This window comes from Pseudomonas sp. SO81, from assembly GCF_030374125.1.
Lineage (GTDB): Bacteria > Pseudomonadota > Gammaproteobacteria > Pseudomonadales > Pseudomonadaceae > Aquipseudomonas.
In genome coordinates this window covers 4485132-4540402 of record NZ_CP126126.1, presented here as the reverse complement: position 1 = coordinate 4540402, position 55271 = coordinate 4485132, and the positions used below count along the sequence as shown (strand labels likewise).

The following is a 55271-nucleotide window of genomic DNA, read 5'->3' as shown; positions in this document are numbered from 1 at the left end:
GACCTGCAACAGACCCGCATTCACACCCGCGAGCTGCCGGCGCTCAAGGAGGGCGAGGCCCTGCTGCGCATCAGCCGGCTGGCGCTGACCACCAACAACATCACCTACGCAGCCTTCGGCGAGACCCCGCACCTGCGCTACTGGGACTTCTACCCGACCGGCGACAGCGAATGGTTCCACATGCCGGCCTGGGGCTTTGCCGAGGTGGTCGAGTCCACCGCCGAGGGGCTGGCCAAAGGTGAGCGCTTCTATGGCTTCTGGCCGATCGCCAGCCATGTGGTCATGCAACCGGTGCGGGTCAGCGAGCGCGGTTTCTACGACGGCGCCGCCCACCGCCTGGAGCTGACCTCGGCGTACAACCAGTACCAGCGCACCAGCACCGACGCCGCCTACCGCGCCGCCGACGAGAACTACCAGATGCTGCTGCGTCCGCTGTTCATCACCTCGTTCATGCTGGCGGACTTCCTCGAGGACAACGACTTCTTCGGCGCGCGCCAGGTGGTGATCTCCAGCGCATCGAGCAAGACCGCCTACGGCACCGCCTTCTGCCTGCAGGACAACCCGCGCGTGGCGCTGGTCGGCCTGACCTCGGCGGGCAACACCGGGTTCGTCGAGCAGCTCGGCTGCTACCAGAGCGCGCTGGACTACGGCCAGCTGGAGAGCCTGGACCCGAGCCGGCCGACCCTGTACGTGGACTTCTCCGGCAACCGCGAGCTGCGTGCACGCATCCACCGGCATTTCGCCGGCACCCTGGTGCACGACTGCTATGCCGGCTCGGCGCAGAGCCACGAGCATATCGGCGGCGCCGACCTGCAGTTGCCCGGCCCGCAGCCGCAGCCCTACTTCGCGCCCTACCAGATCAAGAAACGCAACGCCGACTGGGGCGCGGCCGAGGTCACCCGCAAGTTCAACGAGGCGCAGCTCGCCTTTATCCGCCGTGTGGGCGACGCGCAGAAGCCATGGATGCGGGTGGACCAGCATGTCGGCCTGCAAGCCGCGCAGCGGCTGGCCGAGGCATTGATCGCCGGCGATATCGACCCGCTGGCAGGCAATGCGGTGGTGCTGGACTAAGCAGCACGCAGGGATGCGTCGAACAGCGGCTCGAAGGCGAGCGGAGCTCGAGCCCCACCCGCTCTTCCAGGGGGGAGGGGTTAAGAGACGAACGCGCTCCGCGCGCCACGTCTCACTGCTGTTGTTGCTGCGTCTGCATCAGCGCCGCCACATTCACCCGCGCATGCATCTGCTCGCCACCACCACCCCGGCGCATCCCCCGCACCGGACAGGCGTCCAGATAATCCAGCCCCACCGCCAGCTTCAGATGCCGCTCCGGCCGCGCCAGCTCGTTGGTCACATCGAAGCTGTACCAGGCATCGCCCAGCCAGGCCTCGGCCCAGGCATGGCTGGCCAGATGCCCGCTGTCCTCGGTGTACAGGTAGCCCGACACATAGCGCGACGGCACCCCCAGGCTGCGAGCACAGGCCAGGAAGGCATGGGTATGGTCCTGACAGACTCCGGCACGCCCAGCGAAGGCCTCGGCCGCCGTGCTGTCCACCTGGGTGGCGCCAGGTGTGTAGGGCATCTGCGCATGCAGGCCGTGCATCAGGTCGACCAGCCCGTCGCGGTCGTTGCGCCCGGCGCTGCTGGCCCGGGCGAACTCGCGCAGGGCGTCGTCGGCCTGGGTCAAGCGCGTGCTGCGCAGGTACGGCAGTGCCGAGCGGCTGTCGCGCTCGGACTCGCAGTGTTCGTCGATCTCCACCTGGCCACGGGCGCCGATCACCAGCGCCTCGTGCGGCTCGTCCAGGGTCAGCACATGCAGGATGTTGCCGTAGGGATCGCGCTGGGCGCGCACCGGGCGCGGCAGGTCGAGCTGCCAGCTGATCACCCGCTGGCGCGCGCTCTCCTGCGGGGTCAGGCGCAGGTACTGGATGCTCGCGCGCACCTGGTCGTCGTAGTTGTAGGTGGTGTCGTGGCGGATCGAGAGTCTCATACGACCTCCAGATAGGACGTGTGGATGGAGCTGCCCAACTGACGGACGAGCAGGATGAAATCGGTGAGCCAGGTGTGCAGGCCCTCGTCGAGGACCTCGTCGATGCTGGTGTAGCGCAGGCGCGCGTCCAGCTCGGCGGCCATGCGCTGGGCCGAGCGGCCGTTGTCGCCGGGCAGGCCGGCGAGCATCAGGTTGAGCTCCTCCATGCAGGCGCGCAGCGAACGCGGCACCTCGGGGCGCAACAGCAGCAGTTCGGCGATCTTGTGGGTGCGCGGCGAGCCGCGGTAAATCTCGGTGAAGGCCTCGAACGACGATAGCGCCCGGAGCAGCGCGCTCCATTCGTAGTAGCCACGGGCCGAGGTGTCGCTGACCTCGTCGGCGGCCTCGCCGAGCATCTCGTAGCGCGCATCGAGCAGGCGCAGGGTGTTGTCGGCGCGCTCGATGAAGGTGCCCAGGCGGATGAAGCGGTAGGCCTCGCCGCGCATGATGGTGCCGAAGGTGGCGCCACGGAACAGGTGCGAGCGCTCCTTGACCCACTCGCAGAAGCGGCTGATGCCGTAGCGCCCCAGGCCCTCGGCGGCGATGCCGCGTATCTCCAGCCAGGTGGCGTTGATGTTCTCCCACATGTCGGCGGTGATCCGCCCGCGCACGGCGTGGGCGTTGGCCCGAGCGCCCTGCAGGCAGCAGTAGATGCTCGCCGGGTTCTCCGCATCCAGGGCGAAGAAGTGCAGCATGCGCTCGGCGTGCATCTGCCCGTGGCGGCTCAGGTAGTCATCCAGGGTGCCGGTGATCAGCAGCGGCAGGGCCAGTTCGTCGAGGCCGTCGCCACGGCCGTCCTGCGGCATCAGCGACAGCGAATAGCTGACGTCGAGCATGCGCGCGAGGTTCTCGGCGCGCTCCAGGTAGCGCGACATCCAGTAGAGGTCGGAGGCAGTTCTACTCAGCATGCTCAGTCCTCCACCACCCAGGTGTCCTTGGTGCCGCCGCCCTGGGACGAGTTGACCACCAGCGAACCCTCGCGCAGCGCCACGCGGGTCAGGCCGCCTGGCACCAGGCGGGTCTCGCGGCCGGACAGCACGAACGGGCGCAGGTCGATATGGCGCGGGGCGATACCGCTCTCGACGAAGGTCGGGCAGGTCGACAGGCTCAGGGTGGGCTGGGCGATATAGGCCTCCGGCCGCGCTTTCAGGCGCTCGCGGAAGGCCTCGATCTCGGCCTTTGTCGCGGCCGGGCCGACCAGCATGCCGTAGCCGCCGGAGCCCTGGGTTTCCTTGACCACCAGCTCGGGCAGGTTGGCCAGCACGTGGGACAGTTCCTCGGGCTTGCGGCACTGCCAGGTGGGCACGTTCTTGAGGATCGGCTCCTCGTCCAGGTAGAAGCGGATCATCTCGCCGACATAGGGGTAGATCGACTTGTCGTCCGCCACCCCGGTGCCGACCGCGTTGGCCAGCACCAGGTTGCCGCTGCGGTAGGCGGCCAGCAGGCCGGGCACGCCGAGCATGGAGTCCGGGTTGAAGGCCAGCGGGTCGAGGAAGGCGTCGTCCAGGCGGCGGTAGATCACATCCACCGGCTGCGGGCCGGAGGTGGTGCGCATGAACACCCGGTCGTCACGCACGAACAGGTCGGCGCCTTCCACCAGCTCCACGCCCATCTCGCGGGCCAGGAAGGCGTGCTCGAAGTAGGCGCTGTTGAAGCGGCCCGGGGTGAGTACCACCACGCTGGGGCTGTCGATCGGGCTGGAGCTCTTCAGCGTATCCAGCAGCAGGCTCGGGTAGTGGTCGATGGGCGCCACGCGCTGCATGGAGAACAGCTCGGGGAACAGGCGCATCATCATCTTGCGGTCTTCGAGCATGTAGCTGACGCCGCTCGGCGTACGCAGGTTGTCTTCCAGCACGTAGTAGGTGCCGTCGCCGTCGCGCACCATGTCGACCCCGGCGATGTGGGCGTAGATGTCGCGGTGCAGGTCGAGGCCCTGCATCGCCAGCTGGTAGCCCTCGTTGGCCAGTACCTGCTCGGCCGGGATGATGCCGGTCTTGAGGATGCGCTGCTCGTGGTAGATATCGGCGAGGAACATGTTCAGCGCCTTGACCCGCTGGACGCAGCCGGACTCGACGATGCGCCACTCGCTGGCGGGGATGCTGCGGGGAACGGTGTCGAAGGGGATCAGGCGCTCGGTGCCCTGCTCGTCCCCGTAGAGGGTGAAGGTGATACCGGCGCGGTGGAACAGCAGGTCGGCCTCGCGGCGGCGCTGAGCCAGGAGCTCCTCGGGGGTATCCGCCAACCAGCGGGCAAACTCCCGATAGTGCGGGCGGACTGCGCCGCTCGCGTCGTACATCTCATCGTAGAAAGTGCGGGCCATGCCGTACTCCTTGTCACCCGGACAGGAGAGTCATCGCAAGGGCCGTGCCACAGAAATTTATCCAACGATTTCAATCAGTTGAATATTGAAGCGAAGCGCACCGCACCAGCATGGGGCGCTTTGTACGCTCCCTGGCGAGCCGCGCCCCACGGCATGGCAGCATTCTATGAGCGGTATAGGCAGACTCGATTTCCGTGGCCGCAGGCGCGCGGGCAGACTGCGCAGCGTCGGGCGCAAGCCCGGCTCGCTCGGCTCACGAGGCCAGGCGAGCTTGCCCATTGCTCTTCGGTCGGCCTCCCCTAGCCGACTGGCTCCCTGGCCGCCCACGAGGCGGCCTTTTTTATGCCGCCTCAGACCGCCTGGGCCACCGGCTCGCCGAAGGCCAGGCGCAGCCAGTGCTGATAGAAGCCCTCGGCCACCTTGTTCAGCGACGCGATGCGCGCCGGCAGGTCGGCGAGCATCTGCCGCTTGCCCTGCTGGCTGGCCTGGGTCTCGTCGAGCAGGTGCGCCCAGTCCTGCAGCCACCAGCGCACCAGGCCCTCGGTGACTTCCGGATGACCCTGCAGGGCCAGCACCTTGTCGCCCCAGGCGAAGGCCTGGTTCGGGCACCAGGGGCTGGACAGCAACCATTCGGCGCCGGACGGCAGTTCGAAGGTATCGCTGTGCCACTGATAGACGGGGAATTCCTTGGGCAGGTGCGCCAGCCAGGGGCTGCCGCTGTCGCGCCGCACCAGCGGCTGCCAGCCCACCTCGGTGTAGGGCATGCGGTGCACGGCAGCGCCCAGCGCCTTGGCGATCAGCTGGCCGCCCAGGCAGTGGCCGATGATGGGGATGTCGCGGCGAATGAAGTGCTGCAGCGCGGCGATCTCCGCCCCGATCCAGGGCAGGTCGTCGTTGACGCTCATCGGCCCGCCCATCACCGCCACCGCGCGGGGGCGATCCAGGTCATAGCCGTCGAGCTCGTCGAGGTCGGTGCGCAGCACCGTGAAGTCGAGGCCCTGCTCGTCCAGAACGGTGGCGAGGTGGCCCGGAGCACAATAATCGACGTGGGTCAGAATCAGGATGTCGGTCATGACTACTCTCCGTTGTCCGCTTGGCAAGGCAAGGCCCGTGCCGATATGCGGGACCATCCTTGTCTGGCGAACTTAATTGTTTGGAGCAGGCTAACCGAGGCGAAGAAGGCCGGCTAGTGCCGGCCCTCTCCACACCTCCGCGAAGAGGCTGGCGCCTCAGGGAATGCACACCCCCTGCTGGTCGCTCTGCGCCAGGTCCATCAGCTCGCGGCTGGCCACGGTGTACATGGCGTAGTCGGTGCCGGTGGCGGCGCGCAGCTCGGCGAGCATGGCCAGCCAGCGCTGGACCAGGGGCTTGTGCTGCTCCAGCCAGAAGCTCACCCGCTCCTCGATGTCCTTCGGACCGTCGGCCATCTGCAGCACGGCGATGGTGATCGCCCGCTGCTGCCAGTCCAGGTCGTCGCGGAACGCCTCGCGGGCCAGGGCCTGCCAGTTGTTCTCCACCGGCAGGTTGGTGATCTGCTGCAGGTACCAGGACAGTTCCAGCGCACCACCGGTGGCGAAGTAGGCGGTGGCCACGTCCGCCGCCGGCTGGCCGGTGACGTCGGCGGCCTCGATGATCGGCAGCAGGGTGTACAGGTGGCTGGTGCCGGCGACCACGCGGGCCAGCTCCTCCGGCGTGCCGGCCTCGACGAAGCTCTGGTAGCGCGCCAGCCACTGCTCGCGGGCCGGGCCTTCGAGCAGTTCGTCCAGGCGCCCGGCCAGCTCAGCCACGCGCGGGGCGAAGTGGCCGACGTCGCGGGCGGCGTCCAGGTCCTCGCGGCGGCTGCGCAGGAACCAGCGGGTGGCGCGACGACCCAGGCGCATCAGCTCGTCCATCAGCTGCAGCTGCAGCTCGGCCGGCACCTTGTAGTCCAGCGCCTCGATCTGCTTCCACCAGTGCGGCAGGCGGAACACGTCACGCACGATGACATAGGCGCCGGCGACGTTGGCCGCGCTCATGCCGGTGGACTCCTTCAGGCGCTGCACGAAGGTGATGCCCATGTGGTTGACCAGGTCGTTGGCGATCTGGGTGCTGACGATCTCGCGCTTCAGGCGATGGCGACGCATGGCTTCGCCGAACTTCTTGGTCAGCTGCGCCGGGAAGGCGGTTTCCATCTCGCGGGCCAGGTAGTCGTCGTCCGGCACCAGGGATTTGAGCAGCGCTTCCTTGAGGTCGATCTTGCTGTAGGAGATCAGCACCGACAGCTCCGGTCGGGTCAGGCCGCGGCCGTTGGCGGCACGCTCGTTGAGCTCGTCGTCGGTGGGCAGGAACTCCAGGGCGCGGTCCAGCTTGCCGGCGGCCTCCAGCGCGGCCATCAGGCGCTTGTACTCGGCCAGGCGCTCGCGGGCGCGGCGCTGGGCCAGAGACAGGGCCTGGGTCTGCTTGTAGTTGTTGCCCAGCACCAGGTTGCCGACCGCGTCGGTCATCTCGGCCAGCAGCTTGTTGCGCTGCTTGCCGGTCATGTCACCGGCGGCGACGATCTCGCCCAGGAGGATCTTGATGTTCACCTCGTGGTCGGAGCAGTCCACCCCGCCGGCGTTGTCGATGAAGTCGGTGTTGCTGGCGCCGCCGTTGAGGCCGTATTCGACGCGGCCGAGCTGGGTCATGCCGAGGTTGCCGCCCTCGCCCACCACCTTGGCACGCAGTTCATTGCCGTTGACCCGCAGGCCGTCGTTGGCCTTGTCGCCGACGTCGGCGTGGGTCTCGCGGCTGGACTTCACATAGGTGCCGATGCCGCCGTTCCACAGCAGGTCGACCGGCGCCTTGAGCAGTGCGTTGATCAGCTCGGTGGGCGCCAGCTTGTCGGCCTGGATGTCGAAGCGTTCCTTCATCTGCGGGGTGATGGCGATGCTCTTGGCGCTGCGCAGGAAGATGCCGCCACCCTCGGAGATCAGCTTGGTGTCGTAGTCGGCCCAGCTCGAGCGCGGCAGGGCGAACATGCGCTGGCGCTCGACGAAGCTCTTGGCCGCATCCGGGTTGGGGTCGATGAAGATGTGCTGGTGGTTGAACGCCGCCACCATCTGCAGCTGGTCCGACAGCAGCAGGCCGTTGCCGAACACGTCGCCGGCCATGTCGCCGATGCCGATCACCGTGATCGGGTCTTTCTGCACGTCGATGCCGCGCTCGCGGAAGTGGCGCTGTACCGAGACCCAGCCGCCCTTGGCGGTGATGCCCATGCCCTTGTGGTCGTAGCCGGCCGAGCCGCCGGAGGCGAAGGCGTCGCCGAGCCAGAAGCCGTAGTCCAGGGCGATGCCGTTGGCGATGTCGGAGAAGGTCGCGGTGCCCTTGTCCGCCGCCACCACCAGGTAGGGATCATCCGGGTCGTGGCGCACCACGTTCTCCGGCGGCACCACCTTGCCTTCCTTGAGGTTGTCGGTGATGTCGAGCAGGCCGCTGATGAAGATGCGGTAGCAGGCGATGCCCTCGGCCAGTACCTCGTCGCGGTTGCCGCCGACGGGGAGCTTTCTCGGGATAAAGCCGCCCTTGGCGCCCATCGGCACGATCACCGCGTTCTTCACCTGCTGCGCCTTGACCAGGCCCAGCACCTCGGTGCGGAAGTCTTCCTCGCGGTCGGACCAGCGCAGGCCGCCGCGGGCCACGTCGCCGAAGCGCAGGTGCACGCCCTCGACGCGCGGGCAGTAGACGAAGATCTCGAACTTGGGCACCGGCCGCGGGATCTCCGGAATCGCCCGCGGGTTGAGCTTGAAGCTGAAGTAGTGCTTGGGCTGGCCGTCGGCGCCGTTCTGGAAGAAGTTGGTGCGCAGGGTGGCCTTGATCAGGTCCAGGTAGCGCCGCAGGATGCGGTCCTCGTTGAGCACCGCGACGTTGTCGAGGGCGGCGAGGATGGCCTGCTCGAGCTTCTGCTGCTTGTCTTCCAGGTCCTCGGCGGACAGCTTGCGTGCCAGGTAGAAGCGGGTGCGGAACAGGCGCACCAGTTCCTTGGCGATATCGGCGTGGTTGACCAGGGTGCTGGCGATGTAGCCGAGGTCGAAGCCCAGGCGGATCTGCTTGAGGTAGCGGGCGTATGCGCGCAGCAGCGCCACGTCGCGCCAGGGCATGGCGGCGGTCAGCACCAGGCGGTTGAAACCGTCGTTCTCGGCGGCGCCACCGACTATCTGCACGAAGGCGTCCTGCAGGGTCTCGTTGAGCTGCTGGATGTCGACGCTCACCCCTTCGGCGGTGGTGAAGGCGAAGTCGTGAATCCAGTACTCGCGGCCATCGGCGCGGCGCAGCTTGTAGGGGAACTCGCCGAGCACGCGCAGGCCGAGGTTCTCCAGGATCGGCAGCACGTCGGACAGCGGCAGCGGCGTGTCGGCGTGGTACAGCTTGCAGTGCAGTTCCTGGTCGCCCTGGGCCAGCGGCTGGTAGAAGCTCATCACCAGCTGGCGCTCATCGGACAGGCTGAGTAGATGCTGCATGTCCACCACCGCCGAGTGCGGGGCGAAGCGCTCGGTGTAGCCGGCCGGGAAGCCTTTCGGGAAGTCGGCCAGCACCTGGGTGCCCTGGGCCTCGCCGGAGCTCTCGATGATCAGGCTGGCGTAGTCGTCCTTCCACGAACGGCAGGCCTGGATGACTTCCTTCTCGATGCGCGCCGGGTCGATCTGCACGCGGTTCTTCGGGTCGACCTTGAGGATGAACTGCACCCGCGCCAGCACGGATTCGGAGAAGTAGGTCCAGAACTCGCAGTCGCTGGCGCCCAGGCGCTCCATGAGGATCTGCTGGATCTTCAGGCGCGTCTCGGTGGAGTACACGTCGCGCGGCACGTAGGCCAGGCAGTAGGCGAAGCGGCCATAAGGATCGCGGCGGATGAACAGGCGCAGCTTGTTGCGCTCCTGGATCTGCACGATGGCGATGGCGGTGTTGAACAGCTCGTCCACCGGGGTCTGGAACAGGTCGTCGCGCGGCAGCACTTCGAGCACCTGCTCCAGCTCCTTGCCCAGGTGCGCCTTGGGGTCGAAGCCGGAGCGCTCGGAAATCTCCGCCACCTTGCGGCGGATATAGGGGATGCGGCTGACGCTCTCGGCGTACACGGACGAGGTGTACAGGCCCATGAAGCGGCACTCCTTGACCACCTTGCCCTTGGCGTCCAGCTCGCGGATGGAGACGAAGTCCGGGTAGGCCGGGCGGTGCACGCGGCTCGGCGTGGCGGCCTTGGCGAAGGACAGCAGCACCGGCTGGCGCAGGTAATCCAGGGCCTCCTTCTCGATATGCAGCTCGTCCTTCTTCAGCCCGCTGCGCAGGCGCTTGGACAGGCCCAGCAGCGAGGCCTCGTCGTACACCAGATGGCCGCCGTCCTTCTCGTCGACCACGGTGAATTCCTCGTATCCGAGGAAGGTGAAGTGGTTGTCCAGCAGCCAGCTGAGGAAGGTCTTCACTTCCGCCAGCTCGGCGCCGTCGACCTTGAGCTTGGCCTTGTCCAGCCAGGCCAGCAGCTGCTCGGCGCGGGCCTTCATCGGCTGGAAGTCGGCCACCGCCAGGCGTACCTCTTCCAGCACTTCCTGGATGCCCTTCTCCAGGGCACGCAGCTCGCCGACATTGGCGCAGCGGTCGATCTCCAGGTACATCAGCGCTTCGTGCTGCACGTCCTTGCCGGTGCTGCCCTTGCTCAGCAGCTCCTGCAGCTCGCCGCTCTTCTTGCGCTTCACACTGAACACGCTGTTCTGCAGGGTGTGGATGCTGTAGCCGCGGCGGTTCAGCTCCATGCGCACCGAGTCGACCAGGAACGGCAGATCGGCATGCAACACTTCCACCGCGGTGTGGGTGGACTGCCAGCCGTGCTTCTCGTAATCCGGGTTGTAGACGCGCACCACCGGCTTGGCGACGTCGAAGCGTTCGAGCAGGCGCCAGGAGGACAGCGTGCTGCCGGCCAGGTCGCCGAGGCGGCGCTGGGTCAGTTCGTCGAGGGAGACGATGCCGAAGAATTGCTCGGCGAACAGGGCCACTTGTGGCAGCGCCTTGTCGCTGACGTGCTGCGCCAGGGCCGCTTGCAGTTGGTGCTGGAAGTCGGCTTTGCTGGCCGCGGTGAAGAACGCCATGTTGATGCTCCACTGGACTTGTTATTCGAGTTGGGCGCGCGGCGCCTGGGTTTCCAAGCAGTCTAGGCGATAGGCTGGACTCGGCAGGCGCACGCCGACCATCAGGTCACGGCAAGCTTAGCGACAGCCCATGGCAGCTGGATTGCGGCGGCGCGACATATTCGTTCATCGCCTTGCAGCCGCACCGCTGCTAAGGTGCGACTCCACGTAGTCCGGCAGGGAAACCATGCAGTCCCCACTCCGTCGCCATCTGCTCCTCCATTTCGGCAACCTGCTGATCACCGCCGTCGGCCTGGCCCTGCTCGGCCTGGCGGCCTGGTTGCGGCCGAGCCTGATCCAGCCGCTGCTGTGGGCCGGGGTGCCGGTCTACCTCGGCGTGCTGCTGCCACGCTGGATCGGCCGCCGCGAACGCCTGCGCCGCGCCGCCCTGGCGCTGGCCGCGGCCGAGGAGAAGTGGGGTTTTGCCAGCCGCGACCACTGCGGGCCCTGGCTCAACTACATCGACCAGCCCTACCTGCGCCACTGCCCGGAGTTCGCCGGACGCTACTTCTATGGCGAGTGGCTGGTGATCCACGACGGTCTGCTGATCGTCAATCCGGGCCACTCGACCCTGGACGCCCAGCGCCAGGAAGTGCACTACGACTTCGCCCGGCCGAGCACCTACGCCTGGGACGGCTGCACGCCCAAGGTGCCGTTCTACTGGCTGGCGATCATCGGCGTGCCGGACTGGTGGGAGAAGCCGCACCGGGTGCTGCACCTGCATGGCGGCGAGCTCTGCGAAGCCGACGTGTTCTGGCCGCTGACCCATCCGGCGAGCCTGGTGCACGACGCGCTGTACCAGTACCTGAACGCCGCGCCGGTGGCCAAGCACGAGGCCGACCTGCTGTTCTTCCGCATGCTGCGCGAGGCCGGCATGCTCTGGCTGCCGGCCTTCTCCTATTACCTGGCGGTGCGTCTACTCGGTGCGCCGGATGTGCGCGGCCCACGCCCGCAGAACAGCACCCTGCGCTGCACCAGCGCCCTGCCCGGCCTGGGCCGGCCGGCGGCAGCGAACTTAGCCGAGGAGCGGCAGCCCGCTTGAGCCATACCCGGCAAGCGGAACTGGTCGGCAGAGCAGTTCCAGGAGCATGCAAGCGCCCCCGCCGATGCAGTAGAGTTAGCACCCCGATCGGGTGAGTTCGGCAACCCGTCAGTCCCTTTCCAGGAAGATTCTCGATGGAACATCGTGAGGCGCTTGTCGCGCTGCGGCAATTTCTCGCTACCCAGATCCTCGGCCAGGAAAAGCTCATCGAGCGCCTGCTGATCGCCCTGCTCGCCGACGGCCACCTGCTGGTGGAAGGCGCCCCGGGCCTGGCCAAGACCAAGGCCATCAAGGAACTGGCGGAAGGCATCGAGGCCGAGTTCCACCGCATCCAGTTCACTCCCGACCTGCTCCCGGCCGACATCACCGGCACCGAGATCTACCGTCCGGAAACCGGCAGCTTCGTGTTCCAGCAGGGGCCGATCTTCCACAACCTGGTGCTGGCCGACGAGATCAACCGCGCCCCGGCCAAGGTACAGTCGGCGCTGCTGGAGGCCATGGCCGAGCGCCAGGTCAGTATCGGTCGCTCGACCTACGACCTGTCACCGCTGTTCCTGGTCATGGCCACCCAGAACCCCATCGAGCAGGAAGGCACCTACCCGCTGCCCGAGGCCCAGCTCGACCGTTTCCTGATGCACGTGAAGATCGGTTTCCCGGACGCCAGCGTGGAACGCAAGATCCTCGCCCAGGCTCGCGGCGATGCGCTGAATGGCGAGGCCAAACCGGAGCACCGGGTCAGCCAGCAGGCGATCTTCGCCGCCCGCCAGGAAATCCTCGGCCTCTATATGGCTGACGCCGTGGAGGAGTACCTGGTGCAGCTGGTGATGGCCACCCGCACCCCGGCCAAGCACGACGCCGAACTGGCCGAGTGGATCGCCTACGGCGCCAGCCCGCGCGGCTCCATCGCCCTCGACCGCTGTGCCCGCGCCCACGCCTGGCTGGCCGGTCGCGACTTCGTCAGCCCCGAGGACATCCAGGCGGTGCTGTTCGACGTGCTGCGCCACCGCATCATCCTGTCGTTCGAGGCGGAAGCCGCCGGCATCGACCAGGACCGCGTGGTGCAGCGCATCCTCGACGTGGTGGCGGTGGCCTGACGGCCGCCGGCGAGCCTTTTCCATGCACATGCAACCGACCCCGCCGGGCATCCGCGTCAGCCTCGCCGAGCTGATCGAGATGCGCCACCGCGTGCGCGAGGTGCAGCTGTTCTCCACCCCGGCCAAGCGCAGTCCGCTGATCGGCCTGCACCACTCCAAGCTGCGCGGGCGCGGCGTCGACTTCGACCAGGTGCGCGTGTACCAGGCCGGCGATGACGTGCGCACCATCGACTGGCGCGTCACCGCACGCACCCAGGAGCCGCACACCAAGCTGTTCCACGAGGAGCGCGAGCGGCCGATCTTCATCATGGTCGAGCAGAGCCGCCGGCTGTTCTTCGGCTCGACCCTGCAGTTCAAGTCGGTGCTCGCCGCCCAGGCCGCCAGCCTGTTCGGCTGGGCCGCCCTGGCGCACAACGACCGCATCGGCGGCCTGGTGTTCGGCGATGCCGAGCACCACGAGATCAAGCCGCGGCGCAGCAAGCAGAGCCTGCTGCAGCTGCTCAACCGCCTGACCCGCGCCAACCAGGGCCTGCATCCGGACGCCGCCGGCGAGCGTGACAGCTTCGGCCTGGCCCTGCGCCGCGCACGCGAGGTGCTGCGCCCGGGCAGCCTGGTGATCATCGTCTGCGACGAGCGCACGCTGAACGACTCCGCCGAACAGCAGCTCGGCCTGCTGGCGCGCCATACCGACCTGGTGCTGCTGCCGGTGTCCGACCCGCTCGACCACGACCTGCCCAACGCCGGCCTGCTGCGTTTCATAGAGCGCGGCGCGCAGCTGGAACTGGACACCCGCGGCGACGACCTGCGCGTCGCCTACGGCGGTCTGGCCGAACAGCGCCGCGCGCGCTGGCAGCGCCTGGCGCAGAAGCTCGGCGTGCCGCTGCTGGCGCTGAGCACCGCGCAGGACCTGGTGGAGCAGCTGCGCGACCACCTCACCGGCCCCCAGGCGGGCAAGCGCGCATGAACCCGCTCGACCAGCTGCAACCGACCATCGCTCCGCCACCTGTGTCCTGGTGGCCGCTGGCGCCCGGCTGGTGGGCGCTGCTGGTGCTGATCCCGTTGCTGCTCTGGGGCCTGTGGTACCTGCGCCGCTACCTGCCACGCCGCCAGCAGCAGGCGCTGCAGAGTGAACAGCCGCTCGACCCAATGCGCCAGGCCGCCCTGGCCGAACTGGCGCGCCTGGTGCGGCCCTACGATGGCCAGCACGCCGGCCCCTGGCTGCAGCAGCTCAACGCCCTGCTCAAGCGCCTGGCCCGCGCCGACTACCCCACGGACAACAGCCATGTGCTCAGCGGCCGCGCCTGGCTGGCCTTCCTCGACAGCCGCTGCCCGGCCGCCGGGCTGACCCGCTGGATGATTCTGGTGGAAGGCACCTACCGCAGCCACTGCAGCCTCGACGACAAGGCCATCAACGGCCTCAACCAGGCCGTCGACACCTGGATTCGCAAGCATGTTTGAGTTCGCCTGGCCCTGGGCCCTGCTCCTCGCTCCCCTGCCCTGGCTGCTGCGTCTGCTGCTGCCGGCGGCCGACAGCGGCGAGGCGGCGCTCAAGGTCAGCTTCCTCGGCGAGCTGGAAGGCCTCAGCGGCCGCCGCGCCCGCGCCAACCAGCCGGCCTGGCGCCAGCAGGCGCCCTTCGTGCTGCTGTGGATGTTCCTGCTGCTGGCCGCGGCCCGCCCGGAATGGGTCGGCGAGCCGCTGCCTCTGCCGGCCAGCGGCCGCGACCTGCTGCTGGCAGTGGACGTGTCCGGCTCCATGGACCACGACGACATGCAGTGGGAAGGCGAAGACATCTCGCGCCTGGAGCTGGTGAAGAAGCTGTTCGGCGACTTCGTCGAGGACCGCCGCGGCGACCGCATCGGCCTGATCCTGTTCGGCAGCCGCGCCTACCTGCAGTCGCCGCTGACCTTCGACCGCCACACCGTGCGCACCTGGCTGGACGAGGCGCTGATCAACATCGCCGGGCCGCAGACCGCCATCGGCGACGCCATCGGCCTGGCGGTCAAACGCCTGCGCCAGCGCCCGGCCGACAGCCGCGTGCTGGTGCTGATCACCGACGGCGCCAACAACGGCGGCGAGATCGAGCCCAAGACCGCCGCGCGCCTGGCCGCCGAGCAGAAGGTCAAGATCTACACCATCGGCATCGGCGCCGATCCCGAGCAGAGCGGAATCATGGGCATGCTCGGGCTGAACCCGGGCGTGGACCTGGACGAGGCGACCCTGATCGACATCGCCGAACAGACCGGCGGCACCTATTTCCGCGCCCGCACCAGCGAGGAGCTGCAGCAGATCGAGGAGGCCCTCGACCAGCTGGAGCCGGCCGCCCAGCTGCCGACCCGCGCCCGCCCGGCGCTGGCCCTGTATGCCTGGCCGCTGGCCGCGGCGCTGCTGATCAGCCTGCTGCTGGTGGCCCGCGAACTGTGGCCGCAGCACTGGCAGACGCTGACCTCGCGCTTCGGGGGGTCGGCCTGATGGACATGCTCTGGCCGCACTGGCTGCGCCCGTTCTGGCTGCTCCTGCTGCCACTCCTCGGCTGGCTGCTGTGGCAACTGTGGCACCGCGAGCGGCGCAGCGGGCGCTGGCAGCTGCTGTTGCCGGCCGCTTTCCAGGCCGTGCTGCTGTCCGGCGGCCGCACCCGCAACAATCGCCTGCCGTGGGTCGCCCTCGGCCTGGCCTGGCTGCTCGCCCTGCTGGCCCTGCTCGGGCCCAGCTGGCAGCGCATGGAGCAGGCCAGCCAGAAGCGCGCCGACCCGCTGGTGGTGCTGCTCGAACTGACCCCGGCGATGCTCGCCACCGACGCCGCGCCGAGCCGCCTGGAACAGGCCAAGCGCAAGCTGCTCGACCTGCTGCAGGCGCGCAACGACGCGCAGACCGCGATCATCGTCTATGCCGGCAGCGCCCACACCCTGGTGCCGCTGTCCGACGACCTGGCCACCGCGCGCAACCTGCTGGAGGCGGTCAAGCCGTCGATCATGCCCGAGCCTGGCCGCCGCGCCGATCTGGCGGTGAGCCGCGCTCTGGAGCTGCTCGATCATGGCGCCCAGGGCCGCGGCCGGCTGTTGCTGATCGGCAGCGAGATGAGCGCGGAAGAGCGCGACGGTGCGCGCCAGGCCCTCGGCAGTCGCGGCGAGCGCCTGGCCATCCTCGGCATCGGCTCGCCCCAGGGCGCGCCGATCCGTGGCGAGGACGGCAGTTTCCTCAAGGACGCCGACGGCGCCATCCTGGTGCCGCGCCTGGACAGCGCCGGCCTGCGCCAGTTCGCCAACGAACTGGGCGGCCAGTACCGCAGCGCACGCCTGGACGACCGCGACCTGCAGGCCCTCGATCTGCTCGACGGCCCGCAGGAGTTGCGCGAGGGCGCCGAACCCACCCAGTTGCAGGCCTGGGCCGACCAGGGCCACTGGCTGCTGTTGCCGCTGCTGCTGATCGCCGCCTGCGCCGGGCGCCGCGGCTGGCTGTTCTGCCTGCCGCTGCTGTTGTTGGTCAGCCCGCAACCGAGCTACGCGCTGGGCTGGGATGACCTGTGGCTGCGCCCGGACCAGCAGGGCCAGCGCCTTCTCGAGGCGGACAAGGCCAAGGAGGCCGCCAGCCGCTTCCGCGATCCGCAGTGGCAGGGCGAGGCGCTGTATCGCGCCGGTGACTATGCCGGTGCCGCCGAACGCTTCGCCCAGTCCGACAGCGCCATCGCCCACTACAACCGCGGCAACGCCCTGGCCAAGGGCAACGAGCTGGAAGCGGCGCTGGACGCCTACGAGCAGGCCCTGGAGCGCCAGCCGGAGCTGCAGCCAGCGCAGCAGAACAAGGCGCTGGTCGAGCAGTTGCTGCGCCAGCAAAAGCAACAACAGCAACAACAGCAACAACAGCAACAGCAATCGCAGCAGGGCGACGAGCAGCAGCAGGACCAGCAGCAGTCCTCTTCCAGCCAGTCGCCATCCGCGCAGCCGCAACAGTCGGACGATCAACAGCAGTCCGCGCAACAGGGCCAGAAGGACAAGGAAGGCCAGCAGCAGTCGCAACAGCAGCAGGGCCAGGAAGGTCAGAACGGCCAGCAGAACGCCCAGGAACAGACCGCCCAGCCCGGCGAGCAGCAGGCGGGCGCCGGCGACAAGCCGGCAGACGCCACCCAGACCGCCAGCGCCGAGCCGCTGGACGGCGAACAGCGCGATGCGCTGGAACAATGGCTGCGGCAGATTCCGGACGATCCGGGCGAGCTGCTGCGGCGCAAATTCCTCTACGAACAACAGCAGCGCCAGGAACAGTCCCGATGAAACGCCTGCTTTGCGCCCTCCTCCTCTGCCTGATCGGCACCCAGGCCTGGGCCGCCAGCTTCTCCGCCACCGTCGACCGTGCACGCCTGAACGAAGGCGAGACCTTCGACCTGATCCTCGAATCGGAGGACGTCACCCAGTTCGGCATGCCGGACCTGGCGCCGCTCAAGCAGCAGTTCGAAGTGGTCAGCACGCGCCAGGAAAACCGCCTGTCCTCCTTCGGCGGCAAGGCGCGCTCGAGCACCCGCTGGATCGTCACACTGCTGCCACTGCAGAGCGGCTACGTGGTGGTGCCGCCGCTCAAGCTGGGTGATGCGCAGAGCCAGCCAATCACCCTGCAGGTGGTCAAGGGCGACGCCAGCGGCAGCGGCAAGCTGGCGCCGATCTTCATCGACGCCAGCCTGGATCAGGAAAGCGTCTACGTGCAGGCACAGGTGCTGCTGACCCTACGCATCTATCACTCGGTATCGCTGTACGACGACAGCAGCCTGACCCCGCTGAACATTCCCGACGCCCGCGTCGAGCAGCTGGGCGACCCGCGCACCTTCGAGACCGACGTCAACGGCGTGCGCCACGGCGTGATCGAGCTGCGCTACGCGATCTTCCCGCAGCAGAGCGGCCAGCTGACCATTCCGTCCCAGGTGTTCAGCGCCACTCCGGCCGTGCGCGACAACGACTACAACCCCTTCGGCCCGCGTCCGGGCCGCCTGACCCGTGTCCAGTCGCCGGAGATTCCGCTGACGGTCAAACCGCGCCCCGCCAGCTGGCCGGCCGACGCCCCCTGGCTGCCGGCCCGCGACTTGAGCCTGAGCGAGGCCTGGAACCCGGAACCGAACAAGGCCAGCGTCGGCGACTCGCTGACTCGCAGCATCATGCTGCGCGCCGAGGGCCTGTCCAGCGCCCAGCTGCCCCCCATGCCGGTGCAGGACAGCCCCGGCCTGCGTCGCTACCCGGACCAGCCGCAGCTGCGCAACGAGACCAACGACAAGGGCCTGATCGGCAGCCGCGAGGAAAGCCAGGCCCTGGTGCCGAGCCAGAGCGGACGCATCACCCTGCCGGAAGTACGGGTGCACTGGTGGAACGTCAGCGAGGATCGCCTGGAGGTCGCCAGCCTGCCGGCACGCACCCTGGAAGTGGCGGTCAATCCGAACCTGGAAGTGGAGGCCCCGGTCGGCGGCCAGCCCGTGCTGGCTGGCGACGGCACGGTGCTGCTGTGGCCCTGGCAGCTGGCCTGCGCCCTGCTGGCCCTGACCACCGCCCTGGGCTTCGGTCTGTGGTGGCGCGCCCGCCGCCAGCCGGCGATCCTGCCCACCGCGCAGACCGGTCCCAGCCCGCGCACCCTGCTCGACGATCTCAAGCGCGCCTGCCTGGCCAACGACCCCCATGCCACCCGCCAGGCCCTGGACGCCTGGGCCCGCCAGCAACCGGAAACCCTGGCCGACATGGCCGCGCGCTTCGCCACCCTGTCGGACGCCCTCGACGGCCTCAACGGCGCGCTGTACAGCGAGAGCGGCCACCAGTGGCAAGGTGAGAGCCTGTGGAAGGCCATCCGCAGCCTGCCGGCCCTGGAAGCCGCGGCCAAGCCGCAGGAAGCCAGCCCGCTGCCGCCACTGTACCCACGCTGACCAAACACCAAGGACGGAAACATGACCCTCAAGGAAGAACTCGCCGCCTTCTACCGGCGCTGCGGTTTCAGCGACACCGCCGATCGCCAGGCCTGCACCGTGCCGGTCTATACCGGCTGCCTGCTGGTGCCGCTACCCAACATCGAGACGCGCCACGTCTACCTCAAGTACCACGACCTGCACCACGTGACGACCGGCTACAGCACCGGGCGCATCGGCGAGGGCGAGGTCAGCGCCTGGGAGCTGGGCACCGGCTCGATGCTCAATTCGCCACTGCTCGGCACCATGAACCTGATCGCCCTCTCCACCGGCCTGGTGCTGGAACCCCGACGCATGTGGGGCGCCTTCCGCCGTGGCTGCCGCAGCCGCAACCTGTACCCGCTGGCCATGCGCAAGAAGATCGACGACGAGCACTGGGCCGACCTGCCGGCCCTGCGCCAGGAGCTGCTGGAAAGCCGCCGCGACCCTCTGCCACTGCCGCTGCGCGCGCTTGAGTTCGGCGCCTATGCGGCGGTGGCCATGCTGATCCACGCGCTAATCGCCATTCCCGCCGTGTGCACCCGCGTGATCACCGATATCGGCCTGGGCTACAGCTTCTTCCAGGCGGTGAAACCGACCAGGCGCACCGACCTGTTCTGAGCTCAAGGAGCCTTCGATGAGCAACCTGAATACCGTGGAACTCAAAACATTGGTGCCGGCCAAGGACTTCGCCCGCTCCAAGGACTTCTACCAGGCGCTGGGCTTCAACATGCCCTGGGGCGATGAGCAACTGGCCTATCTGCATCACGGCAACAGCAGCTTCCTGCTGCAGAACTTCTACGTGCGCGAGCAGGTGGAAAACTTCGTCATGCATCTGCTGGTGGAGGACGTGGACGCCTGGTACCGGCATGTCCGCGAGTCGGGCTTGGCCGAGCGCTTCGGCGTGCGGATGGGCGAGCTGGTGGACCAGCCGTGGAAGATGCGCGAGTTCGTGCTGTTCGATCCGAGCGGGGTGCTCTGGCACATCGCGCAGAATATCTAGGCACCGCACCCACACCGATCCAGACACCGCCGGAAGGGATTACCCGATGCAATCCTTGATTCTGCCAATGGCAGCCCACGTCGCGCTCGCCACCCTGCTCTATGCCCTGCTCACCGTGGCACGGGCGCCGAAGATATGGGGCATCGGTCAGCGCGCCGATGGCTCCAACCCCTGGGCCACGGTCGAGCCGCGCATCAGCGCCAACCTGTCCAACCAGTTCGAGTGGCCGCTGCTGTTCCATGTCGCCTGCCTATTGCTTCTGCAGAGCGGCTCCGACAGCGCCATTGCGCTTGCGTTGGCCTGGATCTTTATCGCGGGGCGCCTGATCCATAGCGGCGTGCAGATTCTCACCGCGAACATCCGGCTGCGTGGCCTGGTGTTCATGATCAACTTCCTCGCCACGCTCGGGCTCTGGGTAGTCGTGCTACAGGCTCGCTAAGCCGCGGCAAGCTCGAGACGAGGCGCGGCCGCTTACTCCGGCTGCGGCCCAATCGGGAAGAACTCTCCCCCGCTCCACACCCCAAGCCAGGTCTGGCCATCGATCTGCCGCTCCACCGCCAGGTCCACCAGCTGGTAGAACACATTGCGATGCACCAGCGCCTCCAGGTTGCGCCGCACATGCAGGTAGGGCGCAGGCTCCTGAGTCTCGGGATCGATCTCGACGCGTAGCGGATGCTCGCTACCGGCCTCGACCTCCTCGTCGACATTGGTGGTGAAGCGCAGCACCTGCGCCTCGCCCTCCCCGATCACCTGCAGGGTCACGGCCACGAAGGGTGCGTCGTCGACGATGATGCCGACCTTCTCCACTGGAGTTATCAGGAAGTACTTGTCGTCGTCGCGACGGATGATGGTGGAGAACAGCTTGACCATCGGCTTGCGTCCGATCGGCGTGCCCAGGTAGTACCAGGTGCCGTCGCGGGCGATACGCATGTCGATATCGCCGCAGAAATCCGGGTTCCACAGGTGCACGGGCGGCAGGCCTTTGCCCTCGCCCTTGGGAATCTGCGCCAGCAGGTCGCCGGCCTTGCCCGGATCGGTCATGCGGTGTGTCTCCTTGTCCGGCCGACAGTATGGCGGTTAGCGGTCGCTAACGCCCAGCAGCGTGCGCGCGTACTGCTCGAACGGCGCGCGCAGTTGGTCGGCGGGTTGATTGTCGTAAAACGTCAGAAAGCCGCCGTGGTTACGGATACGGGCGGTATCCACCAGGTAGCGCGTGCTGGTCTCGATCAGCATCAGCTGGATCACCCCGGAGTCCACGCCCAGGCGATCCACGGCCTCCTGGTCCTCCCACTCCTCTACGGTGCCGATGCGGTCATCGGCGTCGGCAAAGCGGGTGTACAGCAGGTAGTGGGCACCGGCGACACGCGCCTCGTTCATCGCCTCGTCCAGGCCTTGCGGCTGGTTGGCGCGGCGCACCAGCGGGAAGTATTCGACGAAGGACTTGAAGGCCTCCTCCGCCACCACGTTGGGACGCGGGCGGGCATCACCCGGCGGCACATAGTGAGCCTGGGAGATGAAGATGAACGAGTCGGCCTGCAGCCGCCAGGAGGCGGAGCGGCGCGTTTCGCTGCGGTCGAGCACGCCGGCGTCGCGCAGGTGGTATTCGGTGCCAGCGGCCATATCGCTGACTTTCATGCAGCCGCCGAGCGCGACCAGCGCCAGCAGCAGAATCAGGCTACGCATTGCATTTCCTCCCTGCCGGTGACGGAAAACCGGCGGATAGAGAGTCATAGCAGCTTCCGCGCCAACCTTGCCTCACAGGCCGCGTTGCCATTCCTGGCGCAGGTGTGCGCTCTGCGGCCGCTCGATGGCCTGGCGCACCTGGGCCAGCAGGCGTGCCTTGTCGGCACCGAGGTTGCCCTTGAGCACCAGGTAATTGGAGGCGTGATCGCTGCGGAACACCGTGTCCTTCAGCTTCAGCCCCTGCAGCAGGCGCTCCACTTCGAGGAATAATTGCTGCTGGCCGAGCGGCTGGAAATCGGCGAAGCCTTCGCGGAAGCGCTGCTCACCCATGGGAAAACTGACCACCAGGGTAGAGAGGAATTCCGGCTGGGCGGCGTTCATCAGGCGCGCCGAGTTATCGGCATGTTGCTCGCTCAGGGCCGTGCCGCCGAGGCCGTTGAGGATCATCACCGAACGGGTGATGCCAGCCTGGCCGAGCTTGTCCAGGGCGCTGATGCTGGACTCGAAGGTCTCGCCCTTGTTGACCCGCGCCAGCACCTCGTCGTCACCGGACTCACAGCCGACATAGGCCATCTTCAGCCCCGCGTCGGCCAGCTCCTTGAGCTCCTCCACCGATTTCTTGCGCAGATTGCGCGGCAGGCAGTAGCTGGAGACGCGGTCGACTTCGGGCATGTGCTCGCGGATCGCTTGCAGGATACCCAGCAGGCGCCGCGTCGGCAGCACAAGGGCGTCGCCGTCGGCGAGGAACACCCGCTGCACGATCAGGCGCTCGCCGGCACGGCGGATCTCCTCCAGTACCTGGTCTTCGTCACGGGCGCGGAATTTCTTCTGCGGCGCCGTGTACATCTCGCAGAACGTACAGGCGTTCCACGAGCAGCCGTTGGTCACCGGCAGGATCAGGGAATGGGCTTCGCTCGGCGGACGGAACACCGGCTCGATATAGGCGATGGGGAATTCGACAGACATGGCTTTCGTACAAGTAGATGAGGCGACAACTAGCCGCCGATGATTTTCATGACGGTGACACCGCCCGCAAAGGCGATGTCCTGTTTGTCGGCAAGTGCCCGCACCAGCAGCCGCTGCAGCGCCGGCAGGGCCTGGTGACGGGGCTTGTCAAGCAGGTCGCCGACATAGTGGCGGTTGCTCGACGACAGGCAGCCGTGCAGCCAGCCGGTGGAGGACAGGCGCAGGCGCGAGCAGGTTCGGCAGAACGGCACGCTCTCGTTGGCGATCACACCGAAGAAGCCCTGGCCGGGAATCTCGTAGCGCAGCGCGGTGGCATCCAGCGGCGCCGGCGCCTGGGCGAATTCGTAACGCTCGGCGATCGCCGCCAGCAGTTCGGGCATGCCGTAGAACTGCTGCTGGAAGCTCGCCCCCTCGCGGGCCAGGTGCCCCATGCGCATCAGTTCGATGAAACGTAGCTCGAAGCCCCGCTCCAGGCAGTAGTCGAGCATCGGCAGTACCTGCTCGTGGTTCTGCCCGCGCAGCGGCACCATGTTGACCTTGATCTTCAGCTCGGCCGCACGCGCCTCTTCCAGGCCCTGCAGCAAGGTCGGCAGGTCGCCGCCACGGGCGATGCGCTTGAAGGCGTCGGGGTCGAGGGTGTCCAGCGACACGTTGATGCGCTTGAGGCCGCACTCCAGCAGCAGCGGCAGCTTGCGCGCGAGGAGCTGGCCATTGGTGGTCAGGCTGATGTCCTGCAGGCCGAGCTGGCTGGTCTCACGCAGGAAATGTTCGAGCTTGGGGCTGACCAGCGGCTCACCACCGGTAATGCGCAGGCGTTCGATGCCGGCGGCCTCGATCAGATAGGCCACGCCACGCACCATGGCCTCGGCCGAGAGTTCGTCCTGGGCCGCCACCAGGCGCTTGCCGTCCGGCACGCAGTAGGTGCAGGCGTAGTTGCAGGCGGCGGTCAGGCTGATGCGCAGGTTGCGGAAGCGCCGGCCCTGGCGGTCGACGATCATGGGAAGGCTCCGGCAGTGTCTAGACCGGAGTATATGCCCGCCGCCGATGGCAAAGAATGCATCATTGGCGGGCTGAATGGCATCAGGCCGTCGGCGCTTCGCCGTCACGCTTGCGCTTGTTGCCCATGCGCACGCCGATGTCCATGAGGAACTGGAAGAAGCCGTCCTGATCCTCCAGCACGCTGCTCCAGAACGGCGAGTGGTACAGCGCCACGGCGCCGTGTACCAGTGCCCAGGCGGCGCAGTAGTGGAAGTACGGCGGCACGTCTTCCAGCTTGCCCTCTTCGATGCGACCCTTGATCAGCAGCGTCAGGCGCTCGAAGTTGGAGGTACGGATCTGGTGCAGCTGCTCGACCATCTCCGGCACCTGGTTGCCCTTGACCACCTTCTCTTCCAGACGGTCGAACAGGCGGTAGCGCTGGGGATCACGCATGCGGAACTCGAAGTAGGCGCGGGACAGGGCTTCCTTGTCGCGGGCCACGTCTTCGGAGTGGAACAGGGCATTGAGGTCGCGCTCGTAGTCCAGCATCAGGCGCAGGTAGACCTCGGCCTTGGACTTGAAGTGCTTGTAGATGGTGCCTTTGCCGATTCCGACCGCATCGGCGATCATCTCGACAGTTACGCTGTCTTCACCCTGTTCAAGGAAGAGCTTGAGCGCGGTATCGAGAATTTCCTGTTCGCGACGACGGAATTCACGGACTTTGCGAGGTTCTTTGTTCATAAAGTGACTACAGGATGAAAAATCGAGGCGCGTCATTATGCCTGTTCAGCGCCAAAATGCACGGATCATCGGCCCAATGCTCAATTTAAACGACGAATTTCCTCTAGTTCCCGGTTTGCGCTATCTCAATCACGCCGCCGTAGCCCCTTGGCCCAAGCGCGCCAGCGATGCCGTGCGGCGCTTCGCCGAGGAGAACATCAGCCTCGGCGCGCGCAACTATCCCGACTGGCTGAAGGTGGAGAAGCGCCTGCGCGAACGCCTGATGCGCCTGCTCAACGCCTCCAGCACGGCCGATATCGCGCTGGTGAAGAACACCTCGGAGGCGCTGTCCTTCGTCGCCTTCGGCCTGGACTGGCGCGCCGGCGACCAGGTGGTGATCAGCGACGAGGAGTTCCCTTCCAACCGCATCGTCTGGGAAGCCCTGAAACCACGCGGCGTCGAGGTGGTGCAGGTCAACCTGAGCGGCAGCGACCCGGAAGGCGCCCTGCTGGCCGCCTGCGGGCCGCGCACACGACTGATGTCGATCAGCTCGGTGCAGTTCGCCAGCGGCCTGCGCCTGGACCTGCCACGCCTGGGCGCCGGCTGCCGCGACAAGGACGTACTGTTCTGCGTCGACGCCATCCAGCAGCTCGGTGCCCAACCGCTGGACGTGCAGGCCTGCGACTGCGCCTTCGCCATGGCCGACGGGCACAAGTGGATGCTCGGCCCGGAAGGACTGGGCGTCTTCTACTGCCGCAGCGACCTGCGCGAGCAACTGGCCCTGCACGAGTACGGCTGGCACATGCTGGAACACGCCGGTGATTACGACTGCATGGAATGGCAGCCGGCACGCAGCGCCCGGCGCTTCGAGTGCGGCAGCCCGAACATGCTCGGCGCCATGGCACTGGAGGCCAGCCTGTCGCTGCTGGAAAAAGTGGGTATGGATCAGGTGGCAGCAAGCATCGAGGAGCGCGTGCTGCAGCTGCAGGAAGGCCTGCAGCGAATCACTGGCATCCAGCTGCACAGTCCGCTGAACCCGGCCCGCCGCGCTGGCATCCTGACCTTCAGCTGGGATGGCTGGGACAACCAGGCGCTGTTCGCCAAACTTCGGGAACAGCAGGTGATCTGTGCGCAACGGGGCAAAGGCATCCGTTTATCCCCGCACTTCTACACCGATCCGGAGTTGATCGAACAAAGCCTGACGGTGCTGAGCCAGCTGCGACAAGGCTGAGTGCTCAGCAGCCGCGGCGGTATTCCAAATACGTTTAAGAAACCGCCGCGACCAATCTGGACGATGGGGAATCCTGGCTAATACTGGAACTACTGGTGTGCGACATCTCCCCCCAAGTGTCCCGCCAGTCGAGGTACCGTGGATCGCGTACCTTTGTTTTACTCCTAATGGTCTTGACCCGGATTCATCCCCCAGAACCCGGGTTTTTTTTGTCCGCGATTTTGCGAACCGACCTATCAGGCCACGCGGGCCAGCGGGAACAGGCGCTTGAAATTGCCCGTGGTCTGCTCGGCCAGAGCCTCGAACGACTCGCCGCGCACCATGGCCAGGAACTCCGCCACCTCACGCACGTACTGCGGCAGGTTGGGCTTGCCGCGATGGGGAATAGGCGCCAGATACGGCGAGTCGGTCTCCACCAGCAGCCGATCGGCCGGCACCTTGCGCGCTACTTCGCGCAGGGCATCGGCGTTGCGGAAGGTGACGATGCCGGACAGCGAGATATAGAAGCCGATATCCAGCGCCGCCTTGGCCATGTCCCAGTCTTCGGTGAAGCAGTGCAGCACGCCGGCCTGGGGCAACGCCGCCTCGCGCAGCAGCGCCAGGGTGTCGGCACGCGCCTCGCGGGTATGCACGATCACCGGCTTGCCAGTGATCTTCGCCGCCTCGAGATGCAGGTTGAAGGACTGCCGCTGCAGCTCGGCCGCCTCGGGTTCGTAGTGATAGTCCAGGCCCGTCTCGCCGATGGCCACCACATTGGGGTGGTTCAGCTCGCCAAGCAGCCAGTCCAGCGCGGGCGTCTCGCCCTTCTCCAGGTCCAGCGGATGCACGCCCACCGAGCAGTCGACATCGGCATAGCGCTCGGCCAGCGCCTTGACCGCACCGGCATTGGCGGCGCTGACGCCGATGCACAGGAAGTGTTGCACGCCGCGGGAGCGTGCCGCAGCCAGCGCCGCGTCGAGGGAGCCGTCGTGGGCCGCCAGATCGAGGCGGTCGAGGTGGCAGTGGGAATCAACCAGCATGGGATTTCTCTGTCTCTGAAATGACGAAGCGCCCATTCCGGGCGCTTCTGCCTTGAAGCCTGTGATGCGACTTACATGGTGTGAGTCGGGCGATCCGACTTCAGCGCACCGGCCAGGTAGGTCTCGATCTTGTTGCGGGCGGTGTTGTCGCCGTCGTTGAACTGCACACCGACACCGGCGGCGCGGTTGCCCTGGGCACCCTTCGGAGTGATCCACACCACCTTGCCGGCTACCGGAATCTTCTCCGGCTCGTCCATCAGGTTGAGCAGCATGAACACCTCGTCGCCCAGCTTGTAGCTCTTGGCGGTCGGGATGAACAGCCCGCCATTGCGAATGAAGGGCATGTAGGCGGCGTACAGCACGGACTTGTCCTTGATGGTCAGGGACAGGATCCCGTTACGCGGTCCTAGGTTCGGTGGCAAGCTCATGCACTATTCCTGGCAACTTTATCCAATTTTTCGATTCTAGCCCGGCCCGGGCAGGCTTGCCCACTGCACCAGCAGGGCTTCGAGAAGCAGAGCACCGTTCAGGTTGGCCTTGCCCAGCACCTTCTGGCGTTGCTGCAGCAGCCAATCCTGCATGGCCAGCAGCTTGTGCTGAGGAGTCTTGTCCGCCAGGTACTGCACGACCTTGCGCATGTCGGCCAGGCCCAGGCCTTCTTCGTCGCGGCTCAACTGGTAGCGCAGCATCAGTTGCGCCCAGTCGCAAAACCAGTCGAACAGCATGGTCATCGGCAGGCTCTTCCAGGCCTCGGCCAGCTGGGTGGCGCTGGCCTGCTGCTTGAGCAGTTTCTTCACGCCGTCGACCACCAGAGCACGCTGCTCCAGCACGCCCTGCCCCTGCAGGCGGCGCGCCATCAGCGGCGAACCGCCGGCCAGGGTCAGCAGCTCGCGGCGCTGCTCATCACTGCTGTCCGGCAGGGCCTGGGCCAGCCAGGTCAGACTTTCGGCCTGGCTCGGCAACGGGCAGGCCTGCTGCACGCAGCGACTCTTCACGGTCGGCAGCAGGCGGCTGGGCTGGTGACTGACCAGCAACAACACGGTATCGCCGGACGGCTCTTCCAAGCTCTTGAGCAGGGCGTTGGCGGAGTTGAGGTTCATCGCTTCCACCGGCTCCAGCAGCACCACCTTGCGCCCGCCGAGCTGAGCGGTCTGCACCACGAAGCTGACCAGCTCGCGAACCTGGTCGACCTTGATCGCCTTGTCCACCTCTTCCGGTTCCAGCACGAACACATCCGGATGGGTACCGGCGGCCAGCAGGTGGCAGGCCTTGCACTGGCCGCAGGCATCCGCGCCATTCGGCCGCTGGCACAACAGGCGCGCCATCAGGCGCTCGGCCAGGTCGCGCTTGCCGATGCCGGCCGGACCATGCAGCAGGTAGGCGTGTGCGTGCTGCGGGCGGTTGGCCAGCTGTTGCCAGAGCTGTGCCTGCCAGGGGTAGGCTTCAGCCACGGCAGCGCTCCAGGATTTCCGGCAGCAACTTGTCGATGGAGCGCTGCACCGCCTCCAGCGACTGTGCGGCATCCAGCACGCGGTAGCGTGCCGGCGCAGCACTGGCGCGCTGCAGATAGGTCTGCCGCACGGCCTCGAAGAAGTCCCGGCCTTCCTGCTCGAAACGATCCAGGCGCCCGCGTGCGGCAGCACGGGACAGACCGATCTCCACCGGCAGGTCGAACACCAGGGTCAGGTGCGGGCGTAGCTCGCCTTGGACGAAACGCTCCAGCTCGGCGATGCGCGCATCACCCAGGCCACGACCGCCACCCTGGTAGGCGTAGGTGGCATCGGTGAAACGGTCGCAGAGCACCACGGCGCCACGCGTCAGGGCCGGGCGGATGACCTGTGCCAGGTGCTGGGCACGAGCAGCGAACACCAGCAGCAGCTCGGTATCGCTGTCCATTTTTTCGTCGCTGGGGTCCAGCAGCAGTTCGCGGATGCGCTCGGCCAGCGGCGTGCCGCCGGGCTCTCGACTGAGTACCACCTCGATGCCATTCTCGCGCAGACGCTCGGCGAGGTACTCGCGGTTGGTGCTCTTGCCGGCCCCTTCCGGGCCTTCCAGGGTGATGAACAGACCGCTCACGGGTTTTCCTTATCTGGGCGCGGGGCTGGAGCGATAGTCGCTGCGGCGCTTGAGCTGGTACTCGCGCACGGCACGGTTGTGCTGCTCCAGGGTTTCCGAGAATACATGGCTGCCGTCGCCGCGGGCGACGAAGTACAGACTCTTGCCCGGCACTGGGTTGAGCGCTGCGTGGATCGCTTCGCGGCCGGCCAGGGCGATGGGGGTCGGCGGCATGCCATCTATCACGTAGGTGTTATAGGGCGTCGGTTGCAGCAGGTGGGCGCGGGTCAGGTTGCCGTTGTACAGCTCGCCCAGGCCGAAGATCACCGTCGGGTCGGTCTGCAGGCGCATGCCGCTGCGCAGGCGGCGGACGAATACGCCGGCGATCTGCCCGCGCTCCTCGGCCACGCCGGTCTCCTTCTCCACCATCGAGGCCATCACCAGCGCGTCATAGGGCTTGCGATATGGCAGGCCCTGGGCGCGCTTGTTCCACTCCTCGTCCAGCACCTGGTCGAGACGGGTACGGGCCTGCTTGAGCAGATCGAGGTCACTCATGCCACGCACATAGCGATAGGTATCGGGGAAGAAACGCCCCTCGGGGCTGACGCCCGGCAGGCCTAGCCGGTCCATCAGCGCCCTGTCGTCGAGCCCGGCCAGGCTCTGCTGCAGCGCCTCCTGGCGGGTGAGCGCGGCGCGCACCTGGCGGAAGCTCCAGCCTTCGACCAGGGTCAGGCTGTACTGCACCACCTCGCCGCGGCGCCACAGGCCGAGCAGATCGCGCACATTCTGCTGCGGGCTGAGGCGGTATTCGCCGCTGTGCAGCGCCTGGTTCGGCAGGTTGAAGCGCCAGTACAGGCGCAGCCAGAAGGCGCCATCCAGCACTCCCTCGCCTTCCAGGCGATTGAGCAGGCCACCCGGGGTATCGCCGGGCACCACCTCGATCAGGCGCTCGCTCTCCAGCTTGAGTGGCTGGTTCAGCGCGCTGTGCAGGCGCCAGCCGGCCAGGGCCAATGCCAACACGAGCAGCGCCAGGCCGATGACCAGCAGCAACAACAACTTGCGAATCACGAATCAGGAATCCAGAAGACTGCGGATAAGGGCCTGCAGTTTACGGGTGAGCGGGCCGGCCGGCCAGACACTGGCCGCCAGTTCGCGTACCGGCCAGATGCCGTAGAGGCTGTTGCAGAGGAACACCTCGTCGGCCGCCAGCAACTCGTCGAAGGCGATATCGCGCACCTCGCAGGGGATCCCCTGATGCGCGGCCTGCTCCAGCACTTCGGCGCGCATCACGCCCGCCACGCCGCAGCGCGACAGCTCGGCAGTCAGCAGCACGCCGTCCTTGACCAGGAACAGGTTGCTGAACACGCCCTCGATCACCCGCCCCGACACATCGCGCATCAAGCCTTCGGCGAAGGCGGCATCCTGCCACTCGCCACGGGCCAGCACCTGTTCCAGGCGATTGAGATGCTTGAGCCCGGCCAGCAGGGGCTGCTCGGCCAGGCGCGTGACGCAGGGAAACAGGCGTACGCCCTGCTCGGCATTGCTCGCGGGATAGCTGGGCAGCGGGTTGCCCAGCAGAATGCGCCGCGGGCTGGACGGCTGTGGCGGTGCGTAGCCACGCAAGCCGTCGCCACGCGTGACAATCAGCTTGGCTACGCCCTCGCCCAGTTCGGCAAAGAAGGCCGGTAACTCGATTTCCAGCACAGGCAGGTCGAGATCGATGGATAGGCGCTGCGCGCCCTCGCCCAGGCGCGCCAGATGGCGCGGCAGCAGCGTGGCGCAGCCGCCGCGCACGGCGATGGTCTCGAACAGACCGTCGCCATAGGCTAGGCCACGGTCGCCCAGCGGCACATCCGTGGCCGGGCGGCCATCGACCCAGCTCAGCATCAGCCGTTGAAGCGACGGAACACCAGCGAACCGTTGGTGCCGCCGAAGCCGAAGGAGTTGGACAGCACTGCATCGATCGCCAGCGGCTTGGCCTGGTGGGCGACGAAGTCGAGGTCACAGCCTTCGTCCGGCTCATCCAGGTTGATGGTCGGGGGCGCCACTTGGTCGCGCAGGGCCAGCACGCTGAAGATCGCCTCCACCGCGCCGGCAGCGCCGAGCAGGTGACCGGTCATGGACTTGGTGGAGCTGACCGACAGCTTGTGCGCGTGCGCACCGAATACCGACTTCACCGCACTGGCCTCGGCCTTGTCGCCGGCCGAGGTCGAGGTGCCGTGGGCGTTGATGTACTGGATCTGATCGAGGTTCAGACCGGCATCGCGCAGGGCATTGCTCATGCAGCGCGCCGCGCCGGCGCCGTCTTCCGGCGGCGAGGTCATGTGGTAGGCGTCGCCGCTCATGCCGAAACCGACCAGCTCGGCATAGATGGTCGCGCCACGCGCCTTGGCGTGTTCCAGCTCTTCCAGCACCAGAGCACCGGCGCCGTCGGACAGCACGAAGCCATCACGGCCCTTGTCCCACGGACGACTGGCCTTGCTCGGATCATCGTTGCGGGTGGACAGCGCGCGCGCCGCGCCGAAGCCACCCATGCCCAGGCCGCAGGTGGCCATCTCGGCGCCGCCGGCGACCATCACATCGGCCTCGCCATAGGCGATATTGCGCGCGGCCATGCCGATGCAATGGGTGCCGGTGGTGCAGGCGGTGGCGATGGCGTAGTTCGGCCCCTGCAGCCCCAGGTGGATCGACAGGAAACCGGAAATCATGTTGATGATCGAGCCGGGCACGAAGAACGGCGACATGCGCCGCGGCCCCTGCTCGAACAGGGATTTGCAGTTGTTCTCGATATTGGTCAGGCCGCCGATGCCGGAGCCCATCGCAACGCCGATACGCTCGCGGTTGGCGTCGGTGACTTCCAGACCGGAATCGCGCATCGCCTGGAAGCTGGCGGCCAGACCGTACTGGATGAACAGGTCGAGCTTGCGCGCTTCCTTGGCCGACAGATATTCCTCGACATTGAAGCCCTTCACCGAGCCGCCAAAACGGGTGGAGAAGGCGGTCAGATCCATATGCTCGATCAGGCCGATACCACTGCGACCAGCCAGGATGCCCTGCCAGCTGCTGGCAACATCGGTGCCCAGGGGCGACAGCATGCCCATACCGGTAACCACGACGCGTCTACGCGACACTGCACAATCCTCTTTCTCGTTGAAACTTGCTGGCCCGATAAAGAAAAACCGCACGCCTTTGTGGGCAGTGCGGCTTTTCCTGGGCCGAAAACCGGCGATTACGGGCGCTTAGGCGTGCGCGGTGACGTAATCGATGGCTTCCTGAACGGTGGTGATCTTCTCAGCCTGCTCGTCCGGGATCTCGGTCTCGAATTCCTCTTCCAGAGCCATCACCAGCTCAACGGTGTCAAGGGAGTCGGCACCCAGGTCTTCTACGAAGGAAGCGCTGTTGGTCACTTCATCTTCTTTGACGCCCAGTTGCTCGGCGACGATTTTCTTGACGCGTTCTTCGATGGTGCTCATGTCTAGTTTTCACTCCTAGTGGAAAAATTCCGTGCAGCTGGGCTGCAGTGTATAGAAAGGGTTTTCTAAGTTTCAAGCCGGATCCCCGGCCCCTTCCGAACTGCCGTCTTCCGCCGGTTGCACTTTTGTAACGGACTTTAGACGGCTTTTATGACAGTTTCCCGAAGGTCCGAGTCACATTCAGCTCATGTACATGCCGCCATTCACCGGAACGGTAGCTCCGGTGACGTAGGCCGCGCCGTCGGAGGCGAGGAAGCCGACCACCTTGGCGATCTCCTCGGCCTGGCCCAGGCGGCCCAGCGGAATCTGGGTCAGCAGCGCCTCGCGCTGGGCTTCCGGCAGCTCACGGGTCATGTCGGTATCGATGAAACCGGGCGCCACCGAGTTGACGGTGATCGAGCGCGAACCGACTTCACGGGCCAGGGCACGGCTGAAACCTTCCAAACCTGCCTTGGCCGCCGCGTAGTTGACCTGCCCGGCGTTGCCCATGGCACCAACCACCGAGCCGATGCTGATGATGCGCCCCCAGCGCGCCTTGGTCATCCCCCGCAGCACGGCCTTGGACAGACGGAACAGGCTGTTCAGGTTGGTGTTGATGACATCGAACCACTCCTCGTCCTTCATCCGCAGCATCAGGTTGTCGCGGGTGATGCCGGCGTTGTTGACCAGAATGGCCACGGAGCCGAAGTCTTTCTGGATCTGCTCCAGTACGGCATTCACCGACTCATCGCTGGAAACGTCCAGCAGCACGCCGCCCCCCTGAATGCCCTGGGCCTTGAGCGCCTCGCCGATACGTGCGGCACCTGCCTCGCTGGTAGCGGTGCCGATCACAGTGGCGCCCTGGCGCCCCAGCTCGAACGCGATGGCCTGACCGATACCGCGGCTGGCGCCGGTAACCAGCGCAACCTTGCCTTGCAGACTCATGATGCTCTCCTTGTACTCAGACCAGCGCCGCACGCACGGCGGCGAAGGCGTCCGGGGTTTCCAGATTGTGGGTGTTGATACCTTTGACACAACGCTTGTTGAGGCCCGCCAGCACTTTGCCGGGGCCACATTCGACCAGCTCGGAGACGCCTTGCGCTGCCAGATAGGTCACGCTTTCCACCCAGCGCACCGGGCTGTACAGCTGGGCCAGCAGGTCACGCTTGAGCACATCGAGATCGGCCGGCACGGCGGCGCTGACATTCTGCACCAGCGGAATCTGCGGCGCCTGCCAGGCCAGGCCGTTGACCGCATCGGCGAACTTCTCGGCAGCCGGACGCATCAGCGCGCAGTGCGACGGCACGCTGACCGGCAGCGGCATGGCGCGCTTGGCGCCGCGCGCCTTGCAGGCCTCGATGGCACGCTCGACGGCAGCCGCTGCACCGGCGATCACCACCTGACCGGGGGCGTTGAAATTGACGGCACTGACCACTTCGCCCTGCGCCGCCTCGGCGCAGGCGGCCAGCACGTCGGCATCTTCCAGGCCGAGGATGGCGGCCATGCCGCCCTGCCCGGCCGGCACGGCCTGCTGCATGAGCTGGCCACGTAGTTCGACCAGCTTGACCGCGTCACGGAAGCCGATGGCCCCGGCGGCGACCAGCGCGGAATATTCGCCCAGGCTGTGGCCGGCGACGAAGGCCGGGCGCGCTCCGCCCTCGGCCTGCCACAGGCGCCATAGGGCGATGGAGGCGGTGAGAATGGCCGGCTGAGTCTTGTCGGTTTCGTTCAGACGCTCTTCCGGACCCTGCTGGGTCAGCGCCCAGAGGTCATAGCCAAGCGCCTCGGAGGCCTCGCCAAAGGTGTCGCGCACCAGTGTCTGTTGGGCGCCGAGTTCGGCAAGCATGCCGAGCGATTGCGAGCCCTGGCCGGGGAAGACAAATGCGAGGGAGGCAGACATCGAAACTTTCCCTTATCTAGTCGGAGGAGACGACACGGCGATGCCGAGTCGAGAATTGCAGATTGGATGGAGCGGCCGCGGCGGTGGTCACAGGCCGACTCCGCAGCGTTCAGCCTTGGAGAGCGGCGAACACCAGGAGTTCAGGAGACGGGACTGCGCAGCGGCAAGACACATCCCGCCGCATGTCAGAGCAGCAAGTCCTCGAGGCGACCGTGCAGGCGCTGCGGCAGATTCTCGCGCACTTCGATCACGGCCCGACGAATGGCGCTCTGGAAGCCTTCCACCGTCGCCGAGCCATGGCTCTTCACCACGATGCCCTGCAGACCGAGGAAACTCGCGCCATTGTGCCGCGCCGGCGCCAGCTCGCCACGCAGGCGCTTGAGCAAGGGCATGGCCACCGCGCCGGCCAGCTTGGAAACGAAACCTTCGTTGAACAGCGCCTCGATGCGATCGGAGATCATCGACACCAGGCCCTCGCTGGACTTGAGCAGGATGTTGCCGACGAAGCCGTCGCACACCACCACGTCGGCCTCGCCGCGATACAGACCATCACCCTCGACGAAGCCGATGTAATTCAGCCCCTCGGCCTGCTGCAACAGGCTGGCCGCCAGCTTGACCTGCTGATTGCCCTTAATGTTCTCGGTACCCACATTGAGCAGCGCCACTCGCGGGCGCGCCATGCCCTGGGCCTCGGCGGCCACCGCGCCCATCACGGCGAACTGATAGAGCTGCTCGGCGCTGCAGTCGACATTGGCGCCCAGGTCGAGCAGATGGCAGACGCCCTTGGCCGTCGGCACAGCCGTGACCATCGCCGGCCGGTCGATACCCGGCAGGGGCTTGAGCACATAGAGGGAGAGCGCCATCAGCGCACCGGTGTTGCCGGCACTGACGCAGGCCTTGGCCCGGCCGCTGCGCACCAGCTCCAGCATCACGCGCATGGAGGCATCGGGCTTGCCGCGCAGGGCATGGGTCGGACGCTCGTCCATGCCGATCACTTCACTGGCGTGCTCGACCTGCAGGCGTGCGCGATCGACACCCGGATGACGGGCGATCAGTTCTTCTAGGACGGGAGCTTGGCCGACAAGGACCAGGTGTAGCGAGGGGAATTCATCCAGACTGGCGATGCAGGCTGGAACAATGCGATGGGGACCGAAGTCCCCACCCATTGCATCGATAGCGATCGGAGCGGACAAGGATTACTCGTCGGCGCCCTTGTCGATCACTTTACGGCCACGGTAGACACCTTCCGGGGACACGTGGTGACGCAGGTGAACTTCACCGGTGCTCTTCTCGACGGACAGGGCGTTGGCCTCGAGGGCATCGTGGGAACGACGCATGTCGCGGGCAGAGCGGGATTTTTTGTTCTGCTGAACAGCCATAACTCAATAACTCCTAAACGTTTGGGTCACGCTTTAACTGCGCCAAAACACTGAACGGGTTGGACCGCGATACCTCGTCCTCGCTCGGCTCGGGCTCGTTGGCACCGGCCGGCTGCTGGCAATCCTCAGGGGCATGGACTGGAACGATGGGCAGAGCGAGCAATAGCTCATCTTCGACCAGCGTCAGCAGATCCAGTGGATCTTCGCCCATTTCCAGCACGTCATAGCCCTTGGGCAGCGACTGGGTATCCGCACCTTCCTTCACCACCGCGTAATGACACTCGCTGCGGATCGGCAGAGCGACCAGTTCCAGACAACGCTGGCAAACCATTTTGACCTCAACCTCGAGCTGACTGTGAATACTCACAGCACGGCGCTCGCCACGTTCGAAGACCAGCTTCGCGTGTACCTGCCCGGCGTTATCCGCCAGCGGGTCGCACAGTCGCTCGAAACTGGCCAGCGGCATCTCCCCTTCCAGGGTGGCACCGCGATCGGCGAGTTTGCGCGGATCAACGTGAGGTGGAATCGGCCCATTCGACATAGGCGCGGTATTCTAGGGATGCCCCCCGCCCCTGTCAAAGGAATTTCCGCCCTGTCCGTCGGCCACCGCGGCCGCTAGAATCGCGCCCGACTCTCGCAATTCCGCTCAGGAGCTCGATCATGCTGCCGCTGGTACTCGCCTCTAGCTCGCCCTATCGCCGCGAGCTGCTGACCCGCCTGCGCCAGCCCTTCACCTGGGCCTCGCCGGCCATAGACGAAACGGCGCATCCCGGAGAAAACGCGGAAGCACTGGTACGCCGACTGGCCGAAGCCAAGGCAAGGGCCCTCAGCGAACTGCATCCCGCACACCTGATCATCGGCTCGGACCAGGTCGCCGTGCTCGACCGGCAGATTCTCGGCAAACCCCATGATTTCAGCCGCGCCCGCAGCCAGTTGCTGGCCGCCAGTGGCCGCAGCGTCACCTTCCTCACTGGCCTGGCCCTGCTCGACAGCGCCACAGGCGAATGCCAGGTCGACGTCGTGCCCTTCACCGTGCACTTCCGCCACCTGAGCGAGGAACAGATCACCCGCTACCTGGAGGCCGAGCAGCCCTACGACTGCGCCGGCAGCTTCAAGGCCGAAGGCCTCGGCGTCAGCCTGTTCCGCGCCACCGAAGGCGAAGACGGCACCAGCCTCATCGGCCTACCCTTGATTCGCCTGGTGCAGATGCTGGACAGGCAAGGCGTCGCCGTTCCCTGACCCTATATAAAGGAAGAAGCCCGACCAAGGCCGGGCCTGTTCACTTCAATTGAACTCAGCGCAGCGTCGGCCCCTGGAAGCCCATCCACATCGCCAGGCGCTCGGCCACGCTTGTGCCGAGCTTCTTGGTGAAGCGATCGAAGGGATTCTCTTCGCGAGTGAAGTCAACGATATCTTTGGCGCCGATCACTTCGCGCGCCACGTAGCTGCTGCTGCCCAGGGCATCGACCAGCCCCAGCTCCAGGGCCTGCTCGCCGGACCAGATCAGACCTGAGAACAGCTCCGGATGCTGATCGACCTTGAGTCGCTCGCCGCGCCCCTTCTTGACGCTTTCGATGAACTGCTTGTGGGTAGTTTCCAGCACGCTCTGCCAGAAGCGGGTTTCTTCCGCTTTCGGCGGCTGGAACGGATCGAGGAAGGCCTTGTGCTCACCCGAGGTGTATACGCGGCGATCGACGCCGACCTTCTCCATCACCCCGACGAAGCCGAAGGTGGCCGCGGTGACACCGATGGAACCCACCAGACTGGCCTTGTCGGCATAGATCTGATCGGCGGCACTGGCGATGTAGTAGGCACCGGAGGCACCCAGATCACTGATCACCGCATACACCTTGGTGTCCGGATGCTCGCCACGCAGGCGCTTGATCTCATCGTAGATATAGCCGGACTGCACCGGGCTGCCACCCGGACTGTTGATGCGCAGGACGATGCCCTTAGTCTTTTTGTCCTCGAAGGCCGCGCGCAGGCTACTGACGATGTTGTCGGCGCTGGCCTCCTCGTCGGCCATGATCATGCCGCGCACCTCGATCAGCGCCGTGTGGTGCTCGGCCGAGGACGCCGCCTTGTCCAGCTTCAGGCCCGGCGCGAACAGCGCCAGCGCACCGAACAGGTAAACGAACGCCAGCAGCTTGAAGAAGATGCCCCAGCGCCGCGCACGGCGCTGCTCCACCACTCCGACCTGCAGAGTCTTTTCCAGCAGCTTCCAGGCCTTCTCGTCACCACCAGCGGTGGTCGACGCTTTCCATTCATCCGACATACTCGCCTACCTCGACAGTCCTAACGGGTGCGCGCCCTTCCAGCCAGACACGCAATTCGGGAAATTCATTGATCGCCAGCAGCGGCCCATGGCCGAGCAGGCTCTCCAGCGGCTGCGCCCCAAAGCCTACGGCAACCGAATCGACACCGGCATTGCGCGCCATCTGCAGGTCGAAGATCGAGTCACCAACCATCAGCGCCCGCTCGGGCGCTACGGCGCAGTGGGCCAGGATCTCATGCAGCATGCGCGGGTGCGGCTTGCTCGCCGTTTCGTCGGCGCAGCGCGTGACATCGAAATACTCCAGCCAGCCACGCCCTTCCAGGATGCGGTGCAAGCCCCGGCGACTCTTGCCGGTAGCCACGGCCAGTTGATAACCCTGCTCGCGAAAGGCCTGCAGAGACTCCTCAACCCCAGGAAACAGTGCCGAGGGCTCGCTTTCCAGGGCCATGTAATGCTCGCCATAGCCAACGCGGAAGCGCTCGATCAGCGCCGCCTCGTCCAGCTCGGGGTAAAGCGTCCGGATCGCCTCTGGCAGGCCGAGCCCGATGATGCCCTTGACCGCCTCATCGCTGAGTTGCGGCAGTCCACAGGATTCGGCGGCGCGATGCATGGATTCGACAATGCGCCCGATGGAATCGACCAGCGTGCCGTCCCAGTCGAAGATCAGCAGCTGATAGCTCGATAACCGAGAGTCAGACACCGAGGCGCTCCAGCGTCTGCGACCAGACCTCATCCACCGCCGCCTCCAGCTCCAGGCGCTGACCATCCGGCAGCTCGACCTTCAGCTGATAGGCATGCAGGAACAGGCGCTTGCCGCCCAGCTCGCGCACCTCGCGAGTGAACTCGTCTTCGCCGTACTTGGAGTCGCCGGCGATGCAATGCCCGGCATGCTTGGCGTGCACGCGAATCTGGTGGGTACGCCCGGTGATCGGACTGGCCTCGACCAGAGTGGCGAACTCGCCGAAGCGGCGCAGCACGCGAAATTCGGTGAGCGCCTCCTTGCCTTCGGGATTGACCTCGACCATGCGCTCGCCCGAGCGCAGATTGTTCTTCAGCAGCGGCGCACTGACCTTCTTCTTCGAGGTCGGCCAGCTGCCACGCACCAGGGCCATATAGCGCTTGTCCACACCATCGCCACGCAGCGCCTCGTGCAGGTGGCGCAGCATGCTGCGCTTCTTGGCGATCATCAGCAGGCCGGAAGTGTCGCGATCCAGACGATGAACCAGCTCGATGTCCTTGGCATCGGGGCGCAACTGGCGAAACGCCTCGATTACCCCGTAATTCAGGCCGCTGCCGCCATGCACAGCAATGCCGGCCGGCTTGTTCAGCACGATCAGCGCCTTGTCTTCGTAGACGATGGCCGCCTCCAGGCGCTCCAGCAGGCTCTGCGCCAACGGTGCCGGCTCGTCACGCTCGGCCAGGCGCAGCGGCGGTACCCGCACGATGTCGCCGGCCTGCAACTTGTATTCGGGCTTGATACGCCCCTTGTTCACCCGCACCTCACCCTTGCGCAGGATGCGATAGATGAGGGTTTTCGGCACGCCCTTGAGGCGGGCAAGCAAGAAATTATCGATACGCTGGCCGGCATGCTCCGGCGCAACCTCAAGCAGCTGGACGCCGGAGGTTGGAGAATTGTCAGTAGTCATGCCGGAAATCATAACAATTTTTTATGGAATTGAAGCACTTAATCATTGCTGCTATAGTCGCGAACGCCGCCAAAAGCGGCCCGGTCAGCGGATGATCGACAACCTACCATCCCCTGCCGAGCGCAACCCTTTCAGGACGTGAGGCCGTCCGACGGGAATCTCGCCGCACAGAGCGCGATGTTCCCGGAAACAAAGCCTTGAGCCACAAGAGCCTTGAGCGCATGAAGTCGCGACCAGGCTCGACAGACGCGCAGGCCCAGCCTGCGGTAATGCAAACCCGCTACGGATTCAGCGAGCGGCACCCGATTTCAGCGATACGTGTAGGGTGGAGATGCACAACCGTCGGACAGCGTAGCTACAGGCATTACCCAGACGCTTCACATTCGTCCGCACCGACCGGTTGATTCCTCCCCTGACTGAGTGCTTCTGTCACCACAGCAAACAGGAGCGTTGTCGCGGCCCGGCCCCGTTGGCCTGACCGCTGGACACCGGAGTGATTTACGACCACACCGGCGACGCACCCTGACACCGACCGTGAGAGTCGTGTGTGCCAAACGCCGTTTCCGGCAGCCCCGGAAACCATTGGTACAACATGAAAAGAATGCTGATCAACGCAACTCAGCCCGAAGAGTTGCGTGTCGCTCTGGTAGATGGCCAGAAGCTCTACGACCTGGATATCGAATCCGGCGCCCGTGAGCAGAAGAAAGCCAACATCTACAAGGGCCGCATCACCCGCGTCGAGCCCAGCCTCGAAGCGGCTTTCGTCGACTTCGGCGCCGAGCGCCACGGCTTCCTGCCCCTCAAGGAAATCTCCCGCGAGTACTTCAGCAAGTCGCCTGAAGGCGGCCGCGTCAACATCAAGGAAGTACTGAAGGAAGGCCAGGAAGTCATCGTCCAGGTCGAGAAGGAAGAGCGTGGCAACAAGGGCGCCGCCCTGACCACCTTCATCAGCCTCGCCGGCCGTTATCTGGTCCTGATGCCGAACAACCCGCGCGCCGGTGGCATTTCCCGCCGCATCGAAGGCGAAGAGCGCAACGAATTGCGCGAAGCGCTGAACGGCCTCAACGCCCCGGGCGACATGGGCCTGATCGTGCGCACCGCCGGCCTGGGTCGCTCCAGCGAAGAGCTGCAGCTCGACCTGGACTACCTGATCCAGCTGTGGACCGCCATCAAGGACGCTTCCCAGGGTCGTGCCGCACCGTTCCTGATCTACCAGGAATCCAACGTCATCATCCGCGCCATCCGCGACTACCTGCGCCAGGACATCGGCGAAGTGCTGGTGGACAGCATCGAAGCCCAGGAAGAAGCCCTGGCCTTCATCCAGCAGGTCATGCCGCAGTACGCCAGCAAGATCAAGCTGTACGAAGACAGCGTGCCACTGTTCAACCGCTTCCAGATCGAGAGCCAGATCGAGACCGCCTTCCAGCGCGAAGTGAAGCTGCCGTCCGGCGGCTCCATCGTCATCGACCCGACCGAGGCCCTGGTGTCCATCGACATCAACTCGGCGCGTGCGACCAAAGGCGGCGATATCGAAGAAACCGCCCTGCAGACCAACCTGGAAGCGGCCGAAGAGATCGCCCGCCAGCTGCGCCTGCGTGACATCGGCGGCCTGATCGTCATCGACTTCATCGACATGACCCCGGCCAAGAACCAGCGCGCCGTCGAAGACCGCGTGCGCGAGTGCCTGGAAGCCGATCGCGCCCGCGTCCAGGTCGGCCGCATCTCGCGCTTCGGCCTGCTGGAAATGTCCCGTCAGCGCCTGCGCCCGTCCCTGGGCGAGACCAGCGGCATCGTCTGCCCGCGCTGCAACGGTCAAGGCATCATCCGTGACGTCGAGTCCCTGTCGCTGGCCATCCTGCGCCTGATCGAGGAAGAGGCCCTGAAGGACCGCACCGCCGAGGTTCGCGCCCAGGTGCCGATCCCGGTTGCCGCTTTCCTGCTCAACGAGAAGCGCAACAGCATCACCAAGATCGAGCTGCGCACCCGCGCACGCATCGTGATCCTGCCGAACGACCATCTGGAAACCCCGCACTTCGAAGTCCAGCGCCTGCGCGACGACAGCCCGGAAGTGATGAGCGGCCAATCCAGCTACGAGATGGCTGCCGCAGAAGTCGAAGACGCCCAACCGGTCAGCGCCACCCGCACCCTGGTCCGCCAGGAAGCCGCGCTGAAGACCACCCCGCCGCGTCCGGCCGCACCGACTCCGGCCGCCCCGCTGGCACCGGCCGCGCCGACTCCGCAACCAAGCCTGTTCAAGGGCCTGGTCAAGGGTCTGGTCAGCCTGTTCGCCGGCAAGGAAGAAGAGCAGCAGCCGGTCGCCGAAGCCAAGCCCGCCGAGCGCAAGCCGCGTGGCGACGAGCGCCGCAACGGCCGCCAGCAGAACCGTCGCGACGGTCGTGGCAGCCGCGAGCGCGGTGAACGTGGCGAGCGTGGCGAACGCGAAGAGCGCAAGCCGCGTGAAGAGCGTCAGCCTCGCGAAGCCCGTGAGCCGCGCGAAGAGCGCCAACCGCGTGAAGCCCGTGAAGAACGCCAGCCGCGCGAGGAGCGTCAACCACGCGAGGCTCGTGAGCCGCGCGAGCCACGTGAAGGCCAGGAAAATCGCCGCGAGCGCCAGCCGCGTGAAGCCCGCGAGCCGCGCGAAGAGCGTCGTCGCGAGCTGCGCGAGCCGCTGGACGCAGTAGCCGCAAATGGTGAAGAGCAGCAGGAGCAGCGCGCCGAGCGCAAGCCGCGCGAAGAGCGCCAGCCGCGTCCGCCGCGTGAGGAGCGTCAACCGCGCGCCGAGCAGGCCGAAGCCGCCAGCGAAGAAGAAGTGCTGCTGAATGGCGAGCAGGCCGATGACGACCAGGAAGGCGGTGAAGGCGGTGATCGCCCGCGCCGTCGCTCCCGTGGTCAGCGTCGCCGCAGCAACCGCCGCGAGCGCCTGCGTGATGCCGACGGCAACCCGATCGCCGATGACGCCGAGGAGCATGCAGAAGCTGCCGAGGCCGGCACCGAAGGTGCTACCACCACCACCGCCGAAAGCGCTGCCGTGGCTGTCGCAGCTGCCGTGACCGTAGCCGCCGAGCAAGCCCTGGCCCAGCCGGAACAGGCTCCGGTAGCCGAGCAAGCCCCAGCCGAGATCGTCACCGCGATCGAAGAGCCCGCCCCTGCTCCGGCCATCGCAGCCGAGCCGGCAGTGGAAGCCGCCCCGGTAGAACAGGCTCCGGTCGCGCCAGCTGTCGAGGCTCCGGCCGTGGTTGCCGAAGCGGCTCCCGCTCCCGTAGAGGCCGCTCCGGCAGCCGCTCCGCAGAGCACCGGTGGTCGCGCACCGAACGATCCGCGTGAAGTGCGCCGTCGTCAGCGCGAGGCCGAGCGCCTGGCTACCGAAGCCGCTGCCGCACCGCAGGTGGAAGCCGCTCCGGTTGAGGCACCTGCCGTAGTCGAGGCTGCTCCGGCCGAGGCCGCTCCGGTAGTCGAACAGGCTGCTCCGGTCGTGGAAGACGCTCCGGCGGTGGAAGCCCCGAGCGAAGTCGCCCCGGCTGAAGTGGTAACCGAAGCTCCGACCGAGGAGCCGGTGGTTGCCAGTGCCGCCGAGCCTGCCGCCGAACCGGCGGACAAGGAAGAAGAGGCGAAACCGCAGATCTAAGATCTGCGGTCCAAGAAAAAGGGGATGCTTCGGCATCCCCTTTTTCGTTTCGGCCTATCGGCCGCCAACCGCCAGCGCTGGGCTCAGAGCACGTTGGGCTCTATCTCCAGCTCCACACCGAAGCGCTGCAGGATATCCCGCTGAATACGCAGGGCCAGCTCCAGCAACTGGGCGCCGCTCGCCGCGCCATAGTTGACCAGCACCAGTGCCTGCAGACGATGCACACCGGCATCGCCTTCGCGAAAACCCTTCCACCCCGCCCGCTCGATCAGCCAGCCAGCCGCCAGCTTGGCCAGCCCCTCTCCCGCCGGATAACTGACCAGGTCGGCATGCTCGGCGCGGATGCGCTCGGCCAGCACCACCGGCACCAGTGGATTTTTGAAGAAGCTGCCGGCATTGCCCAGCTGCGCTGGGTCCGGCAATTTCTCGCTGCGGATGGCACAAATGGCGCGACTGACATCGCTGGGCGTCGGCGCCTCGATGCCTTCGGCCTGCAGGCGCTGGCGCACCGGACCGTAGTCCAGGTGCAGCTGCGCCTGGCGAGTCAGGGCGAAACGCACGCGCAGGATCAACCAGCGCCCCGGCTGCTGCTTGAACAGGCTGTCGCGGTAGGCGAAGGCGCACTCTTCCAGTTCGAACTCGCGCAACTCGCCACTGTGGCGGTCCAGCGCCGTCAGCCCGGCGAACACATCCTTGATCTCCACGCCGTAGGCGCCGATGTTCTGCATCGGCGCGGCGCCGACGGTGCCGGGAATAAGGCTGAGATTCTCCAGTCCAGCCAAGCCCTGCTCCAGGCTCCACAGCACGAAGGGATGCCAGGGCTCACCGGCCTCGGCCTCGACCAGCACCCGCGCGCCATCGTCTTCGACGATGCGCAGGCCGCGACTGGCCATGCGCAGCACCAGGGCATCGACGTCACCGGTCAGCAGCAGGTTGCTGCCACCGCCAACCGGTAGCAGCGGCAGGCCGCGCTGCTCGGCCAGGGCCAAGGCCTCGCGCACCTCCGCGTCGTTGTGCGCCTCGGCGAACAGCCGGGCCCGCACATCGACACCGAAGGTATTGAAGGGCTTGAGGGACACCGCTTCTTGCAAGCGCAGGCTCACAGGCGCCCCCTGATCTCGGCGAGCAGGGCATCGCTGGCCTGCTCGATCAGGTCGAGGACCTGCTCGAAGCCATCGGCGCCACCGTAATAGGGATCGGGCACCTCGTCCAGCGCCAATTGATACCGGCGCAGCAGCAGGTCCAGCTCGGCGCCGCCGGCGGCAGGTCGCAGAGCCTGCAGACGTGCCAGGTTGTCATGATCCATGGCCAGGATCAGGTCGAAACGCTGGAAGTCGTCACGCAGCACCTGGCGCGCGCGCAGGCTCGACAGGTCGTAGCCGCGGCTCAGCGCCGCCTGGCTGGAGCGACCATCCGGGGCCTTGCCCACATGCCAGTCGCCGGTGCCGGCGGAGTCCACCGTCACCCGCTCATGCAGGCCAGCCTGCAGCAGGCGATGGCGGAACACGCCCTCGGCCGTCGGCGAGCGGCAGATATTGCCCATGCAGACGAACAGGACGCGCATCAGGCCCCCAGCAGGCGGCGCACCCGCTCCAGGTCTTCCGGCGTATCGACGCCAGCGGCCGGCGCTTCCAGGGCATCGGCCACATGGATGCGCACGCCATGCCAGAGCGCACGCAGCTGCTCCAGGCACTCGGTGTCTTCCAGCCAGCACGGGCCCCAGGCGACGAAGTCATGCAGGAAGCCGGCGCGGTAGGCATAGATGCCGATGTGGCGACGGTAAGGCACGCCTTCCGGCAGCGCGTCGCGGCTCTTGGCGAAGGCATCGCGGGCCCAGGCCAGCGGCGCGCGGCTGAAGGTCAGGGCCAGGCCGCTCTTGTCCGTCACCACCTTGACCACATTGGGATTGAACAGCGCGGTGACGTCCTCGATCGGCTCGGCCAGGGTGGCGATACCCGCCTGCGAGTTGGCGGCCAGGTTGGCGGCCACCTGGTCGATGATGCTCGGCGGAATCAGCGGCTCGTCGCCCTGCACGTTGACCACGATGGCGTCGTTGGCCAGGCCCAGCTGGGTGGCCACTTCGGCCAGGCGGTCGGTGCCGGAGTTGTGGTCGACGCGGGTCATCAGCACTTCGGCGCCGAAGCCCTGGCAGGCTTCGAGGATACGCGCATCGTCGGTAGCCACCACCACGCGGGTAGCGCTGCTCTTCTTGGCCTGCTCCCAGACGTGCTGGACCATGGGCTTGCCGGCGATGTCCTGCAGCGGCTTGCCGGGCAGGCGGCTGGAGGCGTAGCGGGCGGGAATTACAACGGTGAAGGCAGTCATCTACTTGTCCAGGCGCTCATCGGTGGTCAGGGTGCGCGCTTCGCTCTCCAGCATCACCGGGATGCCATCGCGAATCGGATAGGCCAGGCCGGCGCCCTTGCTGATCAGCTCGGACTTGTCTTCGGAAAGCTGCAGCGGGCCCTTGCACACCGGGCAGGCCAGGATGTCGAGCAGTTTGGGGTCCATGGGGAAATCCTCGGAGAGGTGGGAAAACGCGAAACTCAGGGCCGGGCGGACGGCAGGCGATCCAGGCGCGCATCGAACCAGGCGACGAAGGCCGGCGACGGCGCCGCATTCACCGCCAGATACCACCAGTCGGCGGCGGCGAAGGCCCGGCATTTCACCGCATCCTTCTCGGTCATCAGCAGCGGCAGCGGCGGGCTGAATTGCAAGGCCTCGAGGCTGTAGCTGGCGTGGTCGGCGAAGGGATGCGCGATCGGCCGCCAGTTTAGCGCTTCGAGGGTGTTGAAGAAACGCTGCGGATTGCCGATGCCGGCTACCGCATGGACCTGCTGGCCCGGCGGGAAATGATCGAGGCCGACCCGCTCGCCGCTGAGCAGATTGACCAGCGCGGTCGGGCGCAGCTGCAGGGCGTAGCCCTCCTCGCCATCCTCGGCGGCGCCGTTACGCAGCACCGCGTCGACCTCGGCCAGGCGCTCGGCCGGCTCGCGCAGGGGACCGGCCGGCAGGCAGCGACGATTGCCCAGGCCGCGTGCGGCATCGATCAATACCAGTTCGATATCGCGGGCCAGGCGGTAATGCTGCAGGCCGTCGTCGCTGAGGATCAGGTCGAGCGGCTCCTGCTCCAGCAGCGCCCGTACGGCGCGGGCTCGCCGCGGGTCGATCACCAGCGGCACGCCACTGCGCTGGACGATCAGCAACGGCTCGTCACCCGCGTGGCTGGCCGGATCGTCGGCCCGTACCCGCCACGGCAGCTGGGGCGGCGTGGCGCCATAGCCACGACTGACCACGCCGACGCGCAGACCACGGGCACGGCAGTGCTCGATCAGCCAGAGGATCATGGGAGTCTTGCCGGTGCCGCCAACCGTGACGTTGCCGACCACCAGCACCGGCACCGGCGCGCGGTAGATATCGCCCTCGCCGGCCAGGAAGGCGCGGCGCTTGCCCTGCACCACCCGCCGGTACAACCACTCCAGCGGGCGTAGCAGAGTCAGGGCCGGATGGCCATGGTACCAGGCGCCGGTCAGCCGGTCGGCCAGGCTCAAGGCTTGGCCTCGGCCTCGACCGTGGTGATGCGCAGATGGGAGAAGCCCATCTTGCCGGCGGCGTCCATGGCGGTGATCACCGCCTGGTGCGGGGTCTTGGCGTCGGCGCTGATGGATAACGGCAGGCTGTTGTCGCCGCCGGACTCCTTGCCCAGCGCCGCCATCAGGCCTTCCAGATCGCTCTTGAGCAGCGCCTGGCCATTCAGCGAGTAGCTGCCCTCGGCACTGATCAGCACTTCCATCTGCTTCAGCGCGGTGTCTTCCGGCGGCGTGCCGCTGGCGGCTTCCGGCAGGTCGACCTTGAGCTGGGTCTCGCGGGTGAAGGTGGTGGTGACCACGAAGAACAGCAGCAGGATGAACACCACGTCGATCAACGACGCCAGGTTGATCTCGACATTGTTCTCCCGCTGTTTGCGCCGGAACTTCACGCCTTCTTGCTCTCTTTGCGGGCTTCTTTCGGCGCGGGGGCGCTGCCGTTGCCCAGGTCGACGTCACGGTCGCCCTGCACCACCTCCACCAGCTTGATCGCCTCCTGCTCCATGCCGACCACCAGCTCGTCGACACGACGCACCAGGAAGCGGTGGAAGAACAGCGCCGGGATGGCCACGAACAGGCCGGCGGCGGTAGTGATCAGGGCTTTGGCGATACCACCGGCGAGCACCGAGGCGTTGGCCATGTGGGTGCCCATGAAGGCGCTGAAGATATCGATCATGCCCAGCACGGTGCCGAGCAGGCCGAGCAGCGGCGCGATGCCGGCGATGGTGCCGAGGGTGTTGAGGTAGCGCTCCAGATCATGGATGACGCGACCGGCGGCCTCCTCGATGCACTCCTTCATGATCTCGCGACCATGCTTGGAGTTGGCCAGGCCGGCGGCGAGGATCTGCCCCAGCGGCGAGTTGGCACGCAGCTCCTTGAGCTTGTCGTTGGTGAGCTTCTTTTCCTTGATCCACAGCCACACCTGGCCCAGCAGATGGGCAGGCGCGATACGGCTGGCGCGCAGGGTCCAGAGACGTTCGGCAGTGATGCCGGCGGCAACGATAGAACTCAGAATGATCGGCAGCATCATCCAGCCACCAGATTTGACCAGCTCCCACACGGCAGTGCATCCCCACTCGGAAAAGTGGCGCCACTCTAGCATAGGGTCGAGTCGGCGCAGACCACCCCGGTTCTCATTTTTCCCGCCAGAAACGCGGACGCTCGCGCCAGCTGGAAACGCCCTCGCCCGAGCCCAGCAGCAGGCGCACGGCACCGCGTTCGGCGCTGTCATACAGGGTGATGTCGCGCTCGCGATAGCGCGCCAGCACAGTCGGGTGCGGATGACCGAAGGGGTTGTGCCAACCTCGCGAGAGCAAGGCGGCCCGTGGCGCCACCGCATCGAGAAACGCCGCCGACGACGAGCTGCGACTGCCATGGTGCGGTATCTGCAGCCACTCGGCGCGCAGATCGCGACCGGCCGCCAGCAGCGCCGCTTCCGCCGCCTCATCTATATCGCCGGTCAGCAGCAGCCGTTCGCCTGCTGCCTCGACCTTGAGCAGGCAAGAAGCCGGGTTGCCCTCTCCCGCCCCGGCCCAGCGCCAGGTAGTGAAGCGCACGCCGTCCCAGCTCCAGCTTGCCCCATCGATGCAGGGCTGCGCCGCCAGGCTGGCCGGCAACACGGCCGACTCGCCACTCAGCACACGGTCGATCGGCAGACCACGCGCCAGTGCCTCGGCGCCGCCGGCGTGATCGCTATCGGCATGGCTGAGCAGCATCAGGTCGAGGTGGGACACATCGAGCTGGCGCAGCGAAGGCAGCACTACCCGCTCGCCCAGGTCGAAGTCACCGAAGCGCGGCCCGGCGTCGTACAGCAACGCGTGCTCGCGGGTGCGCACCAGCACGGCCAGGCCCTGGCCGACATCCAGCTGCCAGATTTCCGCCTGCCCCGACGGGATCCGCTCCCGCGGCGGAACAGCGAATGCCAGCAGCATCGCCAAACCCAACGCCCGCAGTGGCACACCAGACGGCATCAGGCACAACAACACACCCAGGCTGCCGATCAGCCAGCACCAGAGCGGCAGCGCGGTAGGCAGCCAGGCCGGCAGCAGCGCCGCGATCCAGGCCAGCAGCTGGAACAGGAGTTCCAGCAGGCCGCCGGCCAGCCACAGCAGCCCCTCCCCCAGCCAGGGCACCGGCAACAGCAGGGTGCCGAGCAGCGCCAACGGCACCACCAGCAGACTGACCCAGGGCACCGCGACCAGGTTGGCCAGCGGGCCGCTCAGGCTCAGGGGCAGGCCGAGGGCGAAGAACAGCGGCAATAAGCCCAGCGCCAGCGTCCACTGCGCCCGCCACCAGACGCGCCACCAGGACCAAGTGCCGAGCCGCCCACCGAACACCCAGACCAGCACCGCCACCGCGCCGAAGGACAACCAGAAGCCCGCCTGCAGGCTGGCCAGAGGCTCGACCAGCAACACCAGAATGAGCGCCAGCGCCAACGGCCACCACAGCCCCAGGTGTCGGAAGCGCAGGCGCCAGAGCAGCACCAGCGCCACCATCACGCAGGCCCGCCGTACCGGCACCTCGAAGCCGGCTAGCACGCCATAGCCCAGCGCACCGGCGAAGGCCAGGCCACAGGCCCAGGGCAGCCAGGGCAGCAGGCGCGGCCACAGACCGAGGCGAGCCAGTCCGGCGACCAGGCCATAGAGCACGGCGGCGAGCAGCGCCACGTGCTGGCCGGAGATCACCAGCAGGTGCACGGTGCCGGTGTCCTGTAGCGTGCGCCAATCGGCGCGACTGAGGCCGGAGTCGTCGCCGAGCACCAACGCCGCCAACCCGCCGGCGCGACCATGGGCCTCAACGCCGAGCAGGCGCTGACGCAGCTGGTCGCGCCAGGCCGCCGGTCCCGTGGCCTCGCTCAGCCGCTCGCCCTGCTTGATGGTGCCGGTGGCGCCGATGCGCTGGGCCAGCAGCCAGGCCTCGTAATCGAAGCCCTGCGGATTGACCAGGCCGCGCGGGCGCTTGAGCTTGACCGCCAGGCGCCAGCGTTCGCCGGCCAGCACCTTCGGGCCGTCATACCAGGACAGGCGCAGGTGCTCGGGCAGTCGGTGCGCACGCGCCATCGGCTCTTCCAGTTGGAAGCGCACCACACCCTCGCTCACCTCCGGCAGGCCGCTCACCCGCCCCTCCAGCCACAGGGTGCGGCCGTCCAGCTCGGGAAGCAGGCGATCATCCAGCGCCGCCTGGGCGCTGCAGCAGGCCCAGACAAAGCCGAACAATAGGAAGGAGATGGCATAGCTGCGCCAAGGCAATAGCATCAGCGCCAAGGGCAAGAGCGCCAGCAGCAGCAGCCAGGTCGGCGGCAGCTCCGGCAGTAACGGAAGGCAGGCCAGGCCTGCAGCCAGCGCGAGCATCCCTGTGCGCATCGTTTCCCCATCCTGGGTTAATCACTGTCACAAAGCAGCCAAGCCTGCCTGCGACCATCGGTGCATAATAGCCGCTCGTTTTTCCCGAGACTGCCCATGCCTCGTCGTCTGTTCAAACGCTACATGCCCAATCCGGAGACGATCCGGGAACACAAGTCACTGCGCTTCCTCGGCGCCTTGCTGCACGACCCCAACCTCTGGCACCTGAACCGCCATTCGGTGGCGCGTGCCATGGCCGCCGGCCTGTTCGCCGCGTTCATCCCGGCGCCCGCGCAGATGCTGATCGCCGCCTGCCTGGCGATTCCGATCCGCGCCAACCTGCCGATCTCGGTGGGCCTGGTCTGGCTGACCAACCCCTTCACCATGCCGCCGATCTTCTACTGCACCTACAAGATGGGCAGCTGGCTGCTCGGCATTCCGCCGATGGAGCTGCCGGACGAACTGACCTGGGAATGGATCAGCGGCGAGCTGGCGATCGTCTGGAAACCCTTCCTGCTCGGCTCGGTGGTCACCGGCGCGCTGCTCGGCGCGCTGGGCTACGGCGTGACCATGCTGTACTGGCGCTGGTGGGTGGCGCACAGCTGGCGCAAGCGCGCCGAGCGTCGTCGCCAGGCTGCCAACTGAATGAAAAACGCCGCGATGATCGCGGCGTTTTTGTCTTCACTCGTAGCGCAGCGCCTCGGCCGGCTGGGTGCGTGAGGCACGCCAGGACGGGTACAGGGTAGCGAGGAAGCTCATGCTCAGCGCCGCGCCGCAGATCAGCAAGACGTCCAGGCCACGCAGGTCGGACGGCAGGCTGCTGATGAAGTACACGTCCGAGCTGAAGATATGCGCGCCGCTGACCCGCTCCAGCCAGGCCACCCAGCTGCTGACGTTGAGCGCGACGATCACGCCCAGCACGCCACCGATCAGGGTGCCGATGCTGCCGATCACCGTGCCCTGGACCATGAAGGTGGCCATGATCTGCCCCGGCGTGGCGCCCAGGGTACGCAGGATGGCGATGTCGGCGCGCTTGTCGGCGACTACCATGATCAGCGTGGCGATGATGTTGAAGGCGGCCACCGCGATGATCAGCAGCAGGAGCAGGCCGATCATGGTCTTCTCCATCTGCATGGCGCTGAACAGGCTGCCCTGGGTACGGGTCCAGTCGATCGACTTGTAGCCGGCGCCCAGCTCCTTGGCGATGGCGGCGGAAACCTGCGGCGCCTGGTACAGGTCCTTGAGGGCGATGCGCACGCTCTGCACCTGCCCTTCGTTCATGCGCTGGATGCTGGAGGCGTCGGCGATGTTGATCAGCGCCAGGCTGCCATCCAGCTCGGCGCCGACCTTGAACACGCCGACCACCGACAGACGCAGCATGCGCGGAGTAATGCCACCAGCGGCGTTGCTCAGCTCCGGCACGATCAGGGTCAGCTTGTCGCCGACACTGAGGCGGAAGCGCCGCGCGCTGATCTCACCGAGCACCACACCGAACTCGCCCGGCTTGAGGTCCTCCAGGCGGCCCTGGACCATGTGCCGGCCGATGATCGAGACCTTCTGTTCCTCGGCCGGATCGATGCCGTTGATCTGGATCGGCTGCATGGTGCCCTTGTAGGAGAACATGCCTTCCAGCTCGGCAAAGGGCGCGGCGCCGGTCACCTGCTTGTGCTTCATGGCAGCGGCGGCCACCGCCTGCCAGTCGTCCAGCGGCTGCTCGGCGGACAGGGTGGCGTGCGGCACCATGCCGAGGATGCGCGAGCTCATTTCCTTCTGGAAACCGTTCATCACCGACAGCACCACGATCATCGCCAGCACGCCAAGCGCCAGGCCGATCATCGAGGTCAGCGAGATGAACGAGATGTAGTGATTGCGCCGCTTGGCCCGGGTGTAGCGGGCACCGACGAAGATCGCGAGTGGCCGGAACATATCAGGCAGCCACCAGCTTGCCGTCTTCCAGGCGCAACACGCGATCCATCTGGCCTGCCAGTTGCGGGTCGTGGGTCACCACCAGGAAGGCGGTCTGCGAAGACGAGCTGAGCTCGCGCATCAGGTCCTGGATGCCCTGGGCGGTGTGCTGGTCGAGGTTGCCGGTCGGCTCGTCGAGCAGCACCAGCGCCGGGTTGTTGACCAGGGCGCGGGCGATGGCCACACGCTGGCGCTCGCCGCCGGACAGCTCGGCCGGCTTGTGCGACAGGCGATGACCGAGGCCGACCCGCTCCAGCAGCGCGGTGGCACGCTGGCGCGCCTCCGGGATCGGCGTCTTGCCGATCAGCAGCGGCATGCACACGTTTTCCAGCGCGGTGAATTCCGGCAGCAGGTGGTGGAACTGGTAGACGAAGCCCAGCGCCCGGTTGCGCAGCAGGCCGCGGGCCTTTTCGTTGAGCGCCGAGAGCTCCTCGCCGGCCAGCCAGACGCTGCCCTTGCTCGGCGTATCCAGGCCGCCGAGCATGTTCAGCAGCGTGCTCTTGCCCGAGCCGGAGGAACCGACGATGGCCACGCGCTCGCCGGGCAGCAGCTCCAGTTCGACGCTGGCCAGCACCTCGACCGTCTGCGGGCCTTCCTCGTAGCTCTTGCCCAGGTTGCGGCAACTCAGGACGGACTTGTCACTCATAACGCAAAGCCTCCGCTGGCTGGGTGCGCGCCGCACGCCAGGCCGGGTAAAGGGTGGCAAGGAAACTCAGGACCAGGGCGGCGCCGCAGACCAGCGCCACATCCGAGCCCTGCACCTGCGAGGGCAGGTAGTCGATGAAGTACACCTCGGCATTGAGGAACTGGATGCCGAGCAGATTTTCCAGGCCCTTGATCGCCGCGCTGACGTTGAGCGCGGCGAGCACACCGAGCACTCCGCCGACCAGGGTGCCGACGATTCCGATCACCGAGCCCTGGACCATGAAGGTCAGCATGATCTGCCGCGGCGTGGCGCCGAGGGTGCGCAGGATGGCGATGTCGGACTTCTTATCGGTCACCACCATCACCAGGGTGGAGATGATGTTGAAGGCGGCCACCGCGACGATAAGCAAAAGCAGCAGGCCGATCATGGTCTTCTCCATGCGGATGGCCTGGTACAGGTTGCCGTGGGTGCGGGTCCAGTCGCGGGCGTAGAAGTCCTGCTCGCGCAGCAGGCTGGCCAGTTCCCAGGCCACCTGGGGCGCCTGGAACAGGTCATGCAATTTCAGGCGGATGCCCTGCACCTCGCCCGGCTTCAGGCGCAGCAGGCGGCCGGCGTCCTGCACATGGGTCATCACCACATGTCCGTCGATCTCGCCGGCGCCGACATGGAAGATGCCGACCACGGTGAAGCGCTTCATGCGCGGGAACATGCCGGCGGGCGTCACCGCCACCTCGGGCGCGACGAAGGTGACCTTGTCGCCGATCTTCAGGCCGAGCTTCTTCGCCGCCAGGTCGCCGATAACGATGCCGAAGCCACCGGCCCTGAGCGAATCGAGCGCGCCCTGATCCTTGAGGAAGTAGTCGCCAATGATCGACACCTTGCCCTCTTCGACCGGGTCGATGGCGTTGACCAGCACCTTCTGCACCTGGCCGTTGTTGGTCAGCAGGCCCTGCATCTGGGTGAAGGGAGCAATGGCGGCCACCTGCGGGTGGCGCAGCAGGCCTTCGCCTATGGTGCGCCAGTCCTTGATCGGCGTGGGGCTGTCGAGGGTGGCGTGGGGCACCATGCCCAGAACACGGTCGCGCATCTCGCGGTCGAAACCGTTCATGACCGACAGCACGACGATCATCACCAGCACGCCGAGGGCCAGGCCGATGATGGAGGTGAGGGATATGAAGGAGACAAACAGGCTGCGGCGCCGGGCCTGCGTATAACGCACGCCGATAAAGAACGGCAGGGGTCTGAACATGAGTGAAGGGTTCGCTGGCGGAAAGAGAGAAACGTCCTTGTGGCGGGGCTTGGCGCGCGGCTTTACACTCAGACCACCACTGCTGCCATGGGTTCGCCATGTCGATTCAAGACGCCGATGATCGCCGCGAATACTACCGTATCGAGGATACGATGGCACTGGATTTCAGCCTGCTCTCCAGGGCCGAAGCTCACGCCAGTGACCCGCTGCACGATAATTCCCCGCTGTTCAATCTGCTCAGCGAACTGCACCTGATGGACTTCGAGTCGCAGCACCTGCTGCGGCATATCAGCGAGCGCGACCGCACCCTGGCCAACTACCTTAAGGTGATGAACAAGCGCATCGACCTGCTCGGCCAGGCCGTGGCGCAGAGCCTGCTGCGTGACATCGGCTCGCCGCGGCGGGTATCCATCTCCGAGGGCGGCATCAGCTTCAATCATGGCCAGGCGATACCCGCCGGCAGCCATCTGGCGATCAAGATGGTGCTGATGCCCCAGGCACTCGGCCTGCTGCTGCGCGCCCAGGTCGTGCATTGCCACAATCGCGACGATGGCCAGTTCGAGATCGGTACCGAGTTCGAGGCACTGACCGACGCACAGCGCCAGTTGCTGGCGCGCCACATCCTGCAGAAGCAGGCGCTGGAGCGCCGCCAGGCGCGGGGGCAGGACTGATGCGCGCCCTGCCACTGCTGCTCGCCCTGCTGCTGCCGTTGCCGGCGCTGGCGGAAACCATCGAGATCCCCGTTGGCCAGCAGGGCGACGCGGTCGCCGGCCTGCCCAAGGTGGGCGAATCCAGAAGTTCGGTGCTGGCGCGCTTCGGCCTGGCCGACGAGGAACATCCGCCGGTGGGCCAGCCACCGATCACCCGCTGGGACTACCGCAGCTTCAGCGTCTATTTCGAGTACGACCACGTGGTGAACAGCGTGCTTCATCACCAGCCCCGCCATCCCACCAAGGAACAACAGTGACCCTCATCTACGGCCACCGCGGCGCCAAGGGCGAAGCACCGGAAAACACCCTCGCCAGTTTCCAGCAATGCCTCGCGCATGGCGTCACCCGCTGCGAGCTGGACCTGCACCTGTCGCGCGATGGCGAGCTGATGGTGATCCACGACCCGACCCTCAAGCGCACCACCGGCCGCCGCGGCAAGGTGGTGGAGCATGATGCCGAGGAACTGACGAATCTGGATGCGCGCCTCGGCGGCCCGGGCTGGAAGACGCCCTGCCCCATTCCCAAGTTGGAAACCCTATTCGAGCAGTGCCCCTTCGAGCACTGGCAGCTGGAAGTCAAAAGCGCCTCGCGGGTGCGCGCCGCACGCACCGTGCTGGCCATCCAGGCACTGGCCGAACGCTTCGGCATCAAGGACAAGGTCACCGTCACCAGCAGCTCGCGTGAAGTACTGCGCGCCCTGCGCAGGCTGACCCCGGAGCTATCGCGCGGCCTGGTCGCCGAGTACAACTGGCTCGACCCGCTCAAGGTCGCCGCCCACCACGAGTGCTCGATGCTCGCGCTGAACTGGACCCTGTGCACCCCGGAACGCCTGCTCAAGGCGCAGAAGGCCGGCCTGCACGTGTCGGTATGGACGGTCAACGAGCCGGCCCTGATGCGCCGCCTGGCCGACTTCGGCGCAGACAGTATCATCACCGACTTCCCGGGGCTGGCGGTCGATACGCTTAAGCGCTGACCCTGACCGCGCTTCTCATGGACAAAAAGAAACCGGCCAGTGGGCCGGTTCTTTTTGCAGCAGCGCGCCTGGTCAGAAGCTCTCCCGATTCGGCCAGCGCCAGGTGCGGGAGTCGCTGAGGGGATCCCCGACCGGCTCAGGCCACCGGTCGGAGCCGCTCAGAAAAGCCGGTTGAGACCGTCGAACGCCGCCACCCGATAGGCCTCGGCCATGGTCGGGTAGTTGAAGGTGGTGTTGACGAAGTACTTGATACTGTTCGCCTCGCCCTTCTGGTTCATGATCGCCTGGCCGATGTGCACGATCTCCGAGGCCTGGTAGCCGAAGCAGTGCACGCCGAGGATCTCCA

The 55271-nt window shown here is 66.6% G+C and carries 56 protein-coding genes (2 of these 56 cut by a window edge); 18 read left to right on the top strand and 38 right to left on the bottom strand.

The features are described from left to right. Window positions 1-1071, top strand: the 3' portion of a protein-coding gene (locus tag OH686_RS21690; RefSeq protein ID WP_289535161.1) for a DUF2855 family protein. 36 nt of this gene lie to the left of the window's left edge; only the last 1071 of its 1107 coding nucleotides appear in the window; the start codon falls outside the window, past its left edge; the stop codon is at window positions 1069-1071. Between the two features lie 112 nt (window positions 1072-1183). Here the strand turns inward: OH686_RS21690 and OH686_RS21685 are convergent, their stop codons facing one another. From OH686_RS21685 to OH686_RS21665, 5 genes are all read right to left on the bottom strand, one after another. After that, window positions 1184-1987, bottom strand: coding sequence for a transglutaminase family protein (locus OH686_RS21685; protein ID WP_289535159.1), 804 nt, complete (start codon window positions 1985-1987; stop codon window positions 1184-1186). Next, window positions 1984-2934, bottom strand: a complete 951-nt coding sequence (locus OH686_RS21680) for an alpha-E domain-containing protein (RefSeq protein ID WP_289535158.1) — start codon at window positions 2932-2934, stop codon at window positions 1984-1986. The genes OH686_RS21685 and OH686_RS21680 overlap by 4 nt, the downstream gene beginning before the upstream one ends. A 2-nt stretch (window positions 2935-2936) precedes the next feature. Beyond that, window positions 2937-4346 carry a circularly permuted type 2 ATP-grasp protein gene (locus OH686_RS21675; protein ID WP_289535156.1) on the bottom strand — a complete coding sequence of 470 codons (1410 nt, stop codon included), beginning with the start codon at window positions 4344-4346 and terminating at the stop codon, window positions 2937-2939. Between the two features lie 350 nt (window positions 4347-4696). Beyond that, entirely contained in the window at window positions 4697-5419 is a 723-nt protein-coding gene (locus OH686_RS21670) for a type 1 glutamine amidotransferase (RefSeq protein ID WP_137971842.1), read from the bottom strand. A gap of 156 nt (window positions 5420-5575) precedes the next feature. Next, a complete protein-coding gene (locus tag OH686_RS21665; protein WP_289535154.1) occupies window positions 5576-10438 on the bottom strand; it encodes an NAD-glutamate dehydrogenase in 4863 nt (1620 codons plus the stop codon). A 226-nt stretch (window positions 10439-10664) separates the two neighbouring features. On the opposite strand from OH686_RS21665, the gene OH686_RS21660 reads away from it, so the two are divergent. The 10 genes from OH686_RS21660 (at window position 10665) to OH686_RS21615 (ending at window position 19964) form a co-directional block, all read left to right on the top strand. Next, a complete protein-coding gene (locus OH686_RS21660) occupies window positions 10665-11519 on the top strand; it encodes a DUF1353 domain-containing protein (protein WP_289535152.1) in 855 nt (284 codons plus the stop codon). A gap of 134 nt (window positions 11520-11653) precedes the next feature. Next, window positions 11654-12613 carry an AAA family ATPase gene (locus OH686_RS21655; protein WP_137971839.1) on the top strand — a complete coding sequence of 320 codons (960 nt, stop codon included), beginning with the start codon at window positions 11654-11656 and terminating at the stop codon, window positions 12611-12613. A gap of 28 nt (window positions 12614-12641) precedes the next feature. Beyond that, window positions 12642-13577: a DUF58 domain-containing protein gene (locus OH686_RS21650; RefSeq protein ID WP_502942825.1), complete on the top strand. Its 936-nt coding sequence runs from the start codon at window positions 12642-12644 to the stop codon at window positions 13575-13577. Next, window positions 13574-14071 (top strand): DUF4381 domain-containing protein, encoded by a 498-nt coding sequence (locus OH686_RS21645; protein ID WP_289535148.1) that lies wholly within the window; start codon window positions 13574-13576, stop codon window positions 14069-14071. Before OH686_RS21650 ends, OH686_RS21645 begins: the two co-directional genes overlap by 4 nt. After that, window positions 14064-15083, top strand: coding sequence for a vWA domain-containing protein (locus OH686_RS21640; protein WP_289535146.1), 1020 nt, complete (start codon window positions 14064-14066; stop codon window positions 15081-15083). Before OH686_RS21645 ends, OH686_RS21640 begins: the two co-directional genes overlap by 8 nt. Further along, window positions 15083-16879, top strand: coding sequence for a VWA domain-containing protein (locus tag OH686_RS21635; RefSeq protein ID WP_289535145.1), 1797 nt, complete (start codon window positions 15083-15085; stop codon window positions 16877-16879). Before OH686_RS21640 ends, OH686_RS21635 begins: the two co-directional genes overlap by 1 nt. Next, window positions 16876-18504 carry a BatD family protein gene (locus OH686_RS21630; RefSeq protein WP_289535143.1) on the top strand — a complete coding sequence of 543 codons (1629 nt, stop codon included), beginning with the start codon at window positions 16876-16878 and terminating at the stop codon, window positions 18502-18504. The genes OH686_RS21635 and OH686_RS21630 overlap by 4 nt, the downstream gene beginning before the upstream one ends. Before the next feature lie 21 nt (window positions 18505-18525). Next, window positions 18526-19143 (top strand): hypothetical protein, encoded by a 618-nt coding sequence (locus OH686_RS21625; protein ID WP_289535142.1) that lies wholly within the window; start codon window positions 18526-18528, stop codon window positions 19141-19143. 16 nt (window positions 19144-19159) lie between these two features. Further along, window positions 19160-19525 (top strand): VOC family protein, encoded by a 366-nt coding sequence (locus OH686_RS21620; RefSeq protein WP_289535141.1) that lies wholly within the window; start codon window positions 19160-19162, stop codon window positions 19523-19525. Window positions 19526-19571: 46 nt separating this feature from the next. Then, window positions 19572-19964, top strand: coding sequence for an MAPEG family protein (locus OH686_RS21615; RefSeq protein ID WP_289535140.1), 393 nt, complete (start codon window positions 19572-19574; stop codon window positions 19962-19964). A 32-nt stretch (window positions 19965-19996) separates the two neighbouring features. Here the strand turns inward: OH686_RS21615 and OH686_RS21610 are convergent, their stop codons facing one another. The 5 genes from OH686_RS21610 to OH686_RS21590 all read right to left on the bottom strand — a co-directional run bounded on the left by OH686_RS21610 (window position 19997) and on the right by OH686_RS21590 (window position 23893). Continuing rightward, window positions 19997-20566: a DUF1285 domain-containing protein gene (locus OH686_RS21610; RefSeq protein WP_289535139.1), complete on the bottom strand. Its 570-nt coding sequence runs from the start codon at window positions 20564-20566 to the stop codon at window positions 19997-19999. A 36-nt stretch (window positions 20567-20602) separates the two neighbouring features. After that, a complete protein-coding gene (locus tag OH686_RS21605) occupies window positions 20603-21208 on the bottom strand; it encodes a DUF4823 domain-containing protein (RefSeq protein ID WP_289535138.1) in 606 nt (201 codons plus the stop codon). Window positions 21209-21280: 72 nt separating this feature from the next. Continuing rightward, a complete protein-coding gene (locus OH686_RS21600) occupies window positions 21281-22174 on the bottom strand; it encodes a radical SAM protein (RefSeq protein WP_289535137.1) in 894 nt (297 codons plus the stop codon). Window positions 22175-22203: 29 nt separating this feature from the next. Beyond that, window positions 22204-23172 carry a GTP 3',8-cyclase MoaA gene (locus OH686_RS21595; protein WP_289535136.1) on the bottom strand — a complete coding sequence of 323 codons (969 nt, stop codon included), beginning with the start codon at window positions 23170-23172 and terminating at the stop codon, window positions 22204-22206. Window positions 23173-23254: 82 nt separating this feature from the next. Beyond that, window positions 23255-23893 (bottom strand): TetR/AcrR family transcriptional regulator, encoded by a 639-nt coding sequence (locus tag OH686_RS21590; protein WP_137971826.1) that lies wholly within the window; start codon window positions 23891-23893, stop codon window positions 23255-23257. A gap of 76 nt (window positions 23894-23969) precedes the next feature. Here OH686_RS21590 and OH686_RS21585 point away from each other — a divergent pair, with 76 nt between their 5' ends. After that, window positions 23970-25103, top strand: a complete 1134-nt coding sequence (locus OH686_RS21585; protein WP_289535135.1) for an aminotransferase class V-fold PLP-dependent enzyme — start codon at window positions 23970-23972, stop codon at window positions 25101-25103. Window positions 25104-25339: 236 nt separating this feature from the next. On the opposite strand, the gene OH686_RS21580 is transcribed toward OH686_RS21585, so the two are convergent. The 13 genes from OH686_RS21580 to OH686_RS21520 all read right to left on the bottom strand — a co-directional run bounded on the left by OH686_RS21580 (window position 25340) and on the right by OH686_RS21520 (window position 35449). Continuing rightward, complete coding sequence (locus OH686_RS21580; protein ID WP_289535134.1) at window positions 25340-26122, bottom strand: TatD family hydrolase; 783 nt, start codon at window positions 26120-26122, stop codon at window positions 25340-25342. A gap of 71 nt (window positions 26123-26193) precedes the next feature. After that, the gene (locus OH686_RS21575; RefSeq protein WP_043310025.1) at window positions 26194-26550 is read right to left on the bottom strand and encodes a PilZ domain-containing protein; all 357 of its coding nucleotides are present in this window, start codon (window positions 26548-26550) and stop codon (window positions 26194-26196) included. 36 nt (window positions 26551-26586) lie between these two features. Continuing rightward, entirely contained in the window at window positions 26587-27573 is a 987-nt protein-coding gene (locus OH686_RS21570) for a DNA polymerase III subunit delta' (RefSeq protein ID WP_289535132.1), read from the bottom strand. Continuing rightward, window positions 27566-28198, bottom strand: coding sequence for a dTMP kinase (gene tmk, locus OH686_RS21565; protein WP_289535131.1), 633 nt, complete (start codon window positions 28196-28198; stop codon window positions 27566-27568). The genes OH686_RS21570 and tmk overlap by 8 nt, the downstream gene beginning before the upstream one ends. Before the next feature lie 9 nt (window positions 28199-28207). Next, entirely contained in the window at window positions 28208-29245 is a 1038-nt protein-coding gene (gene mltG / locus OH686_RS21560; protein ID WP_289535130.1) for an endolytic transglycosylase MltG, read from the bottom strand. Between the two features lie 3 nt (window positions 29246-29248). Then, window positions 29249-30064, bottom strand: a complete 816-nt coding sequence (gene pabC, locus OH686_RS21555) for an aminodeoxychorismate lyase (protein ID WP_289535129.1) — start codon at window positions 30062-30064, stop codon at window positions 29249-29251. Then, window positions 30064-31308, bottom strand: coding sequence for a beta-ketoacyl-ACP synthase II (gene fabF / locus OH686_RS21550; protein ID WP_289535127.1), 1245 nt, complete (start codon window positions 31306-31308; stop codon window positions 30064-30066). Before fabF ends, pabC begins: the two co-directional genes overlap by 1 nt. Window positions 31309-31416: 108 nt before the next feature. Beyond that, entirely contained in the window at window positions 31417-31650 is a 234-nt protein-coding gene (gene acpP, locus OH686_RS21545) for an acyl carrier protein (protein WP_068826648.1), read from the bottom strand. A 180-nt stretch (window positions 31651-31830) separates the two neighbouring features. Next, window positions 31831-32574, bottom strand: a complete 744-nt coding sequence (gene fabG, locus OH686_RS21540) for a 3-oxoacyl-ACP reductase FabG (protein ID WP_289535123.1) — start codon at window positions 32572-32574, stop codon at window positions 31831-31833. 16 nt (window positions 32575-32590) lie between these two features. Next, window positions 32591-33529 carry an ACP S-malonyltransferase gene (fabD, locus tag OH686_RS21535; protein WP_289535122.1) on the bottom strand — a complete coding sequence of 313 codons (939 nt, stop codon included), beginning with the start codon at window positions 33527-33529 and terminating at the stop codon, window positions 32591-32593. A gap of 185 nt (window positions 33530-33714) precedes the next feature. Further along, a complete protein-coding gene (plsX, locus tag OH686_RS21530) occupies window positions 33715-34722 on the bottom strand; it encodes a phosphate acyltransferase PlsX (RefSeq protein WP_289535121.1) in 1008 nt (335 codons plus the stop codon). A 3-nt stretch (window positions 34723-34725) separates the two neighbouring features. Beyond that, on the bottom strand, window positions 34726-34908 hold the full coding sequence (gene rpmF, locus OH686_RS21525) for a 50S ribosomal protein L32 (RefSeq protein ID WP_013791824.1): 183 nt from the start codon (window positions 34906-34908) through the stop codon (window positions 34726-34728). 13 nt (window positions 34909-34921) lie between these two features. Next, a complete protein-coding gene (locus OH686_RS21520) occupies window positions 34922-35449 on the bottom strand; it encodes a YceD family protein (RefSeq protein ID WP_137971816.1) in 528 nt (175 codons plus the stop codon). 119 nt (window positions 35450-35568) lie between these two features. Between OH686_RS21520 and OH686_RS21515 the strand changes: the two genes are divergently transcribed. After that, window positions 35569-36147, top strand: coding sequence for a Maf family protein (locus tag OH686_RS21515; RefSeq protein WP_289535119.1), 579 nt, complete (start codon window positions 35569-35571; stop codon window positions 36145-36147). A gap of 55 nt (window positions 36148-36202) precedes the next feature. On the opposite strand, the gene sppA is transcribed toward OH686_RS21515, so the two are convergent. From sppA to rluC, 3 genes are read right to left on the bottom strand one after another with little or no spacing between them, the layout of a single operon-like run. Beyond that, complete coding sequence (gene sppA, locus OH686_RS21510) at window positions 36203-37183, bottom strand: signal peptide peptidase SppA (protein WP_289535117.1); 981 nt, start codon at window positions 37181-37183, stop codon at window positions 36203-36205. Continuing rightward, window positions 37173-37883 (bottom strand): HAD-IA family hydrolase, encoded by a 711-nt coding sequence (locus OH686_RS21505; protein ID WP_289535116.1) that lies wholly within the window; start codon window positions 37881-37883, stop codon window positions 37173-37175. Before OH686_RS21505 ends, sppA begins: the two co-directional genes overlap by 11 nt. Beyond that, window positions 37876-38829 (bottom strand): 23S rRNA pseudouridine(955/2504/2580) synthase RluC, encoded by a 954-nt coding sequence (gene rluC / locus OH686_RS21500; protein ID WP_289535113.1) that lies wholly within the window; start codon window positions 38827-38829, stop codon window positions 37876-37878. Before rluC ends, OH686_RS21505 begins: the two co-directional genes overlap by 8 nt. Before the next feature lie 592 nt (window positions 38830-39421). On the opposite strand from rluC, the gene rne reads away from it, so the two are divergent. Beyond that, complete coding sequence (rne, locus tag OH686_RS21495) at window positions 39422-42454, top strand: ribonuclease E (RefSeq protein ID WP_289535111.1); 3033 nt, start codon at window positions 39422-39424, stop codon at window positions 42452-42454. Window positions 42455-42537: 83 nt separating this feature from the next. Here the strand turns inward: rne and murB are convergent, their stop codons facing one another. The 8 genes from murB to OH686_RS21455 all read right to left on the bottom strand — a co-directional run bounded on the left by murB (window position 42538) and on the right by OH686_RS21455 (window position 49403). Beyond that, window positions 42538-43557 carry a UDP-N-acetylmuramate dehydrogenase gene (gene murB / locus OH686_RS21490; RefSeq protein WP_289535110.1) on the bottom strand — a complete coding sequence of 340 codons (1020 nt, stop codon included), beginning with the start codon at window positions 43555-43557 and terminating at the stop codon, window positions 42538-42540. Next, window positions 43554-44018, bottom strand: coding sequence for a low molecular weight protein-tyrosine-phosphatase (locus tag OH686_RS21485; RefSeq protein ID WP_289535109.1), 465 nt, complete (start codon window positions 44016-44018; stop codon window positions 43554-43556). The genes murB and OH686_RS21485 overlap by 4 nt, the downstream gene beginning before the upstream one ends. Further along, a complete protein-coding gene (kdsB, locus tag OH686_RS21480) occupies window positions 44018-44779 on the bottom strand; it encodes a 3-deoxy-manno-octulosonate cytidylyltransferase (protein ID WP_289535107.1) in 762 nt (253 codons plus the stop codon). Before kdsB ends, OH686_RS21485 begins: the two co-directional genes overlap by 1 nt. Further along, window positions 44780-44965, bottom strand: coding sequence for a Trm112 family protein (locus OH686_RS21475; protein WP_137971807.1), 186 nt, complete (start codon window positions 44963-44965; stop codon window positions 44780-44782). It abuts the gene before it with no gap. Window positions 44966-45000: 35 nt separating this feature from the next. Continuing rightward, the gene (gene lpxK, locus OH686_RS21470; RefSeq protein WP_289535105.1) at window positions 45001-46005 is read right to left on the bottom strand and encodes a tetraacyldisaccharide 4'-kinase; all 1005 of its coding nucleotides are present in this window, start codon (window positions 46003-46005) and stop codon (window positions 45001-45003) included. Further along, window positions 46002-46433, bottom strand: coding sequence for a flagellar polar localization protein PocB (gene pocB / locus OH686_RS21465; RefSeq protein WP_289535104.1), 432 nt, complete (start codon window positions 46431-46433; stop codon window positions 46002-46004). Before pocB ends, lpxK begins: the two co-directional genes overlap by 4 nt. Then, window positions 46430-47101, bottom strand: a complete 672-nt coding sequence (gene pocA / locus OH686_RS21460; RefSeq protein ID WP_289535102.1) for a flagellar polar localization protein PocA — start codon at window positions 47099-47101, stop codon at window positions 46430-46432. The genes pocB and pocA overlap by 4 nt, the downstream gene beginning before the upstream one ends. A gap of 73 nt (window positions 47102-47174) precedes the next feature. Continuing rightward, window positions 47175-49403 (bottom strand): DNA internalization-related competence protein ComEC/Rec2, encoded by a 2229-nt coding sequence (locus tag OH686_RS21455; RefSeq protein ID WP_289535101.1) that lies wholly within the window; start codon window positions 49401-49403, stop codon window positions 47175-47177. Window positions 49404-49499: 96 nt separating this feature from the next. Between OH686_RS21455 and OH686_RS21450 the strand changes: the two genes are divergently transcribed. After that, a complete protein-coding gene (locus OH686_RS21450) occupies window positions 49500-50027 on the top strand; it encodes a DUF2062 domain-containing protein (protein ID WP_137971803.1) in 528 nt (175 codons plus the stop codon). Between the two features lie 36 nt (window positions 50028-50063). On the opposite strand, the gene OH686_RS21445 is transcribed toward OH686_RS21450, so the two are convergent. Genes OH686_RS21445 through OH686_RS21435 form a run of 3 tightly spaced genes read right to left on the bottom strand, consistent with a single transcriptional unit; the run spans window position 50064 to window position 53242 of the window. Beyond that, entirely contained in the window at window positions 50064-51308 is a 1245-nt protein-coding gene (locus OH686_RS21445) for a lipoprotein-releasing ABC transporter permease subunit (protein WP_289535099.1), read from the bottom strand. Window position 51309: 1 nt separating this feature from the next. Further along, window positions 51310-51993 (bottom strand): lipoprotein-releasing ABC transporter ATP-binding protein LolD, encoded by a 684-nt coding sequence (lolD, locus tag OH686_RS21440; RefSeq protein ID WP_289535097.1) that lies wholly within the window; start codon window positions 51991-51993, stop codon window positions 51310-51312. Beyond that, window positions 51986-53242 (bottom strand): lipoprotein-releasing ABC transporter permease subunit, encoded by a 1257-nt coding sequence (locus OH686_RS21435; protein WP_289535095.1) that lies wholly within the window; start codon window positions 53240-53242, stop codon window positions 51986-51988. Before OH686_RS21435 ends, lolD begins: the two co-directional genes overlap by 8 nt. 98 nt (window positions 53243-53340) lie before the next feature. On the opposite strand from OH686_RS21435, the gene OH686_RS21430 reads away from it, so the two are divergent. From OH686_RS21430 to OH686_RS21420, 3 genes are read left to right on the top strand one after another with little or no spacing between them, the layout of a single operon-like run. After that, the gene (locus OH686_RS21430) at window positions 53341-53913 is read left to right on the top strand and encodes a PilZ domain-containing protein (RefSeq protein WP_289535094.1); all 573 of its coding nucleotides are present in this window, start codon (window positions 53341-53343) and stop codon (window positions 53911-53913) included. Next, window positions 53913-54209 (top strand): phosphodiesterase, encoded by a 297-nt coding sequence (locus tag OH686_RS21425; protein ID WP_289535093.1) that lies wholly within the window; start codon window positions 53913-53915, stop codon window positions 54207-54209. Before OH686_RS21430 ends, OH686_RS21425 begins: the two co-directional genes overlap by 1 nt. Then, window positions 54206-54925, top strand: a complete 720-nt coding sequence (locus tag OH686_RS21420; RefSeq protein WP_289535092.1) for a glycerophosphodiester phosphodiesterase — start codon at window positions 54206-54208, stop codon at window positions 54923-54925. Before OH686_RS21425 ends, OH686_RS21420 begins: the two co-directional genes overlap by 4 nt. A 158-nt stretch (window positions 54926-55083) precedes the next feature. Here OH686_RS21420 and sthA read toward each other — a convergent pair whose 3' ends face one another. After that, window positions 55084-55271: the 3' end of a Si-specific NAD(P)(+) transhydrogenase gene (gene sthA / locus OH686_RS21415; RefSeq protein WP_137971796.1), read on the bottom strand. Its footprint extends 1207 nt past the window's final position; the window shows 188 of its 1395 coding nt (coding positions 1208-1395); the start codon falls outside the window, past its right edge; its stop codon occupies window positions 55084-55086.

Excerpts from the sequence above, each read along its gene's own strand:
- OH686_RS21685 (WP_289535159.1), bottom strand. The coding sequence starts at position 1,987 with ATGAGACTCTCGATCCGCCACGACACCACCTACAACTACGACGACCAG.
- OH686_RS21680 (WP_289535158.1), bottom strand. The coding sequence starts at position 2,934 with ATGCTGAGTAGAACTGCCTCCGACCTCTACTGGATGTCGCGCTACCTG.
- OH686_RS21675 (WP_289535156.1), bottom strand. The coding sequence starts at position 4,346 with ATGGCCCGCACTTTCTACGATGAGATGTACGACGCGAGCGGCGCAGTC.
- OH686_RS21670 (WP_137971842.1), bottom strand. The coding sequence starts at position 5,419 with ATGACCGACATCCTGATTCTGACCCACGTCGATTATTGTGCTCCGGGC.
- OH686_RS21665 (WP_289535154.1), bottom strand. The coding sequence starts at position 10,438 with ATGGCGTTCTTCACCGCGGCCAGCAAAGCCGACTTCCAGCACCAACTG.
- OH686_RS21660 (WP_289535152.1), top strand. The coding sequence starts at position 10,665 with ATGCAGTCCCCACTCCGTCGCCATCTGCTCCTCCATTTCGGCAACCTG.
- OH686_RS21655 (WP_137971839.1), top strand. The coding sequence starts at position 11,654 with ATGGAACATCGTGAGGCGCTTGTCGCGCTGCGGCAATTTCTCGCTACC.
- OH686_RS21650 (WP_502942825.1), top strand. The coding sequence starts at position 12,642 with ATGCAACCGACCCCGCCGGGCATCCGCGTCAGCCTCGCCGAGCTGATC.
- OH686_RS21645 (WP_289535148.1), top strand. The coding sequence starts at position 13,574 with ATGAACCCGCTCGACCAGCTGCAACCGACCATCGCTCCGCCACCTGTG.
- OH686_RS21640 (WP_289535146.1), top strand. The coding sequence starts at position 14,064 with ATGTTTGAGTTCGCCTGGCCCTGGGCCCTGCTCCTCGCTCCCCTGCCC.
- OH686_RS21635 (WP_289535145.1), top strand. The coding sequence starts at position 15,083 with ATGGACATGCTCTGGCCGCACTGGCTGCGCCCGTTCTGGCTGCTCCTG.
- OH686_RS21630 (WP_289535143.1), top strand. The coding sequence starts at position 16,876 with ATGAAACGCCTGCTTTGCGCCCTCCTCCTCTGCCTGATCGGCACCCAG.
- OH686_RS21625 (WP_289535142.1), top strand. The coding sequence starts at position 18,526 with ATGACCCTCAAGGAAGAACTCGCCGCCTTCTACCGGCGCTGCGGTTTC.
- OH686_RS21620 (WP_289535141.1), top strand. The coding sequence starts at position 19,160 with ATGAGCAACCTGAATACCGTGGAACTCAAAACATTGGTGCCGGCCAAG.
- OH686_RS21615 (WP_289535140.1), top strand. The coding sequence starts at position 19,572 with ATGCAATCCTTGATTCTGCCAATGGCAGCCCACGTCGCGCTCGCCACC.
- OH686_RS21610 (WP_289535139.1), bottom strand. The coding sequence starts at position 20,566 with ATGACCGATCCGGGCAAGGCCGGCGACCTGCTGGCGCAGATTCCCAAG.
- OH686_RS21605 (WP_289535138.1), bottom strand. The coding sequence starts at position 21,208 with ATGCGTAGCCTGATTCTGCTGCTGGCGCTGGTCGCGCTCGGCGGCTGC.
- OH686_RS21600 (WP_289535137.1), bottom strand. The coding sequence starts at position 22,174 with ATGTCTGTCGAATTCCCCATCGCCTATATCGAGCCGGTGTTCCGTCCG.
- OH686_RS21595 (WP_289535136.1), bottom strand. The coding sequence starts at position 23,172 with ATGATCGTCGACCGCCAGGGCCGGCGCTTCCGCAACCTGCGCATCAGC.
- OH686_RS21590 (WP_137971826.1), bottom strand. The coding sequence starts at position 23,893 with ATGAACAAAGAACCTCGCAAAGTCCGTGAATTCCGTCGTCGCGAACAG.
- OH686_RS21585 (WP_289535135.1), top strand. The coding sequence starts at position 23,970 with ATGCTCAATTTAAACGACGAATTTCCTCTAGTTCCCGGTTTGCGCTAT.
- OH686_RS21580 (WP_289535134.1), bottom strand. The coding sequence starts at position 26,122 with ATGCTGGTTGATTCCCACTGCCACCTCGACCGCCTCGATCTGGCGGCC.
- OH686_RS21575 (WP_043310025.1), bottom strand. The coding sequence starts at position 26,550 with ATGAGCTTGCCACCGAACCTAGGACCGCGTAACGGGATCCTGTCCCTG.
- pabC (WP_289535129.1), bottom strand. The coding sequence starts at position 30,064 with ATGCTGAGCTGGGTCGATGGCCGCCCGGCCACGGATGTGCCGCTGGGC.
- acpP (WP_068826648.1), bottom strand. The coding sequence starts at position 31,650 with ATGAGCACCATCGAAGAACGCGTCAAGAAAATCGTCGCCGAGCAACTG.
- fabG (WP_289535123.1), bottom strand. The coding sequence starts at position 32,574 with ATGAGTCTGCAAGGCAAGGTTGCGCTGGTTACCGGCGCCAGCCGCGGT.
- fabD (WP_289535122.1), bottom strand. The coding sequence starts at position 33,529 with ATGTCTGCCTCCCTCGCATTTGTCTTCCCCGGCCAGGGCTCGCAATCG.
- rpmF (WP_013791824.1), bottom strand. The coding sequence starts at position 34,908 with ATGGCTGTTCAGCAGAACAAAAAATCCCGCTCTGCCCGCGACATGCGT.
- OH686_RS21520 (WP_137971816.1), bottom strand. The coding sequence starts at position 35,449 with ATGTCGAATGGGCCGATTCCACCTCACGTTGATCCGCGCAAACTCGCC.
- OH686_RS21515 (WP_289535119.1), top strand. The coding sequence starts at position 35,569 with ATGCTGCCGCTGGTACTCGCCTCTAGCTCGCCCTATCGCCGCGAGCTG.
- sppA (WP_289535117.1), bottom strand. The coding sequence starts at position 37,183 with ATGTCGGATGAATGGAAAGCGTCGACCACCGCTGGTGGTGACGAGAAG.
- rluC (WP_289535113.1), bottom strand. The coding sequence starts at position 38,829 with ATGACTACTGACAATTCTCCAACCTCCGGCGTCCAGCTGCTTGAGGTT.
- rne (WP_289535111.1), top strand. The coding sequence starts at position 39,422 with ATGAAAAGAATGCTGATCAACGCAACTCAGCCCGAAGAGTTGCGTGTC.
- OH686_RS21485 (WP_289535109.1), bottom strand. The coding sequence starts at position 44,018 with ATGCGCGTCCTGTTCGTCTGCATGGGCAATATCTGCCGCTCGCCGACG.
- kdsB (WP_289535107.1), bottom strand. The coding sequence starts at position 44,779 with ATGACTGCCTTCACCGTTGTAATTCCCGCCCGCTACGCCTCCAGCCGC.
- OH686_RS21475 (WP_137971807.1), bottom strand. The coding sequence starts at position 44,965 with ATGGACCCCAAACTGCTCGACATCCTGGCCTGCCCGGTGTGCAAGGGC.
- OH686_RS21455 (WP_289535101.1), bottom strand. The coding sequence starts at position 49,403 with ATGCGCACAGGGATGCTCGCGCTGGCTGCAGGCCTGGCCTGCCTTCCG.
- OH686_RS21450 (WP_137971803.1), top strand. The coding sequence starts at position 49,500 with ATGCCTCGTCGTCTGTTCAAACGCTACATGCCCAATCCGGAGACGATC.
- OH686_RS21445 (WP_289535099.1), bottom strand. The coding sequence starts at position 51,308 with ATGTTCCGGCCACTCGCGATCTTCGTCGGTGCCCGCTACACCCGGGCC.
- lolD (WP_289535097.1), bottom strand. The coding sequence starts at position 51,993 with ATGAGTGACAAGTCCGTCCTGAGTTGCCGCAACCTGGGCAAGAGCTAC.
- OH686_RS21435 (WP_289535095.1), bottom strand. The coding sequence starts at position 53,242 with ATGTTCAGACCCCTGCCGTTCTTTATCGGCGTGCGTTATACGCAGGCC.
- OH686_RS21430 (WP_289535094.1), top strand. The coding sequence starts at position 53,341 with ATGTCGATTCAAGACGCCGATGATCGCCGCGAATACTACCGTATCGAG.
- OH686_RS21425 (WP_289535093.1), top strand. The coding sequence starts at position 53,913 with ATGCGCGCCCTGCCACTGCTGCTCGCCCTGCTGCTGCCGTTGCCGGCG.